The sequence below is a fragment of the Streptomyces sp. NPDC051738 genome, from assembly GCF_044453205.1.
In the GTDB taxonomy this organism is placed as follows: Bacteria; Actinomycetota; Actinomycetes; order Streptomycetales; family Streptomycetaceae; genus Streptomyces.
Genome location: NZ_JBITCM010000029.1, coordinates 1 through 56256, shown reverse-complemented (window position 1 = coordinate 56256; position 56256 = coordinate 1). Strand labels below are relative to the sequence as shown.

The window sequence follows — 56256 nt, the reverse complement described above, 5'->3', positions numbered from 1 at the left end:
CGGTTCACCCCCGGGACAGCCGCAAGTCGGCCTGATCCCTACGCGGCTTGGGTGGGTTTGACCAGGCACAGCGTGTAACCGCGGGCGCCGTACGTGAAGGAGACGTACGGCGCCCGCGGTTTGCTGTGCCTGAAATCACCGTGCCTGAAACTGAAATTACTGTGCCTGAAAGCGAAAGAGGAGACCCGGCGCTCAGCGGCGCCGGGTCTCCTCTTTCGGTGTCAGCCTGCGATGTCGGCTTTGGTGTCAGCGCGTCAGAGGCGGGCGCGGGTCCTGCGGCGCATCCCCCGGCTCGTCCCTGATGACCTCGCCCTGGACGACCTTGCCGTCGGGGCGGTGCATGCGCGCCTGCTGGAAAGCGTCACCGAGTGAACCCGGGGACGCCTCGCGCAGCTTGCGCTCGAACGTCCGCTCCGCCTGACGGCTGAGGGCCTTCTGGACCGGCGGGATCAGCAGAACCAGGCCCACCGCGTCCGAGATCAGGCCCGGCAGCATGATCAGCAGGCCGCCCAGCATCATCAGGCCGTTGCCGCCGCCGCTCGTCGGGGTGCCGCCGCGTTGCAGCGCCTCGTTCAGTGCCTGGAAGGCACGTCGGCCCGCCCGCTTGATCACCACCGAGCCGAGCACGAGGCCGGCGAGCAGCAGCAGGAACACCGCGAGACCGCCCACCGCGTCCGCGACCACGGTCAGCAGCCAGATCTCCAGCACCAGCCACGCGGCGATGCCCAGCGGCAGGAATGTACGCAGCCGGGAGCGCCGAGGCGGGGCGGGGTAGGTGGGGGTCGGTGCGCCAGTCGTCATGCGTCCAGTGTGCCTGGGTCCGGCTCAGAGCGGGATAAGGGGACGGCCTACGGCACCTGTGCGGTCATGGGCAACGCCTGTGGCGGCTGGGGCTGTACGTGGGCCGCCTACGCCTGAGGGGGCGACGACGAAGGCTTGGCACGGCGGCCCATCAGCTTGCCCACCCGCTCCCGCGCTCCCCAGGACGTGACCCGCCACAGCGCCTCGACCAGGATGTCGCGGCTCATCTTCGAGTCACCGAGCTCGCGCTCGACGAAGGTGATCGGCACCTCGACGACATGGAACCCGGCCTTGACCGCGCGGCGGGCGAGGTCGACCTGGAAGCAGTAGCCCTGAGAGGCGACGTCGTCGAGGCCGAGGCCTTCGAGGGTCTCGCGGCGGAAGGCGCGGTAGCCGCCGGTGATGTCGCGGAGCGGGAGGTCGAGGGCGAGCCGGGAGTAGAGGCTGCCGCCGCGGGAGATGAACTCGCGGGACTTCGGCCAGTTCACGACCCGGCCACCGGGCACCCAGCGGGAGCCGAGGACCAGGTCGGCACCCTTGAGGGCGGTCAGCAGGCGGGGCAGTTCCTCGGGCTGGTGGGAGCCGTCGGCGTCCATCTCGATCAGGACGCCGTAGCCGTTCTCGATGCCCCAGCGGAAACCCGCGAGGTAGGCGGCGCCGAGGCCCTCCTTGCCCTTGCGGTGCAGGACCTGGACGTGGTCGTCCTCGGCGGCCAGTTCGTCGGCGAGCTTTCCGGTGCCGTCGGGGCTGTTGTCGTCGGCCACGAGCACATGCGCCGCGGGGACCGCCTTGCGGACCCGGCCGACGATGCTCTTGATGTTCTCCGCCTCGTTGTAGGTCGGAATGATCACCAACGCCGTGCCGAGCGGCCCGAACCGCTTCCCTCGGTCCTGTGTCGCGAGGTCCCCGTCGCCGTCGTTCACTGCTGCCCCTTCACATCCGTACGCAGACATCCACCATAGTGGTCGCGGCCTGGGCCGACGTGACTGCACGTTCGTATGGTGGTGTCGATTCCACAAGAGCGGGGTAAGGCTGGGTTTTCGGGGACCGGTACGTCGGTTTTCGCACTCTCTGCTGATGTTCACGCCTTCTGCGGATGGGGGCCCGGCGCCCTTCGGGCCGACCTGGGGCCCGCTGGCTGCGGGTCGACCGAAAGCCGTTGTCTACTGAGCGCCCGGGCCCCACCCGGGTCACACCTCCCCGATCGGCCGCGACGTTCCGTCGTCGCCGCGCGGGCGCTGAGCCTGGCTCCCAGTGGCGGTGCCCCGGTGCGGCACACCGTCCCTGACCCAGCGGCGTCGCGGCGGTTCCCGGAAGATCCGCGGGCCCCGATCGGGCGTCCGGTGGTGGACTCGGCCGAACCTATCGGCCCCGGGCCTGCGCCTGTCAACAGCCGTTTGACCTGCGGGTCTTCACCCAAATCGCTGGTCAGCGCGGAGGATGCGCAGGTCGCGCGCCGGGGTGGTGCGCAGGGATCGGATGCGCGCCACCCCCGGAGATCACTCGCCCGGCCGTACGAAGACCGTTCGTCCGCCCACAACCGTGCGCAGGCAGACCGGCAGCTCGCGGCCCGGGGACAGATCGGGCAGGCCAGGGGTGCCGGAGCGGGGGTCGGTGGACCAGCGGGCGACCCGGTCGTCGGGGGCCTGGACCACCAGTTCGTCGGTGCGCCACACCGCGTAGTCGGCGGGCGCGCCCGGCACCAGGACGCCCGCGTCGTCGCGCCCGACCGCCCGCCAGCCGCCCCGCGTGTGCGCCGTGAACGCGGCACGCACGGAGACGCGGTGCTCGGGCGTGCGGTGGAACGCGGCGGCGCGGACCGTCCCCCAGGGGTCGAGGGGCGTGACCGGGCTGTCGGAGCCGAAGGCGAGCGGGACGCCGGCACGCAGCAGGGCCGCGAAGGGGTTCAGGGTGCGGGCCCGTTCGGCGCCCAGGCGTTGGGCGTACATGCCCTCCTCGCCGCCCCACAGCGCGTCGAACGCGGGCTGGACCGAAGCGGTCAGGCCGAGCTCGGCGAAGGCCGCGACGGTCTCCGGCGTGAGCATCTCGGCGTGCTCGACGCGATGGCGGGCGGCGCGGATACGGGCGAGGCCGAGCTTCTCGGAGGCCGTGCGCACGCCCTCCACGACGGCGGTCACGGCGGCGTCCCCGATCGCGTGGAAGCCCGCCTGGAGGCCTGCCTCGGTGCACGCCGTGACATGGGCGGCGACGGCGGCGGCGTCGAGGTAGGCGGTGCCGGTGTGGGCCGCGTCGGCGTACGGCTCATGCAGGCAGGCGGTGTGCGAGCCGAGGGCGCCGTCGACGAAGAGGTCGCCGGCCGCGCCGATCGCGCCCAGCTCGCGCGCCTTCTGGACGTCCTGCTCCGCCCAGTAGCCGACGACCCGCGGTCCGGGTTCTCCGGCGGCCGAGCGCAGCAGCCCGGTGAAGTCGTCCTCGGAGGAGATGTCCGGCCCGCCGCACTCATGGACGGTGCCGATGCCGAGGGAGGCGGCGTGGGCGAGGGCCGCGCGCTGCGCCTCGGCGCGCTGGGCCGGCGTGATCGCCTCCAGCGCGGTGGCGCGTACGGCGTGGTGGGCATCCGCGACGAGCGGGGCGTCGCCCGCGACCAGGTCGCCGGGCGTCATGTCCAGCAGGGCCGTCGTGACGACCGCCGAGTGGACGTCGATGCGGGACAGGTAGAGCGGTCGGCCACCGGTGGCCTCGTCGAGCTCGGCGCGCGTCGGGGGACGGCCACCGGGCCAGCGGGAGGCGTCCCAGCCATGGCCGAGGAGCACCCTGTCCTGCGGGCGGGCGGCGGCGAAGTCCCGAACGAGGGCGAGGGCCGCGTCGAGGGAGGGCGCGCCGGACAGATCGAGGCCGGTCAGCGCGAGGCCCGTGGCGGTGGTGTGCACATGGGCGTCGGTGAACGCGGGCGTGACCAGGGCACCGTCCAGATCGACGACCTCGTCCACGCCGTCCGCGAAGGCGTCGGCAGCCCCCTCGGACCCCACCCAGGCAACCTGTCCGCGCTCCACGACCATGGCGGTGGCGAAGGGATCGGAGGGGCTGTGGACCTCTCCACGGCGGAGCAGGACGGTCTTCGGCGGGGCGGTGGGCTCACTCATGGGGAACAGTCTCGCGCGTTGTCCCGACCGCTCCGGACAGGGGGCGTCGACCGCGCCCCAGAGGGCAACGCCCTAAGGGGCGCGGGGAACTGCGCGACAAGCCACACACGGCCCGCAGCCGACGACGAACGACCGACGGCTCAACGCCGATCAGATCCTCGGTGGCCGCGCCTCATACGGCGTCGACAACACCACCGTCGTCCGAGTCGACACCCCCGCCAGCGCCCGCAGCCGGCTCAGCAGCTCCTCCAGCTCGTGCGGCGTCGCCACCCGAACCTTGAGGATGTAGTTCTCGTCGCCGGCGACGCTGTGACAGGCCTCGATCTCGGGCACGTCGGCCAGCCGTTCGGCAATGTCGTCGGGGGCGCTGGGATCGAACGGCTTCACCGAGATGAACGCGGTCATCGGCAGCCCCACGGCCTCGGAATCCACCACCGCGGCATAGCCGCGGATGACGCCACGCTGCTCCAGTCGCCGCACCCGCTGGTGCACGGCCGACGTGGACAGGCCCGTGGCCTTGCCCAGGTCGGTGTAGCTCATCCGCCCGTCCTTGACGAGCAGCTGCACGATCTGTCGGTCCAGCTCCTCCATGGCGCAAGAACCTACAGTGCGCTTGATCTCCTCGGATACCTGAGCAGTCCAGGTCATGCCCTGTTTGTGATGTGACCAGGGGACGACTGTGGGCTGCCTGAGGGACAAACCGGCCGCCTCGGGCACCTGCGGGCGGCATGTGACGAACGCCACAGGCCCCGAACAGGCTCCGTGATGTCCCCGTGATTAGCGCCGAGACCCGGCGGGAAGTGCTTGCTGTGGTCGAGGCCGCAGTGCCTTCACGGCCCCAGCCCGAGGGGGAGTTATCCATGCAAAGTCTTAAGCGCCCTGGTCGTACCGCGCCCAAGCGCCTTCAGTCGGTCGTCGAGCCCGCTCCGGAGGGCGTCGAACCCGACGACTTCGACGACGAAGAGCTGGACGCGTACGACACCTTCGAGATGTATCGGGTGATCTGCCCGGACTGCGCGCAGCCCATCGCCCTGCTGGCGGACGAGGAGGTGCTGCCGGAGCACGCGCTGTGCGCCTCACCGTGGAATCCGTTCGGCCTCACGGTCTGTGCCGGTACGGGCCGCAAGGCCGCCGAGGCGGGTTCCGCGGACGAGTCCGAGGAGCCCCACGAGCAGGAACTGGCCCTTCTGTTGACGCTCCCTCAGGGGCTGAACTGGCGGACCCAGCCCTTCTCGCACGTCGGCGGACCGGGCTCGCGCCCCATCAGGGTCCCGGCGATGCGCCGCCAGGCCGCCTGAGCGACCGCCGCCCCGGTCGCGTCGCTCAATCCCAGTAGCTGCCCTGCACCATGGCTCGCAGGCTGCCGTGGTGCAGGATCAGTGTGTCCGGGTCCGCCGGGACGGCGACTTCGCCGAAGTACGCCTGGCGGTAGGCGATCCGCAGCATGACGACGGCGTGCCGCAGGGCGGCGTACAGCGTGTAGAAGTCCATGTCGCGCAGCGTGTGGCCGGTGAGGTCCGCATAGCGGGCCTCGATCCGGTCGCGACGCAGGAAGCCGGGCAGCCCGCGCTGTCCGAAGGCGACCGTCAGGTCGTGGAAGAAGCGGTGCAGATAGACGGTCCAGCCGAGGTCGACCTCGCGCGGGGCCAGGGCCGCCATCTCCCAGTCGAGGACGGCCGCGGGTTCGAAACCGTCGTAAATGACGTTCCCGATGCGCGCGTCGCCCCAGTTGAGCACCGGCGTGCCCGGATCGCGCGGCCAGAGCTCCTCCAGGCGCGCGAACGCGTCCTCGATGAGCGGTGAGCGGGCGAGTCCGTCAACCACCCATTCGTAGTACGCGCGTTGGGCCGTGACATGCCGCCGCAGCGCGTCACCCTCGCCCGGACACGCGAGGAACTCGGCTTCCTTCAATGGGACTTGGTCGTGCAGCCGGGCCAGCAGTCCGATCGTGGCCGTTTCCAGGTGCTCGCGCTCGGCGTCGCTCGCCGCGTACAGCCAGTTGCCCTCGTAGGTGTACGGCATGACGTCGGGCGGCACCCGCCCTTCGACGCGCTCCATGACGAAGAAGGGCGCCCCGAGCGGGCCGGGGTCCTCCTCAAGCCACCACACCTTCGGCACGGGCAGATCCGTGTGTTCGGCCACGACGCGCATCGTCCGGTACTGGCGCGGCATGTCGTACACCGGGAAGACGGTGTACGCCGCCGGATCCGCCGCGAGGCGCAACGCGCAGGCGTGCGTGGGCGGTTGGGGGTGCTCGATGTCGAAGAGCAGGGTCTCGCTGGACAGGCCGTTCGACTCCGGGACGGTGACGCCGACCGCCTTCGCGCCGGGCAGCCGGGTGCCGAGCCAGGCGGTGAGGCGGCGGGTGAGTTCCTCGGGGTCGCGGGTGGTGGTGCGCGGGCGCGGTGCCGTGGCTGCCATGTCCCAAACCCCCTACGGTGCGACCGACTTGAAGTCCGCGAACCCGCTCGGGTCGTGCCTCCCGAACGAGCCGTGCTCGAAAATGCCGTGGCCGATGCGGCCGTCCAGCCGGAAGCGCGCCGCGTGGTCGGTGACGCCGTACGCGGCCAACGGGTGGGCCTCGGTGAGGTCGTAGCCGCGCCGGTCGACCCATCCGCGCCCCTGCCAGGTGCCGTGCTGCCAGTCGTCGGCGGGCGGGTAGCCGGCGCCTACGGCCAGCGGTGACGAGGTGAGGATCTCCACCTCCAGCTCCTGCGGCTTGCGTACGTCGCCGAGGTGGAGGAGGGCCCGCTCGGGGTGGCGGGTGCCCGAGCGGTAGGTGATCTCGGCCTGGGGCCGGCCGAGTTGGCGGTCCCGGCGGCCGGGGCGGACCATCGTCGCCTCACTCAGCGAGCGGTGGCCGTCCGCGTCCTCCTGGACGATCACCATCAGGAACCGGTCCTCGAACCGGACCGGGCACCAGATCCAGTGGAAGCCCTCGGTCGGACGCTCCTCGGCGAACCGCCCGCCCTCCTCCCCCGGTATCGGCCGCACACCCCAGCTGCGGTCACGGGTCCCGGTCCACTGGCCAGGGGTGACACGGAACTCCTGACCGCCCGCGCGCACGACGCCCGCCACACCGCCCGCCTGCACGAAGCGGCGCCCTTCGAGGGTGAGCCGGTCGCCGCGGCGCTGGACGTGGTGGGGTTCCCACAGGGCGGGGAAGTCGGCGGTCCAGGTGATGTCGTACGACAACGTGTCGTCGTCGCAGATCAGTCGCAGCCGGCGCAGCGGCTCCGCCACCTCGATGCGCAGCGGACCGACGGCGAGCCGCATCCGGTCCTCGCCGAGCGCGTCCGAGGCCCGCACGGCGTGCAGGGTGCCCCCCACCCGCAGGGTCGCGTACGCGTCGATCACCCCGACGTTGGGGTACACCCCGAGGCCGAGGATCAGCAGGGCACGCCCCTCGTGGTCGAGGACGTGGAAGATGCAGCGGTCGTAGGCGTTCCGGTCGCTGGTCGCGACGTACTTCATGGACAGGGGCACCTGGTGCACCGGGTACTCGTCGAGCGGTACCGGACGGTCGTCGTCGGCCACGGCAAACCTCCCTGGAGGCGGCTGGGCTGACGGTACGTCAGGCGCCTTCAGGTGGCCAGACACGGTGTCGGACGTTCGCGAACTCACGCCCTATTCCCACAAGCGGTGACTTGTCCGCCGGCCTCCGCGTTGCCCTGGTATGCCCCCCACGTACTCCGCGACCGGGTCCCAGCGCCGCATCTTCGTTCCGCGGCCCGCGGGAACGGTTGCGCCGCCTGCGCCCCCGCAGCAGCCGGATCCGCCGATCTACCGCGATCTGATGCGCATGTGGGCCGACCGTGGCCGCACTCTGCCGGGGCGCCACGACCCGGAGTGGATCCGGCTCACGGCGCCCACGGTCAGGCATGGCCAGTTCAGCGTCCTTCGGGACCTGCCAGGTGACGGGCGATGACCATCCGCTGGATCTGGTTGGTGCCCTCGACGATCTGCAGGACCTTGGCCTCCCGCATATAGCGCTCGGCCGGGAAGTCCGCGGTGTAGCCGTATCCGCCGAGGACCTGGACGGCGTCGGTGGTGACCCGCATCGCCGCGTCGGTGCAGTGCAGCTTGGCCATGGCCGCCTGCTTGGCGAACGGCCGGCCCGCGTCGCGCAGCCGTGCCGCCGCGAGGTACAGCGCACGGCCCGCCTCGATCTGGGTCGCCATGTCGGCGAGCATGAAGCGCAGGCCCTGGAAGTCGGCGATCGGTTTGCCGAACTGCCGTCGCTCGGTCGCGTACCCCACCGCCTCGTCCAGTGCCGCCTGGGCCACGCCGATCGCGCAGGCCGCGATGCCGAGCCGCCCGGAGTCGAGCGCGGCCAGGGCGATCGCGAAGCCCTGGCCCTCGTCGCCGATGCGCCGCTCGTCGCCGACCCGGACGCCGTCGAAGTGGACCTGTGCGGTGGGCGAGCCCTTCATGCCCATCTTCTTCTCGGGTACGGCGGCACTCAGCCCCTGCGCGTCACCGGGCACCAGGAACGCGGTGATCCCGCGCGGGCCGTCCTCGCCGGTGCGCGCCATGACCGTGTAGAAGTCGGCGATGCCGCCGTGCGTGATCCACGCCTTGTTCCCGGTGATCACCCAGCTGTCGCCCTCGCGCACCGCCTTGGTCCGCAGCGAGGCGGCGTCGGACCCGGACGCCGGCTCGGAGAGGCAGTACGCGCCGAGCAGCCCGCCGCCGAGCATCGCGGGCAGGTGCTCGACCTGCTGCTGCTTGGTGCCGTAGGTGGCGAGGGCATAGGAGGCCAGGGTGTGCACGCTGACGCCGAGGCCGACGGTGAGACGGGCCGCGGCGAGTTCCTCCAGGACCTGGAGGTAGACCTCGTAGGGCTGGTCGCCGCCGCCGTATTCGGAGTCGTACGGCAGACCGAGCAGCCCTGATTCGGAGAGCAGGGTGAAGACCTCACGCGGGAAGCGTCCGGCGTCCTCCTCCTCGGCCGCCTTCGGGGCGATCTCGCGCTGCGCGATGTCGCGGACGAGCGAGATCAGATCCCGGGCCTCGTCCGTGGGCAGTTGACGGTCCACCGGCTGCGGGGCGCGGTCGGGCATGGCGACGCTCTCCTCCCTTTCGGGAATGTCGGCGGTCGCGCGCCTTGGGTGGGGCGGCTCCGCCTGCTCTCGGATGCCGGCAGGTGCTCCGCTCCCGGGTCGCGGAAGCTGCTGACCAGCGGCTCTGCGGTGAGTATGCCCGATCGGGGACATCGAGTCACCAGTTAACGACCGCTTACTCCAAGAAACTTTCAGACCGCTTCCCGGCTTCCCGAATTGGTCCGAACCATTGACCAATTGGTCTAGTCCTCCTACCGTTTCGGTCCAACGCCTCTCCGCGTTCATGCCAATCGGCGTGCGATCCCCTCTGTCCCCTGCGAGGAGACACCCGATGCACACCCCGCTCCCCTCCCGCACGCGCGGCCGTGCCCTGCTGGCCGCCGCGTGTTCCGCCGCTCTCGGCGCCGGTCTGCTCGTCGGCGCCGGCACGGCGACCGCCGACCAGAACGGCACGGACCAGGACGGCGCCCGCAAGGCAGCCGGCTCCAAGGTGGTCGGCTACTTCACCGACTGGGGCATCTACGACCGCCAGTACTACGTCAAGAACATCGAGACGTCCGGCTCGGCGAAGAAGCTCACGCACATCAACTACGCCTTCGGCAACGTCGTCGACGGCAAGTGCGCCATCGGCGACACCTGGGCCGACACCGACAAGCCGTTCACCGCGGCGGAGTCCGTGGACGGCGTCGCGGACACCGCGGATCAGCCGCTGAGCGGCAACTTCAACCAGCTGCGCAAGCTGAAGAAGCTCCACCCGAACCTCAAGGTCGTCTGGTCGATCGGCGGCTGGAGCTGGTCCGGCGGCTTCGGCGAGGCGGCCAAGAACCCGGCGGCCTTCGCCCAGTCCTGCTACGACATGGTCGAGAACCCCAAGTGGGCGGACGTCTTCGACGGCATCGACATCGACTGGGAGTACCCGAACGCCTGCGGGCTGACCTGCGACACCAGCGGCCGGGAGGCCTTCCCCGAGCTGATGAAGGCGCTGCGCGCCAAGTTCGGCAAGCGGAACCTGGTCACCGCGGCGATCACGGCCGATGCCAGCGAGGGCGGCCGGATCGACGCGGCGAACTACGCGGGCGCGGCGCGGTACGTCGACTGGTACAACCCGATGACCTACGACTACTTCGGCGCCTGGGCCGCCACCGGCCCCACGGCACCGCACTCCGCACTGCGCTCCTACCCGGGCATCCCCCAGGAGGGCTACAACACGGCCGCCACCATCGCCAAGCTCAAGGGCCTGGGCGTCCCGTCCTCGAAGCTGCTGCTCGGCATCGGCTTCTACGGCCGCGGCTGGACCGGCGTCACCCAGGCGGCCCCGGGCGGCGCGGCCACCGGCCCCGCGAAGGGGACGTACGAAGACGGCTTCGAGGACTACAAGGTGCTCAAGCAGACCTGCCCGGCGACCGGCACGGTGGGCGGCACCGCGTACGCCAAGTGCGGGAACGACTGGTGGAGTTACGACACCCCGGCGACCATCAGGACCAAGATGGAGTACAAGGACCGGCAGGGTCTGGGCGGAACCTTCTTCTGGGAGCTCAGCGGGGACACCGCGAACGGTGAGCTGATCAAGTCCATCAAGTAGCGGGACTCTCAAGGGACTTGGGGCGGAGGACCACGAGACCTCCGCCCCTCGCCATTTTCCGTGCCCTTGCCGACCGGCTCAGTCGTCCCGCCGGGCGGGGTCGGGCGTCTTGTAGGAGGGGTCGAGCTCCTCGATGGCGCGCATGGCGCCGCCCAGCGTCTTCACCAGCAGCTCGCGCATGGTGTCGCGGGACAGCTCGGGGCGGTCGATCCAGTCGAGCGTGGCGCCCTCCACGCTGCACACCCAGGCGAGCAGGCCCATACGGGCCAGCGGGGCGATGTCGACGTGGCCGTACGCCCCCTCCGCGAGGGTCGCCACGATCGCCTCGCGCACCCCGTCCCGGACAGCGTGCACCTCGGCGTCGAAGCCGACGCCTCCGCTGACGATGGTGCGGTAGGCGGCCTGGTTGTGCTCGGCGTAGCGGAGATAGCTGTCGATGGTGCGGTGGACCCGGTCCACCGGCTGCAGCTCGCCGCCGCTCGCCGCGTAGGTGACCAGGTCGGCGACGGAGTCCTGGATGATCGCCAGGTAGTAGCCGCGCTTGGACTGGAAGTAGTAGTAGATGAGTCCCTTGGCGACATGGGCCTGTCGGGCGATGTCGTCCATGGAGAGCGCGTCGTACGACGTGTCGGCGAACAACTTCCGCCCGATGGTGATGAGTTCGGCACGACGCGCCACGGAACGCTCGGTGCCGCGGGCCCGGGGACGGGCCGCGTCACGCTGTTGACTGATATTCAATTTAGACCCTGTTGTTCAACGGGCGGCGGGACATCCGCAGTATGGCAGACCTTCACCAGCTGCTTGTTCGAGTCTGATCGACTCCGGTGAACCCGCTCGACAACAGGGTCGGTATTTGTCCGAACAAAGCGCCCCGTGTGCGTCAGCTCACAGCAGTCCGAGCTGGGTGACGAGCATCGCGACGACCACGACAAGGATCCAGCCCATGGCGTGCTCGAGGATCTTGGGGCCGTCGTCCTTGGGGCCACCGGTGCGGACCCGGGTGGCTGTGGCTGAGTGCGCGGTCATATCCCCACCATGCCACCGGGAACGGCCCCTCCGGCGGAGACGTTGCTCACAGCACCCCCGCCGCCGCGAGTGCCGCCCGCTGGCGCGGGGTCGGACACGCCGGGAAGTAGAGGTAACAGACGCCGCCGGTGCCGGAGACGACCTTGCCCGCGGCGTTGTACCGCTTGGTCCGCAGCCAGATGTTCTCCCACTCGCGCCGCTTGTAGACGCGCCGGACCGCCTGGTTGCTCGGCGAGTTCGGGTCGTTGGCGATCACGTCGCCGTCGGGGGTGAACCCTATGACGGTCATCAGATGCCCGGCGGTGCCGTACCCCGCCCCGGTCAGCTCCTCCTTGAGGAAGGACTGGGACGTTATGGCCGGGACGCCGGCCGCGATCAGCGCCTCCAGGTCGGTGAGCGAGCCGAGCCGGGTGACGACACCCTGGAGATCCTTGAAGGTGGCCGCGTAGGCGGCGTTGAACGGCCAGTTGCCGCAGCCCTCGTACTGGTAGTCGAAGGTGAACCGGGCCGCATGGCAGACCTGCGGGTCGGCGAAGGCCGGATCGACCCAGGCCAGCTGCTCCGGGGTGAGGCGCCCGCCCCAGTACTCGATGATCATCTGCGAGGAGGTGGGGCTGCACCAGGCCTCGCCGCCGTTGTCGTACTCCGGGTACTGGCCGATGTGGATCTCCTGCGAGTACCGCGGGACGATCAGCTCTCGGGCGAGGCCCGGCGTGGAGGCCGGGACGGTGAAGCGGTCGGGGACGTCGGAGCCCATGGCGCCGGCCCGCCAGACCTTGGGGGTGAAGTTCGTGCCGGGCTTGCGGTAGAGGGTCAGCCGCAGTCGGTACGAGGCGAGGCGCAGCCCGCTGGCCGGGTCGTCGACGGCGAAGGTGTCCGTCCAGACGCTGCTCTTGCCGTCGCTCTGGTCGTCGACCGAGGTCCGCCGGATGTCCTGGTCACCGGCGGCCCAGCGGCCCAGCACGTACCAGGGGGTCGCGGTGCCGTCGGAGTAGGTGCCCCCCAGCTCGATCTGGAGCCAGGTGCCGTCGGGGGTGTGCGCGTTCCAGGACGCGATCGCCTCGGTCGCGGGGACGGTGAGGCGGTGGACGGGGGACGTCCAGGTCGCGTACTCCCAGCGGGTGGTCTTGCCTGTGTGCGGGTCGGTGTAGTCGGTGACGCCGAGGGGCTTGTCGATCACGATGCCGGGGCGGGCGCCCGCGACGGCACGCGTGCCCTCGGCGGTGCCGCGGCGCCAGTCGGCGTAGGTGGTCCAGGCGCGGTTGTCGACGGTGCGGGCCGGGGCGTCGGCGGCGGCCGGGGCATCGGCGCCCTCGTCGGCGGCGGCCGAGCCCGCGCTGCCGGCGACGGCCGCGGCGACGGCTGCGGTCAGGACGGCTCTCCGGGACGGCTGTTCGGCTCTGCTCATGGGCGGAAGACTCCCAGGTGTCCGAGTCGGCAAGGTCCAATGCACGGCTGTCCGCCAACTATGGCTGCAGGCGGCACCGTCTGCCAGCACTTCGGCCCCTGGCGCGCCTACCAATATTGGTCTCGACCACTGGCGCGAAGCGCGACGGCTGTCCGCCCCAACCTCCTTATGGGCAGGGCGAGATGAGCGAGCCGGGTCTCGGCGTACGTCGCTGCAACGGCGTACGCCGAGACGGTGACAGATCGTCAGACGAGATCCATGGCGGCCACCTCGTCCGGACGGCCGTAGCTGACCGGGCCGTGGAAGCGGCGGCGGGCGGTGGTGAACCACCACACCGTGGCCACGGCCAGGACGACGGCCAGGGCGATCGGCGCGTAGTTGAAGGAGTGGGCGGTGATCGGTGAGGCGTGCGGCAGCATGAACAGGACGCTGCTGAGCAGGATCCAGATCACGGCGACGGCCCCGACCGGCCGTCCCCAGCGGCCCAGGTGCCAGGGGCCCGGCTGGAACTCGTCCCCCAGTCGCAGCCGGAGCAGGATCGGGACGGCGTAGGCGAGGAAGAGCCCGACGACGTTGACGCTGACGATGGCGGTGAACGCGGTGTTCGACCACCAGCCGGGAAGCACGAGCGTCAGCGAGCAGGCGACCGCCAGCCACACCGCCTTGACGGGGGTGCGGGTGCGCGGCGAGACCGAGTGCCACCAGCGGGAGCCGGGCATCGCGCCGTCCCGGGAGAAGGCGAAGATCTGCCGGGTGTTGCTGGTGAGATTGGCGAGGCCGCAGAAGAGCATGGCGCCGATCACGATCAGCAGGAGCGCCTTCGCGGTGCCGAGACCGAGCCCGTCGATCAGGATCTGCACGGGCGGTGCGTCGGCACTCGCCACCCGGTCGTAGTCACGAATGCTGTAGACCAATGCGAGCATCAGCAGTAGTCCCGCGATCGCCGAGAATCCGATCGCCCGCGTGATCCCCCGCGGCGCGTTGACCGTCGCCCGGACCGTTTCCTCGGACATGTGGAAGCTGCCGTCGAAGCCGGTGAAGGTCCAGCTGGTGACCAGCAGACCGAGCATCCCGCCGTAAAGGCCGCTCGTGAAACCGGTGTTGTTCACGAAATGCGTGACGAAGGAAGCCGACTGATGATGTTCGGGCATGACGATCAGCGCGCTCACGATCACCACGAGTCCGATCAGCAGCCACCACACGGAGATCCGGTTCAGGACGGCCACCAGCTGCACGGTGTAGGTGTTGGCGAGCCCCTGGAGCACGATGATCAGGGCCGTGATCAGCACCGTCCGGTGCGGGGTCGGCTCGTACGAGGGCCACTGCAGGGCGATGAAGGCCTGGAGGAAGGTGGCGGCGGCGTACCCGGTGGCGGCCGTGCCGCCGACCTGGCCCACGAAGTTCAGCCAGCCGGTGTACCAGGACCAGGCGCCCTTGTGCCGTTTGGCGAGTTTTCCGGCGGAGAAATACAGCGCGCCGCTCGTCGGATAGGCCGAGGCGACTTCCGCCATTGATGCTCCCACGAAGAGCACCATGACGGAGACGCCGATCCAGCCGAAGACGAGAATTCCCGGCCCGCCCGCATTCAGGCCGAAACCGATTCCCGAGAAGATACCCGAGATGATGTTGATGATGGTGAACGAGATGGCGAAATTGTCGAACGCCTGAAAACGCCGTGTGAGTTTTCTCGGATAACCCATGGCGTGCAGGGTGGCATCGTCGTCCAGCTCGATCGGAACCGCTCCCCCGCGCGCTGTGGCACGCGGAGCCGTTATCCCTTCTGACACGGAAACGGACCTTTCTCTTGGTGGGGGGTGGTGGTACGTCAGGCGGTCGGCACCGGCAGCCCGCAGGCGCGGCGCGCCCGGGACAGCTGCTCGGCCGGGTCACCGAAGACGGACCAGGGCATACGGGAGGCGTACGGACCCATCGCCGTGAAGGCGGCGCGTGCCTCCTCCTCGCGCCGGGCCATGACCAGGGCGTGGGCGAGGTAGGCCAGGTCGAGGACGGGGGTGGAGCAGTACTCGGCCACCGCGGGCAGCCAGTTCTCGTGGATCGCCAGCGCGGTCGAGGTCCACTGCGGCTGCTCCCAGACGCGGTCGGCGAGCAGCCTGGTCGGGTCGTAGCACTCGACCAGGGCGACCAGGGGCAGCAGGCGCAGCGGTGAGTCGGCGGGCGCGCGCTGGCCGAGGAAGGCGGCGACGTCCCAGGCGGCGGTCACGGAGCCGCCGTACCGGGTGAAGAAGCAGGCCAGGAAGCGGTGGTGGGCCTCGCGGTGCCAGGGGTCGAGCGAGAGGATGTGCGCGAACAGGCGCCAGGGCCCGGGCGGTGCCGTGAGCAGCCCGCGCGGCGCCTGGTCGCGCAGCCGGTGCAGCCGGGCCATGGCCAGCTTGGCCACCCAGGGCGTGGGATCGGCGGGGGCGGCCGAGGCAGCCCGCTCGCAGGCCGCCAGCGCTATCCGCTCCAGCGCCTCGGTGCGCGGGTCGCGGGCGTCGGCCGCGCGCAGCGCCCGCAGCACAGCCACCCGGGCCCACAGCAGGGCCGCCTCGGGGCCGGGCACCTCGGCGACCCATCGCTCGGCGAGATCGGAGTCGGCGGCCTCCGAGGCGAGCACGAGGGAGCGGTGGGCGCGCAGGCCATGGTCACCGCGAGTTTCGGCCAAGGCGTCGTGGGCGCTCAGATAACGGCCGGCCCGGACATCGACGCATACGCTCGCGAGCACGCGGTCGTCGGCCGCCGGATGCCACACATACTGCCCTTCGAATAACCCCGCGGCCATCTGTCCCAGCCCATCCCCCGTTACGACACCTCACAGTTGCACACAAGGAACCTTACTCATCTCGCGACTCAACCGGAACGCACATTTCGGGGTGGCGTCCGGAGTTTTTCGGCGGCATTGAGGTCGGCCGGGGCTAGTTCAAAGCGACACCTTTTCTCATTCCGGCCCGCCCCCCTGGACACCGCCCCGCCCCGGCAACCGCTTTCACTCCCGACTAGAATGTTCCAAAGAAATATGCCGCCCCCCACTTCACTCCAGGGAAAAACGATTCACGACCTCGCCACCCGGCTCCGCCGCCTCCCCCCGTCCTGCGGCCCCGTCCGCCTGGTCGCCGTCGACGGGCACGCGGGCTCCGGAAAGTCCACGTTCGCCGGGCAGTTGGCCCGGGCGCTGGGCGACGCCCCCGTGCTGCACCTCGACGACATCGCGAGCCATGACGAGCTGTTCGAGTGGACCGGGCGCCTGCTGAGCCAGGTGATCGAACCGCTCACCCGGGGCGAGACCGCCCGCTACGCCCCCTACGACTGGCGGGCCCGCCGCTTCGGACCGCCCCGCCCCGTGCCGCCCGCCCCGGTGGTCGTCATCGAGGGCGTCGGCGCCGGCCGTCGCGCGCTGCGCCCGCATCTCGCCCAGTTGCTGTGGATGGAGCTGCCGCACGAGGAGTCCTGGACGCGGGGCCGCTCACGGGACGGGGAGGAGCAGCGGGAGTTCTGGCGGGGGTGGGTCCGGGCGGAGCAGAAACACTTCGCCGACGACCCTTCCCGGCCGTTCGCCGATCTTCTGATTCGGCAGTGCGGCAAGGGGTATGAGGTGACTACTGGGCCTGCCGGGACGGTTGGACCGGACCAGCCCCTCACGCAGGGTGACGACCCATCGGCAATGTGCTGAACTTGTGAAGAGCCTTGCGGGATTACTTCCCGGAGTGCTTCAACTCGGCTTGACCCGGGGGCCGTACAGGACTTACGTTCTCAATGTGCGGCCAATCGAGGTCGCCCCCTTACGCGAAGCCCCCGGTTGTTCCCCCGTGATCGGGGGCTTCGTTCTGCCCTCACTCCACATTTCGCGCGCTGTGAGGCGCGATTCGCTCACCCTCGGTCACCGAGCGCGGTGCACGCGATCTGCTCCCACCTCGTCAAACGGCCTGTGCGACACCCTGGGGCGGGCATGCCCGCGCAGGTACGATGCCCTCGGTGCGACCTACGAACGGCTGCTCTGCGCACCGTTGCAACTCCGGTCCGCGGTACGGCGGTTCGAACAAGGCGGCCCCGGGCGACGGCCCGGCGGTCAACCGACGGGGGCACGGTTTGTGGGGGACTTGATGGACTTCGGCATGCAGGGGCCCGAGGCCCCGGCCGACCTCGCCTGGCTGCGAGGTGTGGATGCCTACACGATGGGGGCCTATCCGCAGGCGGAGGAGGAGTTCCGCACCGCGGTGCGGATCGATCCCGGGATGGCCGACGGCTGGCTCGGGCTGCACGCGCTGCGCGTCGACACGACGACCGCGCTGCTGCGGATGTTCCGCCACCGGGACCGCTTCGGGGAACAGCGGACCCGGCACCGGCGCACGCTCAACTCCTGGTACTGGCTGGGCTGGTGGGTGCAACCGGTCCTGGAGAGCCCGCGCGACCTGCTGCTGTCCCACGCCTCGCACTGGCTGGACGGCCGGCACGTCCCGGAGCTGGACCGCGCGCTCGCCGGGCTGCCGCCCGTGGACACCGACCACCAGGTCCGCTTTCTGCACGCCTGCCGCGCCTACCTGGTCAAGGACTGGGAACAGCTGGTGCGGCACACCGAGCCGCTGCTCGACGACCCGCTGCTCGGCATCGAGGCGGGCCTGTTCGGCGGCATGGCGCGGGTACGGCTGGAAATGTACGGCCAGGCCGAGCCGCTGTTGTCGGCCGCGCTGATGCGCTGCCGCAGCGAGCAGCCACAGCGCAAGGAGCTGCGGTACTGGCTGGCCCGGGCGCACGAGGGCACGGGCAGGTCCGCCGCGGCCTTACCGCTCTACCGCGCCGTGCACCGTGTCGACCCCGCATTCATGGACACCTCGGCCCGGCTCGCTGCCATCGCCGAGGGCGACGGGTACGACGACCCCACCGACCTCGCGTCGATCACGCTGGCCGGGATGGGGCAGGACGTGGTCGACGGTCCCGACGGGTTCGATCCGCTCTTCGGCACCGAGGGGCGCGACCTCAGGCTGCCGGACGCCGAGCTGCCGCCGACCGGTCCGCTGCCGTCGGTGATCGATCCGACGGTGCGCGAGAAGACGGCCGTGGGGTCACAGCCGCTGCCCGCCGGGCCCACCGACCCCGGGTTGCTCGAGGAGGCGCTCGCCGAGCTGGAGCGCATGGTGGGGCTCGAACCCGTCAAACGCCAGGTCAAGGCGCTGTCCGCCCAGTTGAACATGGCCCGGCTGCGGGCCGGGCAGGGGCTGCCGGTCCAGCCGCCGAAACGGCACTTCGTCTTCTCCGGCCCCTCGGGCACCGGCAAGACCACGGTCGCCCGCATCCTGGGCCGCGTCTTCTACGCCCTCGGACTCCTCGGCGGCGACCATCTCGTGGAGGCCCAGCGGGCCGACCTCGTCGGCGAGTACCTGGGCCAGACGGCAGTGAAGGCCAACGAGCTCATCGACTCCGCGCTCGGCGGGGTCCTCTTCGTGGACGAGGCGTACTCCCTGTCCAACTCCGGCTACGGCAAGGGCGACGCCTACGGCGACGAGGCTCTTCAGGTGCTGTTGAAGCGGGCCGAGGACAACCGGGACCACCTGGTGGTGATCCTGGCCGGCTATCCCGAGGGCATGGACCGCCTGCTGGCCGCGAACCCCGGTCTGTCCTCGCGCTTCACGACCCGCGTCGACTTCCCCTCGTACCGCCCCCTCGAACTGACCTCGATCGGCGAGGTGCTCGCCACGGAGAACGGGGACGTGTGGGACGAGGAGGCGCTGGACGAGCTGCGGTCGATCGCCGGGCATGTGGTCGATCAGGGGTGGATCGACGAGCTGGGCAACGGACGGTTCCTGCGGACGCTGTACGAGAAGAGCTGTGCGTACCGGGATCTGCGGTTGACGACCTATCCGGGGGCGTTGACACGGGACGACCTGTCGACGTTGCGGCTGCCGGATCTGATGCAGGCGTACGGCGAAGTGTTGTCGGGAAGGGGCCCGCAGGACCCGTCCGCCATGTGAGGCGGACGGACGGGTCCTGCGGCTCCCGCTATCCGGCCAGCACCCCTTCCGGCTCCCCGCTGCTCACCCGCGGCCCGGTGACCCGCACTTCCGGCAGCTCCCGGTGGGCGGGGTCGCGGACCTCGCCCACGAGCAGTTCCAGGACGTCCTCCAGCGCGACGAGCCCCAGCACCTTGCCGGAGGCGTCGGCCACCTGGGCGAGGTGGGTCGCGGCGCGGCGCATGACCGTGAGGGCGTCGTCGAGCGGCAGTTCCGACCGGAGCGTCGTCATCGGGTGCCACACCTGCTGCGGCACCGCGCGTTCGGACTCCTCCAGGTCGAGTACGTCCTTCACGTGCAGGTAGCCCATGAAGGCGCCGTTCTCGGCCGCGACCGGGAAGCGGGAGTACCCGGTGCGGGCGGTGAGCGCGACGATCTGGCCGGGGGTGACCGACGGGCTGACCGTGACCAGGGACTCGCGGGTCAGCAGCACGTCCGTGACCGGGCGGGAGCCCAGTTCCAGGGCGTCCTCAAGGCGTTCCTGCTCCTCGGGATCGAGCAGGCCCGCCTGGCCGGAGTCCTCGACGAGCCGGTTGAGCTGCTCGCTGGTGAACACCGCCTCGACCTCGTCCTTCGGCTCGACGCGGAAGAGCCGCAGGATGGCCCGTGCGACGGCGCCGAGGGCCACGGTGATCGGCCGGCAGAAGCGCGCGAACCAGACCAGCCCGGGGCTGAGCCACAGCGCGACCTTCTCCGGGGCGGCCATCGCCATGTTCTTCGGCAGCATCTCGCCGACGACCAGGTGGAAGAAGACCACCGCGGCGAGCGCGATGACGTAGGTGAGCGGGTGGATCATGCCGTGCGGCAGATGGATCCACTCGAACACCGGCTCCAGCAGATGCGCCACCGTCGGCTCGGCGACCGCGCCGAGCGTCAGCGAGCAGAGCGTGATGCCGAACTGGGCCGCCGCCATCATCTGCGGCAGCCTCTCCAGGCCGTACAGCACCTGCCGGGCCCGCGCCGTGCCGAGCGGTTCGATCTGGCTGCGGCGGACCGACACGAGGGCGAACTCGGCGCCCACGAAGAAGCCGTTGGCGAGCACGAGCAGCCCGGCGAAGGCGAGTTGGAGCACGCTCATCGGGCGACCTCCACCACGGACCCGGTCCGGACCAGCCGGACCCGCTCGGCCCGGTAGTGGCCGACCCGGCGCACCGACAGCCGCCAGCCCGGCAGCTCGGCCTTGTCACCGACGGCCGGGATGCGTCCGAGCAGGTCGGCGACGAGTCCGGCGACGGTCTCGTACGGCCCCTCGGGCACGTCGAGCCCTATGCGCAGGAGGATGTCGACCCGGCAGCTGCCGTCGGCGTCCCAGGCGGGCCTGCCGTCCTCGGGCTGGGCGGCGGCGAGTTCGGGCAGGTCCTGCCCGTCGTGCTCGTCGCGGACCTCGCCGACGATCTCCTCGACGATGTCCTCCAGCGTGACCACACCGGCCGTGCCGCCGTACTCGTCGACGACGACCGCGATGGGCTGCTCGCTGCGCAGCTGGGCGAGGAGCGGCTGGACCGGCAGGGTCTCGGGGACCAGCAGCGCCGGGCGGGCGATGCGGCCGACCGGGGTGCGCAGCCGGTCACTCGAACGGATCGCCAGCGCGTCCTTCAGATGGACCATGCCGACGATCTCGTCGATCTTCTCCCGGTAGACCGGGAAGCGGGACAGACCCGTGGCACGGGTCAGGTTCACCACGTCCTCGGCGGTCGCCGACGACTGCAGCGCGCTGACCTTCACGCGCGGGGTCATGACGTGCTGCGCGGTCAGTTCGGCGAGGGACAGGGTCCGTACGAAGAGGTCCGCGGTGTCCTGTTCCAGCGCGCCGGCCTGGGCCGAGTGCCGGGCCAGGGAGACCAGTTCCTCGGGGGTGCGGGCGGAGGCCAGCTCCTCGGTGGGCTCGATGCCCAGGGCGCGGACGAGGCGGTTGGCGACCGAGTTCAGCCCGGCGATCACCGGGCGGAACAGGCGCGCGAAGGCGTGCTGCGGGCCGGCGACGAAGCGCGCGACCTGCATCGGCCGGGACACCGCCCAGTTCTTGGGCACCAGCTCGCCGATCACCATCTGCACGGCGGAGGCCAGCAGCATGCCGACGACCACGGCCACTCCGGACACCGCGCCCTCGGGGATGCCGATCGCGGTGAAGGGGCCGCCCAGCAGTTCCGCCAGCGCCGGTTGGGCGAGCATGCCGACGACGAGGGAGGTGATGGTGATGCCGAGCTGGGTGCCGGAGAGCTGGAAGGACAGTTCCTTGAGTGACTCGACGACACGGTGGGCCCGTCGGTCGCCCTCGGCGGCGGCCTTCTCGGCGTCCGTCGCCTCGACCGTGACCAGGCCGAACTCGGCGGCCACGAAGAAGCCGTTCGCGAGGATCAGGAGGAACGCGGCTGCCAGAAGCAGCAAGGGGATGGTCATGATGCCGCCGCCCCGGTATGTCGGGAGGGGGCGGCGCAGGTACTACAGGACGATCCGTCCATCGCTGGAGGGAATCACTCCTCGGGTAGCAGGGGGCCTCTGAAGCCCGGTGGGCACATCAGTGGCGGAGGCGCCAGAAATACGCCTCCGCCAACAGATTAATCAAGACATGGGGATTTACGGCAGGGCGAACGCCCTTGAGTCAGCCCGGTTGGTCCCCCGGCTCCTTGACGGCCCGGGCCTCGGCCAGGGCCCGCAGCGCGCGTGCGTCGGCGATGGCGTGCTGCTTGGCGATGCCCGGCTGGATGCCGAGGGCGGGCAGGCTGGTGCCGTCGCTGAGGTTGAGGAACACCCAGGGATCACCCGGGCGGAGGTTCACCTGAACGATCTCGGCCCACTCCAGACGGCGCTTGGTGGCGATGTTCACGACGGTGACGCCGGACTCGTCGGCGACGACCTTGACCCTGGCCAGCATGGCCAGCACGCCGAACATCAGGGCCGCGGTGAAGATGAAGCTGAGGCGCTCCCCCGGGCCGAGCTTCTCCAGCAGCAGCGCGACCGCCGTGATGACGACGAAGATCGCGACGCCCGCGGTGAGCAGGACGGCCCGGGTACGGCCCGGCCGGAACGTGACGGGCAGGGTGGGCAGTTCGGAGGACATCGGTGTACGGCCCCTCGGCTCAGAGGCGGCAGGCGTGGATGGCCGTGGTCAGGATGGCCCGGGCGCCGATGTCGTACAGGTCGTCCATGATCCGCTGGGCTTCCTTGGCCGGAACCATCGCCCGGACGGCGACCCAGCCCTCGTTGTGCAGCGGCGAGACGGTCGGCGACTCGAGACCCGGGGTGAGGGCGACGGCCTTCTCCAGCTGCTCGACGCGGCAGTCGTAGTCCATCATCACGTAGGTCCGGGCGACCAGGACGCCCTGGAGGCGGCGCAGGAACTGCTGAACCTTGGGTTCTTCGCCGTCCGCGCCGGTGCGGCGGATGACGACGGCCTCGGACTTCATGATCGGGTCGCCGACGACCTCAAGGCCCGCGTTGCGCAGCGAGGTGCCGGTCTCGACGACGTCCGCGATGACCTGGGCGACACCGAGCTGGATGGCGGTCTCGACGGCGCCGTCGAGGTGGACGACGGAGGCGTCGATGCCGTGGTCGGCGAGGTGCTTGGCGACGATGCCCTCGTAGGAGGTGGCGACCGTCTTGCCGTTCAGGTCCGCCAGGTCGTCGCCGACGATGCCCGGCTTGGTGGCGAAGCGGAAGGTGGAGCGGGCGAAGCCCAGCGGCAGGATCTCCTCGGCGTTGGCGCCGGAGTCGATCAGCAGGTCGCGGCCGGTGATGCCGATGTCGAGCTGGCCGGAGGAGACGTAGATCGCGATGTCACGGGGGCGGAGGTAGAAGAACTCGACCTCGTTCTCCGGGTCGACGATCCGCAGTTCCTTGGACTCGCGGCGCTGCTGGTAGCCGGCCTCATGCAGCATCTCCGCCGCAGGGCCGGACAGGGAACCCTTGTTGGGGACGGCGATGCGCAGCATGAGGTCGGCTTCCTTCGTTCGCTCTTGGTGGTGGGTTGGTTGCTGGTGCTCAGAGGTGGGCGTACACGTCGTCGAGGGAGATCCCGCGGGCGACCATCATCACCTGGACGTGGTACAGCAGCTGCGAGATCTCCTCGGCAGCCGCTTCCTTGCCCTCGTACTCGGCGGCCATCCAGACCTCGGCGGCTTCCTCGACGACCTTCTTGCCGATGGCATGGACGCCCTTCTCGACCAGTTCTGCGGTGCGGGAAGTGGCGGGGTCGCCCTGGGCGGCCTTGTGCTGGAGCTCGGTGAAGAGCTCCTCGAACGTCTTCTTGGACATGGTGACGCTCAGCTTAGGCCAAATACTGGATTCGTCAGCGCCAGGGTTCGGATACTGAGCGGAGGGTCGCCGCGGTCGCCACCGCCGCCGTCACCGCCTCGTGCCCCTTGTCCTCGTTGGAGCCCTCGATGCCGGCCCGGTCCAGGGCCTGCTCCTCGGTGTCGCAGGTCAGCACGCCGAATCCGATCGGCACGCCGGTCTCGACCGACACCTGGGTGAGGCCCTGGGTCACGCCCTGGCAGACGTACTCGAAATGGGGGGTGCCGCCGCGGATGACGACGCCGAGGGCCACGATCGCGTCGTAGCCGCGCCCCGCGAGGACCTTGGCCACCACCGGGAGTTCCCAGCTGCCGGGGACCCTCAGCAGGGTCGGCTCGTCGATCCCCAGGTCGTGCAGGGCGCGCAGTGCGCCGTCCACCAGACCGTCCATCACCTTCTCGTGCCACTGCGCCGCGATGACCGCGACCCGCAGGTCACCCACATTGCGTACGGACAGTTCCGGTGCGCCCTTGCCGCTCACGTTCTCAAGTCTCCTCGGTGTGCTCTTACTGGTTGCTGCAGGTGGACAGGGCGGCCTCGGGCGCCGGGTCCAGCCAGGGCAGGTCGTGGCCCATCCGGTCGCGCTTGGTGCGCAGGTACCGGAGGTTGTGCTCGCCCGCCTGTACGGGCATCGGCTCCCGCTCGGTGACCTTGAGGCCGTGAGCGAGGAGCGCGTCGGACTTGTCGGGGTTGTTGGTCAGCAGGCGGACGCCGCGCACGCCCAGGTCGGCCAGGATCTGCGCGCCGGCGCCGTAGTCGCGGGCGTCTGCGGGCAGGCCGAGTTCGAGGTTGGCGTCGAGGGTGTCGCGGCCGCGCTCCTGGAGCTCGTACGCGCGCAGCTTGGACATCAGGCCGATGCCCCGGCCCTCGTGTCCGCGCAGGTAGACGACGACTCCCCGGCCCTCGGCCTGGATGCGCCCCAGGGCCGCCTCCAGCTGGGGGCCGCAGTCGCAGCGCTGGGAGTGGAAGACGTCGCCGGTGAGGCACTCGGAGTGGACGCGGACCAGTACCTCCTCGCCGTCGCCGATCTCGCCGTGGGCGAGGGCGACATGCTCGACGCCGTCGACGGTGGAGCGGTAGCCGTACGCCGTGAAGGCGCCGTGGGCGGTGGGCAGATGGACCTCGGCCTCGCGGCGGACGGTGGGTTCGGCCGTGGGCTCGGACAGGACCGGCTCCTGCTCGGCCGGCTCCGGCGCGGCCTGCTCGCGCAGTTCGGCGCCGCGGAGGTGGGCGATCAGGTCCTCGATGGAGATGATCGTCAGGCCGTGCTTGCGGGCGAACGGGATCAGCTGGGGCAGCCGCAGCATCTCGCCGTCCGCACCGGCGATCTCGACGATGGCGCCGGCCGGGCGCAGCCCCGCGAGCCGGGCCAGGTCGACGGCGGCTTCGGTGTGGCCGTTGCGGACGAGGACGCCGCCGGGGCGGGCGCGCAGCGGGAAGATGTGGCCGGGGCGGACGAGGTCCGACGGCTGAGCCGTGCCGCTCGCCAGGAGCTGCAGCGTGGCGGCGCGGTCGGAGGCGGAGATGCCCGTGGTCACACCGTGCGCGGCGGAGGCGTCCACGGACACCGTGAACGCGGTCTTCATCGACTCGGTGTTGTCCTCGACCATCTGCGGGAGCCCCAGCCGGTCCAGCTCCTCGGGCTCCATGGGGGCGCAGATCAGGCCGCGGCACTCGCTCATCATGAAGGCGACGATCTCGGGGGTGATCTTCTCGGCGGCGACGACGAGGTCGCCCTCGTTCTCCCGGTCCTCGTCGTCGACGACGACGATCGGGCGGCCCGCGGCGATGTCGGCGATGGCCTGCTCGACGGGGTCGAGGGTGAGGTCCTCGGGACCTTCGGTGCGGTACAGGATCGGTGCCGTGGTCATGCCGGCGCTCCTTCCAGGACGGGCCGCGTGTCCTTGCGGGAGCGCAGCCACCAGTCGCGCATGCCCCACAGGACGAGTGCGCCGTAGATGACGTAGACGAAGCCTGAGAAGGCGTAGCCGTTGGCGAAGTTGAGGGGGACGCCGACCAGGTCGACGAGCAGCCAGGCGAACCAGAACTCGACCATGCCGCGCGCCTGGGCGTACATGGCGACGATGGTGCCCACGAAGATGTAGGCGTCCGGCCAGGGGTCCCAGGACAGGGTGGGGTACGCCTCGAAGAGCAGCGCCACCGCGACGGTGCCGGCGGCTGCCGCCGCGGCCATCGCGCCGCGTTCGCGCCAGGTCGCGAAGCGTACGGCGATGTGGCCGTCGCCCCCGTCTTCGGCCCGGCCCTTGCTGCGGTTCCACTGCCACCAGCCGTACAGCGCGACGACCATGACGACCGCCTGCTTGCCCGCGCTGCCGGTGAGATGGCCGAAGAAGGCACCGAAGAGGATCAGGCCGGCCAGGAACTGCACGGGCCAGGTCCAGATGGAGCGCCGCCAGCCGAGCGCGAGGGCGGCGAGGCCGAAGAGGTTGCCGACCATGTCGGACCAGAGGATGTGCTGGCCGAACAGGACGAACGCCTCGGCGTTCAGCGAGTTCACTTGGCCGCCGTCCCTTCCGGGGAGAGGCGGTCGCCCAGCATCCGCTCGACGTACTTGGCGATGACGTCGACCTCGAGGTTGACCGGGTCGCCGGGCTGCTTGAGGCCGAGCGTGGTCAGGTCGAGGGTGGTCGGGATGAGGCTGACGGTGAAGTAGTCGGGCCCGGCGTCGACGACGGTGAGGCTGATGCCGTCGACGGTGATGGAGCCCTTCTCCACGACGTACCGGGAGAGGTCCGCGGGGAGCGAGATCTTCACGATCTCCCAGTTGTCGGAGGGCTTGCGCTCCAGTACCTCGGCGGTGCCGTCGACGTGTCCCTGCACGATGTGGCCGCCGAGGCGCGCGCCGACGGCGGTGGGGCGTTCGAGGTTGACTCGGGAGCCGGCGGTGAGAACGCCCAGGCTGGAGCGGTTCAGGGTCTCGGCCATGACATCGGCGGTGAACTCGTCGCCCTCGTGGTCCACGACCGTGAGGCAGACGCCGTTGACCGCGATGGAGTCGCCGTGCTTCGCGCCGTCGGTGACGACGGGGCCGCGCACTCGGAAGCGACAGGCGTCGTCGAGGGTCTCGACGGCGGTGATCTCGCCCAGCTCTTCGACGATTCCGGTGAACACTTCCCGGGTCCTCCTGCCACATTGGGGCACGGACTCCGGGGCCTGTCGATGACGACAGAATGTACGAGCAGGGACACCGGGGGCGACGCCGGACAGGGCTCGCCACATGGACGAACCGGTACGGCGGCGCGCACGAATGCCCGCCCGCCGCGCACTGCCTCCCATCCGGACTTTAACCGTCGGTCCAGGAATTTCACCTGGTCAACCGGCCGCTGGAGGCGACCGGGTCGCGGACTGTAACCGCCGGTTCGGACTTTCACCGACCCCGGAGTGCGCTGCTTCTGGTACAGGGCCAGTGTGCCACGCCTGATCGGCGTCCATACGGGCGGACGGTGTGGGGTGGCTCACAGGCTCTCTTACTGGACTTCCCGACCGGATTGCCGCATCCCAACTCCCGCGCGCGGAGCCACTCTTGAGATTGGTCCATACCTATTGACGCTATGGTCTAGTCCTCTCTAGGGTGCGGGAAACCGGCGGGACCGGCGAGACCGGCGGGAATCTGCGGGAACCCCCTCCCCCTGTCGGACCTCTTCAAGATCGGACCTCCTCCAGCGGGTCATGCACGGACCCCGCTCAGACGGCCCGGCGGCGGTGACGACGGCCCTTGCCCGCCGCCGGGCCCCCCAACTCCCGCCGCCGACGGCTCTGACAGGGTGAGGGGCGTGACGACAGCGACCGCCGACGAGTTCGAGACGCATCGCTCCCGGCTGTTCGGCCTGGCCTATCGCATGCTGGGCTCGGCCGAGGAGGCGGAGGACACCGTCCAGGACGCGTATCTGCGCTTCAGCGGCGCCGACCGGGGCGCGGTCGAGCACCCGGCGGCGTGGCTCGCCAAGGTCGTCACCAACCTCTGTCTGAACCGGCTGACCTCGGCCAGGGCCCGCCGCGAGCAATACGTCGGGCCCTGGCTGCCGGAGCCCGTGGTCACCTCCGACGGCACCCTCGGACCGCTGGAGTCCGCCGAGCGGCGGGACGCCGTGTCGATGGCGATGCTGGTGCTGCTGGAGCGGCTCACGCCGACCGAGAGGGCCGTCTATGTGCTGCGGGAGGCGTTCGCGTACGGCCACCGGGAGATCGCCGCGGTGCTGGAGCTGACCGAGGCCAACTGCCGGCAGCTGTACCGGCGGGCGGTGCGGCGGGTCGGGGAGCCGGAGGCGCGGTTCGAGTCGGCGCCCGAGCGGCAGGAGGAGCTCGTCGCGTCGTTCGTCGCGGCGGCCCGGGAGGGTGATCTGGCCCGGCTGGAGAAGCTGCTGGCGGCCGACGTGATCTGGTCGAGCGACGGGGGCGGCAAGGTCGCGTCGGCCCGGCGGCCGGTCGAGGGCCGGGAGAAGGTGTCCCGTTTTCTGCTGGGCCTGTTCCAGCGGTTCGCGCAGGGCCTGGACTTCGCGACGGCCGAGGTCAACGGCGGGCCGGCGGTGGCCGTGTGGGCGGGCGGCACGCTCCTCGGCGTGGTCGCGTTCGAACTGCGCGACGGCCTCGTCGTGCACGCCCGGGCCGTGGTGAACCCGGACAAGCTGACGTTCGCGGGCCGTCAGCTGGCCGGGGTGTAGGGCCGTCTGTCACATTCCGCACCGGGTACTCGGTCCCAGCTGACGAGGGGCGCTCCGTCCGGGGGCGCCCGGCGTCCGAAGGGACTGAACCGACATGACCACGATCCTGGTGACCGGCGGCACGGGAACGCTGGGCCGACTCGTCACCGAGCGGCTGCGGGCGGACGGGCACGAGGTGCGGGTGCTCAGCCGGCACGCCCAGCCGTACGCCGTCGACCTGCGCAAGGGCGGACCGGGCCTGGACACGGCGGTTGAGGGCGTGGACACGATCGTGCACTGCGCGACCTCGCCGGGCGGTGGTGACGAGAAGGCGGCCACGCATCTGATCGCGGCGGCGCGGGCGGCCGGTGTACGGCACCTGGTGTACATCTCGATCGTCGGCATCGAGCGGGTGCCGTACGGCTACTACCGGACCAAGCTCGCCGTGGAGGGGCTGATCGAGGAGTCGGGGCTGGGCTGGACGGTGCTGCGCGCGACGCAGTTCCACGACCTGCTGCTGAGGGTGTTCGGGATCGTGTCCAAGCCGCCCGTGATGCTGCTGCCGGCCCGGGTGAAGGACCAGCCCGTCGAGGTCGCCGAGGTCGCCGACCGGCTCGCCGAGCTGGCCCTGGCGGCTCCGGCCGGGCGAGTCGAGGACATGGGCGGCCCCGAGGTACGGACCCTCGACTCCCTGGCCCGCGCCTACCTCAAGGCGACGGGCCGCAGGCGACTGGTGGTGAGCGTGCCGCTGCGGGGGAAGGCGTACGGGGGCTTCCGCTCGGGGGGTCATCTGGCGCCGGGGCATGCGGTGGGTAATGGGACGTTCGAGGAGTTTCTGGGGCGGCGGTTTGGGGGTGGGCGGGGCGTCTGAGCCGGGGGGGGCTGCGGGGCCGTGTGGTCTGGCCCGGAGGGGACGGAGGCCGCGCGGTCTCACCCAGGGGGCACGGTAGGCGTGCGGTCTGGCCCGGAGGGGGACGGTGGCCGCGCGGTCTGGCCCGAAGGGGAACGGAGGCCGCGCGGTCTGACCCGGGAGGCACGGTAGCCGCGCGGTCTGACCCGAAGGGGGAACGGAGGCCGCGCGGTCTGGCCCAGGGGGCACGGTAGGCGTGCGGTCTGGCCCGGGGGAGGCTGCGGTGGCCGTGCGGTCTGGCCCGGAGGGTGCACGGTGGCCGCACGGTCTGCTCCAGAGGGGGCGGGGCCGTGCGGTCTGCTCCAGAGAGGGACGGGGGCCGTGCGGTCCGACCCGGAGGGGCAGGTAGCTGTGCGGTCTGACCCAGGGGAGGCTGCGGTGGCCGCGCGGCCTGACCCGGGGGGCCGCAGCAAGGCCACAGTCCGCCCCGGAGGTCCCAAAGCGCCCCACGGTCCGACCCGCACGCCCCACAACGACCCCACGGTCCGACCCAAGGCCCCGCGCGGCCTTACGGCCCCCGGCAGGTCACCGGTCCGGCGGAGTGAACAACTCGTCCTGTGCGGCGTCCCGTGCGGTGAGCAGCGCTCCGCGCAGGACGGCGGCGCCGCCCAGGCCGCTGGGCCGCACGATCGTCGCCAGGGGCGACATCCGCCGGATCCGCTCCTCCACCCGCCCGGCGAGCTCCTCCCCGCCGGCCTGTCCGACCTCCCCGCCGAGGACCACACAGCCGGGGTCGAGGATGGCGACGACGGAGGCGACGCCGATGGCGAGGCGGTCGGCGAGGGCATCCAGGAAGCGGGCGGCCGACGCGGGGGCATAGTGGGGCGGGGCGGCAGGAGCCGCGTCGCGGTGCGGGGTGATGGGGGCCGCGGTGGCATGGGCGCGGGAGGATTCCGCGGAAGCTGCCGTACCGGAGAGGCGGGACGACTCCGCCGAAGCTGCCGTACCAGAAAGCCGGGACGACTCCGCGGAACCTGCCGTACCAGAAAGCCGGGACGACTCCGCGGAACCTGCCGTACCAGAAAGCCGGGACGACTCCGCGGAACCTGCCGTACCAGAAAGGCGGGGCCCTGCGCCGGACGCGGCGGGTCGGTGATCGGCGCGGCCCGCTCCGGCACGCACCATGGCGTCGGCCACCTCAGCCTGGCCGCCCGAACCGTCGGGGGCGCCCGTAGCCCCGCTGTGCGACGGCCGCCGGTCCCCGTCCCCCGTGCCCTCTGCGCTGCGCCCCGCCCGCCGATCCTCGCCCCCCGCGCCCTCCCCCTTACTCGCCACAACCCTCGCCACCGCACCCCTGACCACCCCTGCGGCCGACGGCTCATGCACAGCGCCGCCCTCCACACCCAGCCCGTGCTCCCGCGCCAGCTCCACGATCGCCGCCGACCCCGCCAGCGAATGGAATCCCCCCTCGCAGTCCACCGCCGAGGGCAGCGCCGAAGTCCCCGGTACCGGCAGGAACCCGATCTCGCCGGTACCGCCGGAGGCCCCGCGGCGCAGGGCGCCGTCGAGGACCACGGCCGCGCCCGTGCCGTGGCCCAGCCACAGGAGCACGAAGGTGTCGCGGTCGCGGGCGACCCCGTCGCGCTGTTCCGCGAGGGCGGCGAGGTTGGTCTCGTTCTCGACGTTGACGCGGGCCTCGGGGAGCCGTTCCTGCAGGGCTGCCACCAGGCGGCGGTGCCATGCGGGCAGGCCCGAGGAGTCGCGCAGCTCACCGCTCGCCGGGTCGATGAGGCCCGGGGCGCCGATGCCCACCGTATGGAGCCGGTCGGCCCCCGCCTCCTTCACGACCCGCTCCACCAGCGCCACCGCCTGCTCCACCGCGGGCCCGGTCTCCATGTCGCCGCCGATCGGCACCGACGCCTCCGCGAGCACGGCCCCGACCAGGTCGGACACGACCACCGAGACGCCCTCGGTACGGACGTCCAGCGCCGCCAGCTGGGCGCGGCCGACGACGATGCCGTACAGCTTGGCGTTCGGCCCGCGCCGCTGCTCCCCCGCCTCGCCGACCACCTCGATCAGGCCGGCGTCGGTGAGGCGCTCGACGAGGTCGGCGACGGTCGGCCGGGACAGGCCGGTCAGCTGCTTCAACTGCCCTGCCGTCAACGGGCCTTCCTGCTGGAGGAGCCGGAGGGCGAGCCGGTCGTTGATGGCCCGGGCGGTGCTCGGGGATGCGGGCATGCCGGGATCCTTCCAGATCGGCGGGGCCGGGCGGAGCACGGCCGGACGACGGCAGCGAGCGGACCACACGGGTGAGGGGGCCGGGCGGCCGTAAAGGACTCTATCTATCAGGCAGGCTTCCTGATAGTTTACGCGCGGCCTACGCATCGAGCGCGGACAGCGAGGATCTGGAGGGGTCGGACAATGAGTGAGGTGGTCTACGACCTGCGCGAGGTGAGGCGCGCCCGGTACGCCGTGGCGGCCGTCTTCGCCGTGCACGGTGCCGTCACCGGCTCGTTCGCGACGCGGGTGCCGTGGATCCAGGACCACGCCGGGGTCAGCGCGGGCCAGCTGGGGCTCGCGCTCGCCTTCCCCGCGCTCGGCGCGTCCGTGGCGATGCCGCTCGCGGGCAGCATCAGCCACCGCTTCGGCGCCCGGAACGCCCTGCGCGGACTGATCGCCCTGTGGACGCTCGCGCTCGTCCTGCCCGCCCTCGCCCCCAACATGCTGACCCTCTGTCTGGCGCTGTTCGTCTACGGCGCCTCGGCCGGCATGGCGGACGTGGCGATGAACGCGCTCGGCGTCGAGGTCGAGAACCGGCTGGACCGGTCGATCATGTCCGGGCTGCACGGCATGTGGAGCGCCGGCGCCCTGGTCGGCTCGGCGGCCGGCACGCTCGCGGCCCACCTGGGCGCGGACGCCCGGCTGCACCACGCGCTCGCGGCGGCGACCCTCACCCTGCTCGGCGTACTGGCCTGCCAGTGGGTGCTCGACCTCCAGCCCGCCGAGGACGAGGAGCCCCCGCCCCGGTTCGCGCTGCCGCCCAAGTCGGCGCTGCTCATCGGCGCGGTCGGGTTCTGCGCGGTCTTCGCGGAGGGCGCGAGCCTGGACTGGTCGGCGGTCTATCTGCGGGACCAACTGGACACCTCGGCCGGCCTCGCGGCGGCGTGCACGACGGGCTTCACGCTCACCATGGCGGTCGCCCGGATCGCCGGCGACAAGGTGGTGGACCGCTACGGCGCCGTGCGCACGGTCCGGTTCAGCGGCGTCCTCGCCACGCTCGGCGGCCTGCTCATCGTGGTGTCGGACCGGCCGGCCCTGGCGATGGCCGGGTTCGCGCTGCTGGGTCTGGGCATCGCGGTGGTCGTGCCGCTGTGCTTCGCGGCGGCGGGCCGCAGTGGCCCGAACCCCTCGCTGGCCATCGCGGGCGTCGCGACGATCACGTACACCTCGGGGCTCGTCGCCCCGAGCGCGATCGGCGGGATCGCCCAGGCCACCAGTCTGGTGGTGTCCTTCTGCCTGGTCACCGTGCTGTCCTCGGGGCTCGTCGTGTTCGCGCGCGTCCTGCGGGCCGGCGACCGCGACCGCCCGAAGGTCAGCCGCCCGGACGCGGCGGTTCCCGACCCGCGGCCCTGAAGAAGCCCTCACCGCGCGGCGCGGGGCCGCGAGCACATGCGGGACACCTGGGAAGGACGAGGTGACCAGTTGGCTCCCGCCGTCCTGAGCGGGCGCTCAACAACCCTGATCGGGCCTGGTCGGAACGGGCTGCGACGTCCCTGACAATGGTCCGGACACGCACCCGCACGACGAAAGCGAAACCGCACCATGGATCTCGGCGTCCGCTGGAAACTGCACGGCGACGGACGCACTCCGGCGCCCGGAGCGGTCGTCCGCCCCGACGAACGGCTCTCCTGGCCCCGCACCGTCGGACTCGGCGCCCAGCATGTGGTGGCCATGTTCGGCGCGTCCTTCGTGGCGCCGGTCCTGATGGGACTCGACCCCAACCTCGCGATCATGATGTCGGGCGTCGCGACGGTCATCTTCCTGCTCGCCACCCGCGGCCGGGTGCCCAGCTACCTCGGCTGCTCGCTCTCCTTCGTCGGCGTCGCCGCGGTCATCCGGGCCGACGGCGGTTCGAGCGCGACCGTGACCGGCGCGATCCTCGTCGTCGGGGGCGTGCTGTTCCTGGTCGGTCTCGCCGTGCGGCGCTTCGGGGCGCGGATCATCCACATCGCGATGCCCCCGATCGTCACGGGTGCCGTCGTGATGCTGATCGGCTTCAACCTCGCCCCTGTTACGGCCTCGACGTACTGGCCGCAGGACCAGTGGACGGCGCTGCTGGTGATGCTGTTCACCGGTCTCGCGGTGGTCTGCCTGCGCGGATTCTGGTCCCGTATCGCGATCTTCCTGGGCCTGATCTTCGGCTACGGCATCTCCTGGGCCTTCGACCGTGTCTTCGGGAAGATCCACTCGGTCGACGCGAGCGGCAAGCTCACCGACCACTGGCGGCTCGACCTCTCCGGTGTCTCGAAGGCCGACTGGATCGGGCTGCCCGACCTGCACGGACCGTCCTTCCAGTGGTCGGCGATCCTGGTCGCGCTGCCCGTCGTCATCGCCCTGGTCGCCGAGAACGCCGGGCACGTCAAGGCGGTCGGCGAGATGACCGGCGACGACCTCGACGACAAGCTGGGCACCGCGATCTCCGCGGACGGCGCCGCCTCGATGCTGTCCACCGCGGTGGGCGGTCCGCCCAACACCACGTACTCCGAGAACATCGGCGTGATGGCCGCGACCCGTGTCTACTCGACCGCCGCCTACTGGGCCGCCGCCGGCTTCGCGCTGCTCTTCGGTGTCTGCCCCAAGTTCGGCGCGGTCGTGGCCGCCATCCCGGGCGGCGTCCTCGGCGGTATCACCGTCATCCTGTACGGCATGATCGGCCTGCTCGGCGCGCAGATCTGGATCAACGCCAAGGTGGACCTGCGCAATCCGCTCAACCTGGTGCCGGCCGCGGCGGGCATCATCATCGGCGTCGGCAACGTCACCATGGAGTTCACCGACACCTTCGAACTGAGCGGCATCGCCCTTGGCACGCTCGTCGTCATCACCGGATACCACGCGCTACGGGCCTTCGCCCCGGCCCACCTCAAGACGCAGCAGCCGCTGCTCGACGAGGGCACGTCCTCCTACGACAGCGAGGATCAGCGCGCCAAGTCGTAGGCGTACGACGCCGTGAAGGTCCCCGGCTTCCCCTTGCAGCCGTCCGACTCCCCCGGCAGCTTCACCCACAGGTAGGCGTCGATCCGAGCCTCGCCCGTGGCGAGCGTCGGGGCCCGGCCCAGTTTGCGGCCGGCCGGGTCGCACCACTCCCCGTCTGTCGGGGCTCCGGCGCCGTTGCGGCTGGTGTCGATGACGGCGCCCAGGCCCGCGGGGCCGCCGAGGGCGTCGAGGACCTGACGGTCGTAGGCGATCTCGTCGGTGGTGGCGTGGAAGTTGGAGACGTTGCTGAAGACGCCGTCGGAGGACGCGGTCGAGGCGGCGCCGGCCTGCTTCAGCCACTGTGCCTGCTTGCCGGGCGGGTTCCAGCCGGAGTGGCCGGCGTCGTAGTAGACGCGCGCCTTCGGGTTCGCCGCCTTGAAGGCACGGCCCGCGCGGGCGAGGGAGGCGAAGCGATCGGCGCGCTCACCTTCGGAGAGGCAAGCGGACTGGGCGACGGAGTCCGGCTCCAGGATCACGATGACGTCGCCGGAGCCGAGCCCGGCGGCGAACCGGTCGATCCAGTCGTCGTACGCGTCGAGGTCGGGCGCCCCGCCCTGGGAGTGCCCGCCGCAGTCGCGGTCCGGGATCGCGTACGGCACGACCACCGGCACCCGCCCCGACGCCGACCCGCCCGAGGTGACCGCGCGGACCCGGGCGGTGATGGTGTCCGGCGTGAAGTCGGCGAACCACACCGCGGCCGGCTGGGCGGCGATCCGGGACTGGATGAGGGTGTGGCGCGGATCGCCGGAGTTGTCGCGGACCCACTCCAGCACCTGGGACTCGGGATGGCGGTAGAGGCGGGCGGACACCACGGTCGGCGGCTGCTTCCTCTCGGTTCCGGTTCCGGTCCGGGTCGGCGAGGGCTTGGGACCGGCCTTCCACTTCGGCGTCGGGGAAGCGGACGTGGGTGACGGGGACTTCGTCACGGACGGGGAGGGCGGGGGCACGACCGGCAGCGTCTCCAGGCTCGGCGAGCGCGTCACCTCGGGCGGCCGGGCCTCGTCGGAGCGGCCTCTGTCGTCGAGCGCGGACATCATGCCGGTCACGGTGCCGACGGCGACCACGACCGACGCCGCCACGACCATGGCATGCCGCCGGGCCGCCCTCCTGCGCTCGGACCTGCGTGCGGCCAGTCGCTGGGCGCGTAAGCCTGACACGGTCCTGCTCGCCTCCCCCACAGCTCCCCCACAGCGAGCGCGTTCCCCCGTTCTGGGGAAGCGCCGGGCCCGCCGACACTCCCGTCAGCCTAAAGCTGGGACATTGCCCTCATGGCGCAATGCGAACAATTCACCACACCCGTGGACGCGGTCATCTCCCGTATGCGCGCCCTCGACGCGACCCTGCCCGAACACGACGGAGTCGCGGTCTTCAACCGCGTCTACCTCACCGTCACGGAGACGGTCGACCGGCACATCGACCGGGGCCGGTTCGCGGACGCGCGGGCGGCGATCACGCTGGACGTGCGGTTCGCGGAGCGGTATCTCGCGGCGGTGGAACGGGCCGAGGACGAGCGGCGTCCACCGGCCTGCTGGCGGCCCCTGTTCCAGATGCGCCGCCATCCGGGCGTACGACCGTTGCAGTTCGCGCTCGCGGGCATCAATGCGCACATCGGCCACGATCTGGCGCTCGCCGTGGTGGACGCCTGTCGTAGCCTCGGCTGCGAACCCGCCGACCTGGAGGACGAGTTCGATCGGGTAGGTGATCTCCTCGTCTCGCTGGAGGAGCGCATCCGCGAAGATCTGATGCCGGGTCCCGATCTGCTCCAGATCACCGACCCGCTCACCCATCTGCTCGGCTCCTGGAGCCTGGAGCGCGCTCGCGACGCCACCTGGGTGGCGGCCCGGGCGCTGTGGGCGCTGCGCAGGCTCCCGGACGTCGCCGAGGAGTTCACCGAGCGGCTGGACGCGGCGGTGGGGTTCGCGGGGCGCATGCTGCTCACGCCACTGGCGGACTGATCTCGGCCACACCGGCGCCGTACACCTGCCTCAGGCGGGTACCCGAGTTAAGTTGATGATTGAACCGTCTGAGACAAACCGACGCAAAGGAGCGTACGGATGGCCATCAGGCTGGGGCTCAGCCTCCCCCAAGCACAGCAGTACGACATCGGGCGTGACGTACCGGACGTCGCGCGCACCGCCGAGCAGATCGGCTACGAGAGCCTCTGGGTCTATGAACGGGCCCTGTTCCCGGAACCGCAGACACAGGGCCTGTACGGCATCGAAGGACTGGAGTGGCCCGAGATGTACCGGGGCGTCCCGGATCCCCTGGTGACACTGACCCTGGCGGTGTCGGCCACCGAGCGGGCCCGGCTCGGCACCAGCATCCTGGTGGCCCCGCTGCACAACCCGTTCCAGCTGGCCAAGGCCCTCGCCACGCTGGACGCGGCGAGCGGTGGCCGGGTCGTGGCGGGCTTCGGCACCGGCTGGTCGCTCGACGAGTACGCGGCCGCGGGCCTGGCGCCGTTCGAGGAGCGGGGCAAGGTGCTCGACGAGGTCATCGACGTGTGCCGGGCCGTGTGGGGCCCGGACCCGGTGCGGTACGAGGGCCGGCACACCAGGATCGCGTCGGCCGTGGTCTCCCCCAAACCCGCGCGACCGATCCCGATCCTGGTGCCCACCAACAGCAAGAAGGCGATGACCCGGCTGGTCGACCGCCTCGACGGCTGGATGCCGATCGCCATGGGCGCCGAGCAACTCGCCTCACAGTGGCGGCAGTTGCGGGACCTCGCCGCCGAGCGCGGCCGGACCGAACCGATCCAGGCGGTGGTCCGGATCAACGCGCAGTACAGCGCCAAGGCGTACGACGGCGCCGACCGCGCCGCGTTCCAGGGCAGCACCGAGCAGATCGTCGAGGACCTGGCCGCCCACACCGCCGAGGGGCTCGACGAGTTCTTCTTCGAGCTCCAGGGTCTGGCGCGCGACGCCGAGGAGCTGAAGGACGTCGCCGCCGAACTGTACGAGGCGGTGCGGGCCGCCGGGCTGTGACGGGCCCCTGAGGACTCAGTCCTCCGGGCCTCTGAGAACTCAATCCTCCGGTGAGAACTCAGTCCTCCGGGAGCTCCACCGGCGCGATCTCGTCGTAGCGGTCGCCCGGCCCCGGGTTGGCGGGGTCGGTCGTGCCGCCGAAGTGATGCATCACGCCCCAGACCGCGTTCAGCGCGGTCTGGATCGCGCCCTCGGCCCAGCCGGCCGTCCAGGAGATGTCGTCGCCGGCGAGGAAGATGCCCCGCTTGTCCTCGGGCAGCCGGTCCTGCATGAAGTGCGTGAACAGGCGCCGCTGGTAGCGGTAGTGGCCGGGCAGGTTGGCCTTGAACGCGCCCATGAAGTAGGGCTCGTTCTCCCAGGAGACGGTCACCGGGTTGCCGATGATGTGCTTCCTGATGTCGACCTTCGGATAGATCTCGCCGAGCGACTTCAGCATGACCTCCATCCGCTCGTTCGCGGACAGCGGCAGCCACTTCAGGCTGTCGTCGCACCAGGTGTAGGAGAGGCAGATGACGGCCGGCTTGTCCGGGCCGTCGTCGAGGAGGTAGGTCCCGCGCGTCATCCGGTCGGTCAGCGTCATCGACATGACGTCCCGGCCGGTCTCCTCGTCCTTGTCCAGCCAGAAGGGCCGGTCGACCGGGACGAACAGCTTCGAGCTCTCCATGTAGTGGGTGCGCTCGATCGCCGTCCAGTGGTCGATCGGGAAGAGCGAGTCGTCGCAGGCGATCTTCGACAGCAGCATCCAGGACTGGGCGGTGAAGACGGCCGCCTGGTAGGTACGGATGTCGCCGTTCGCGTCGGTCACGGTGATCCGGTTGCCGGCGGCACGGTGCAGCCGGGTCACGGCCGGGCGGGGCTCGCCGTTCTCGTGGAGCTTGGCGAGCGAGGTGCCGTAGGACCAGTGGACGATCTTCTCCGGCTCGCGCTCCCACATGCGCACGGGCAGCTGCTGGGAGCCGCCGACGATGCCGCGGTGGTGGTCGTCGGCCTCGGTGTAGACGACGCGCAGGATCTCCAGGATGGAGTTCGGGAAGTCGGTGTCCCAGCCGCCGGTGCCGAAGCCGACCTGGCCGAAGATCTCGCGGTGCCGGAAGGACCTGAAGGCCTCGGAGTCGCAGAGGAAGCCGTAGAAGGTCTGGTTGTCGAGCTTCTCGACGAGCTTCGCCCAGATCTCCCGGATGCGCGGCACGTCCCGCTCGCGCATCGCCCGGTTCATGTCGGAGAAGTCGGCGCCCTCTTCGAGGCACTTGTTCCAGGCGTCGGCGACATCCCGGTAGACCTGCGGGAGATCGTCGATCGTCTCGGCGTAGTGGCTCTCGCCCTTGAGGTCGACGACCGTCGAAGGGGTCGCCTCGGCAAGGGGGTTGGGGAAGGCCTCGGTCCTGAGGTCCACCAGGTCGATGTAGTGCTGGAGGGCCGTGGAGGACGGCGGGAAGCGCATCGCGCCCATCTCCGCGGTCAGGCCCTCGGTGCTGGGGCCGTCGAAGCCGACGGTGCGCAGCCGGCCGCCGATCTGGTCGGCCTCGTACACGACCGGCTTGAGGCCCATCTTCATCAGCTCGTACGCGGCGACGATGCCGGACAGACCGCCGCCGATGACCGCGACCTCGGTGCCGTGCTCGGTCGCGGGTATCTGGCCGAGCCCCGCCGGGTGGGCGAGGAAGTCGTCGTAGGCGTAGGGGAAGTCCGGGCCGAACATGGTGATCGGCGGCTGCTGCTGCTCGTCGGTGTGCTCGACGGCGTTGGGCACCATGGACGTCATGCGGTACGGACTCCTTGCACGAAGTGAACTCGGGGGAAGCTGAGGGGGGTTCAGACCAGGGACCCGTAGAGGCCGGGGCGGCGGTCCTGCAGATACGGGTTCGCCTCGCGGGACGCGGCGAGGAAGGCGGGGTCGACGTCGGCGAGGAGGAGCTCCTCGGCGCGCCCGGCGCGGGTGCGGGCGACTCCGTCGGGCCCGGCGAGGGTGGAGAGGCCGACGAACTCGAACTCCCCTTCCAGGCCGACCCGGTTGACGTACGCGACGTACATCTGGTTCTCGAAGGCCCGCACCGGGATCATCGACTCGGCGACGAACTGGAACGGGTGCATCTGGGCCGTCGGGACGAGCAGCAGGTCGGTGCCGGCGAGGGCGTGGGCGCGGACGTTCTCCGGGAACTCGACGTCGTAGCAGATCAGGATGCCGACGCGGAGGCCGTCGAGCTCGGCTTGGACGACCTGCTGCTCGCCCGGCGTGAAGTGGTCGCGCTCGAAGCAGCCGAAGAGGTGGGTCTTGCGGTAGTTGGCGAGCCGGATGCCGTCGGCGGAGATCAGCTGGGCGGAGTTGAAGACGGTCTCGCCCGCGCGCTCGGGGTAGCCGTAGGCGATCGCCAGGCCGTGCCTCGTCGCCGTCTCGGCGATGGCGTCCGCGCAGTCGCCGTCGGCGGGCTCGGCGAGGCGGGCGATGTCGTCGCCGATGGCGTAGCCGGTGAGGAACATCTCCGGCGCGACCAGCAGCCCTGCGCCCGCCTCGGCGGCACGGCTCGCGGCTTCGTCGAGGACCTTGAGGTTCTCGACGGTCGAGCCGGGGCGGCCGGAGCTCTGGAGCAGGGCGGTGCGCATGCGTGTCCTCACCGGGGCGGAGGGTGGTTGTGGGGGCCACGTAGACGGTACGGGCGGCCGACCAGGGCAGACAAGAAGGAGCCGTTGCGCGCCGGTGAGCGGTTTGTTGCGTACGGCGGGAGGTGGGCGGCGATTCGTTGCGCGACCCACAGGCGTAGGCCCGCTCGTTCCCGGGGCGCAGGGCGCTACCGCGTCCCCGCCGGGCGGCGGAGGTGGGGTCCCGTCTCCGACGCGATGTGGTGCGGGCGCGGCGTCGGGAGAGTGGGGATCGTCCGCTTGACCTGCCGAAAGGGACCACGATGAACCGCCGAAGGATCGCCGTCAACCACCGAGGCATCGCCCTGAACCGCCGTACGAAGATCGTCGTGCTCAGCTCCGCCCTCCTGCTCACCACCGGCGCGGCCTCGGCCGCCACCGCGTCGAACTCTGACGCACCACGCCAACGGGAGGCCGCCGCGCTCACCGGCACCGCCAAGCTGTACCGCTCGGCCGGGGACGACATCACCTTCTCCTTCGACGCGCACCTGGCGGCGAAGGACAACGCCGACCCGACAAAAGCCACCGGCACCTTCGAGTTCAGCCACTACCTGAACGGCGAAGGCGCCAAGGCGAAGGCCGAGGTCGACTGCCTGCTCACCGGCGGGAAGGTGGCCGTCGTCTCCGGCGTCATCACCTCCTCCGACCTGCCGGGCGCCGAGGGCAAGCGGGTCGGCATCACCGTCCACGACGTCGGCCACCACGACCGGCTCGGCTACAGCTGGGCCTCGACGGGCAACCCCGTCGAGACGAAGGGGCTGCCCAAGTGCGTCGGCTCCGCCCCCTTCGAGAAGGTCAGGAAGGGGACGGGCGACTTCACCGTCGTGCCGTGGCGGCCCGAGTTCTAGCCAGGGCCAGCGCCGTCACCAGGTAGGGCACGGCGAGCACCGCGAAGACCGTGCTGTGCGCAGCGCCCGTGCCGAGCAGGGCGTACACGCCGAACGTGGCCACCGTGGCGAGCTCCGTGCCCAGGCTCGCCACGGAGGTGAGCGTGGCCCGGCGGGACTCGTCGATCCGGTGCTGGAGCCGGACGTCGGCGAGGACCTCCGCCAGCTGGAAGCCACCGAAGGCGAGGCCGACGAGGGCGATGCCGGCCGGGGTCCGGGTCGCGGCGCCGACGGCCAGGGCGAGCGCGGAGCCCGCGAGCAGCCAGGCCATCCCCTTGGAGCCGAGGCGTTCTGCCGGTCCGGTCAGCAGGCTGGCCGCCGTGACGAGGGTCCAGACGAGCAGGATCAGGTAGGGCACTGTCGTCTCCGCGACGCCGGTTTCCCGGGCCAGCAGGGGCGTGTACTCGTCGAGCGCGCCCCACACCGCGGCGACGGCGGGGATCAGCAGGAGGGCGCCGCGCACGGAACGGTTCTCGCGGGCTTCGGCGAGGCCGGTGCGCAGGGTCACCCACCAACCGTCACCACCGTGCTCCGGCCGCGTCCGGTGCTCCGGCAGCCGGGTCGCCACCGCGGCGGCCAGCAGACAGGCCAGGACGCTCGCGACACCCACGGCCCGATAGCCGCCCAGTGCGAACACCGGTCCGGCGAGGCCGATCGACGCCATGGTGGCCGCAAGCCGCGCAGCCCGCACCCGTCCCATCACGCGCGCGTACCGGTCGGCGGCGCCGAGCCGGTCCAGCTCGTCGTAGGCCAGCGCCTCCAGCGAGCCGGAACACAGTGCTCCGCCGACGCCCCACAGGACGAACCCGAGCGCGAAGGCCCCGTACGACGGGACGATCACCCACAGGGCGAAGCCGACGGCGTTGAACAGCGGGCCGATCCACAGCAGCAGCCGCCGGGAGACGGCGTCGGCCAGCGCGCCGGAGGGGACCTCCAGCACGACGGCCGTGATCGACCACAGGGCGAACAGCGAGGAGATCTGCCAGAGCGACATGCCGGTGTCGGCGAACAGCAGCGCGTACACCGGGTAGAGCAGGACGAAGTCGTCGAGGAACGAGTAGCCGTACAGCGTGGCCGTCAGCCGTCGGACGCCGGTGGCGGGTACGCGTGCGGGTGTGAGTGTCATGAGGCCTTCCCGGAAGGGCGGTTCGGACGTCGTCGGAACGGCGTCCGAGGCGGCCCTCGGGAGGCACGGCTGGTGGATCAATGTCGCCAGGTCATGACACCGATGGTAGGCGGACCGGGCTCATTCGCGCAGGGAGAATGTGGTGATCACGGCCGCGTGGTCGGACGGCCAGTCGTTGTCCTCGACGTCCGGCCAGGGGCGCGGGCGCCCACTGACGTAGGTCTCGGAGTCGAGCACGCGCAGGCCCCGGTGCAGGACGAAGTCGATCCGGTCCTGCGGCTCGGGGCGTCCGCTGCCGTCCTCGTGCAGGGCGTGGATCGGCGACCAGGTGTGGCCGGGGCGGGCGACCGGATCCGGGTGGGCCTCGCGGTAGGAGTCCCGCAGCCCTGCCTCCTCGGCGGCCTTCGTCACCGGCCACGCCACGTCGGGCCGGTCCAGGTGAGAGGGGCTGTTGAAGTCGCCGACGAGGACGACGGGCACGGAGTCGTCGATGCGGCCGAGAGCGTCCCGCATCTGGGCGAGGCGCACATCCTCGTGGGCGGTCGGATCACCGTCGATCACATAGGGGCCGTACTCCTTGTAGTCCAGATGGACCGTCCACACATCCGCCTCGGCTCTCTCGTGCACACGGACCCGTACGCCGGCTGCCCCGTAGAACCCGACGTCCGGGTCCCCGAAGCGGGCGGTGATCGGGTACCGGCTGATGACTCCGAGGTTCTCCCCCGCCCGGTGGTGGTACCAGCCGAGGGCGTCGGCGAGCTCCTCCGCGGCCGTGCCGTACGTCTCCTGGAGGCCGACCACGTCCACGCCGGTCTCGGCGATGACCTTGAGCTGCTTGGCCCGGTGGTCGTGGACCTTGGTGCCGCCGTACCAGAGGTTCCAGGTCATGACGCGTAGGCGGTACGGCAGCAGGGAGCGCAGTGCCGAGGGGGTCACGCCTTCCAGACTGGCCTCGACGGTCCGTCCGGGCACCGCCTCGATGGGCGCGAGCGAGGGCACCGCGAGCACCGTGCACCCGGCGGCCTCGGCGGAGGCGACGCCGGTCTCGGTGTCCTCGACGGCGACGCACCGGGACGGGTCGACGCCCAGGACCCGGCAGGCGGCCAGATACGGGTCGGGGGCGGGCTTGGTGTGCTCGGTGTCGTCGGCGGTGACGGAGACGGCGAACCGGCTCGCGCCTCCCAGAGCTGCCAGGACCGTGTCGGCGACGGCCCTCGGGGACGCGGTCACCAGGGCCGTGGGAACGCCCTCGCGGGCCAGCGCGTCGAGCAGGTCGAGCGCGCCGGGGCGGGGGACGATGCCGGCGCGGACGCGGTCGGTGAACTCCCGGTGGAGCTCGTCGGCGAGGACGTCCGCCTGGGCACCCGTGGCGGCGGCCAGCCAAGCGGCGGTGTGCTCGACGGGCCGGCCGAGCACGTCTGCCTCGTCCGCCTCCGTCAGCGCCCGCCCGGCGACGAGTTCCACCGCCTCCCACCACAGCCGCTCGGTGTCGACGAGCGTGCCGTCCATGTCGAAGAGGACGGCCTGGAGCGGGAGTCGGGTCACGGTTGTCTCTTTCATGCGCGGGGGGGGGTTCATACGTGGGGGGATCAAGGACGTACGGGGATCAAGGACGTACAGGGATCAGTGTCGGCGTTCGGCCACCAGCACCGGCCGCTCCGGCAGCGACACGCTCACCGCGGCGCCGGCGCCGAGCGCGGCCGACTCGTGTGCGGGCAGGTCGGCCTTGACCTCGGTGCCGTCGGCGAGGCGTACGGTCAGCCGGGTGGTGGCGCCGAGGAAGGCCGTGGCGACCACGCGCGCGTCGGAGGCGTCGTCGGCGCGCACGTCCACCGACTCCGGTCGCACGAGCACGTCGACGTCGGCCACCGAGGGTAGGTCGCCGTCGACGGGCAGCCGCCGGCCCAGCACCTCGACGCCGCCCTCGACGAGCCGGCCCGGAATGCGGCTCATCGTGCCGACGAACTCGGCGACGAAGGCGGTGGCGGGGCGGCCGTACAACTCGGCCGGGGCGGCGCACTGTTCGAGGCGTCCGGAGCGCATGACCGCGACCCGGTCGGCCATGGACAGGGCCTCCTCCTGGTCGTGGGTGACGAAGAGGGTGGTGATGCCCAGCTCCCGCTGGAGGCGCCGGATCTCCTCGCGCAGCGTCAGCCGCACCTTGGCGTCGAGCGCCGACAGCGGCTCGTCCAGCAGCAGGACGCGCGGGCGCAGCGCGAGGGCGCGGGCCAGGGCGATGCGCTGCTGCTGGCCGCCGGAGAGCTGGTGCGGGTAGCTCTCGCCCTTGTCGGCGAGGCCCACCAGCTCCAGCAACTCGGCGGCCCGGGCGCGCCGTTGGGCGGTGCGCACCTTGCGCATGCGCAGCCCGAAGGCCACGTTGTCGAGGGCGTTCAGATGCGGGAAGAGGCTGTACGACTGGAAGACCATCCCGGCGTCCCGGCGGTGCGCGGGGATGCCGGTGACGTCGTCGCCGTCCACCAGCACCGCGCCCGAGTCGGGATGCTCGAACCCGGCGAGCATGCGCAGCGCGGTGGTCTTGCCGCAGCCGGACGGGCCGAGCAGGGCGAGGAGTTCACCCGGCTGGACGGTCAGGTCGAGTCCGTCGAGGGCGACGGTGGGCCCGAACTCCCGGCGCAGTCCCCGGAATTCGACGGTGGCGGCCTGCGCCGCTGCCTCTACTGACGCTGTCTTTTCAAGCACGGTCATGGTTCATCCCCGGGAGGTAGGACGGGTACGGCCGCCGAAGCCGGCGAGCACGAGGAGCAGCACCCAGGTCACGAGCAGGCTGAGCACGGACACGGCGACGGACAGCTGGGCCTGCGAGCCGCTGACGTTCACGATCCACACGGCGAAGGGCTGGAAGCCGAGCAGCTGCGCGACCGTGAACTCGCCGAGCACCAGGGCGAGGGTGAGGAAGGAGGCGTTGAGCAGGGCGCCGCGGAGGTTGGGCAGGACGGCCTGCGTCAGCGCCTGCGGCCAGCTCGCGCCGCAGCTGCGGGCGGCCTCCACCAGGGTGCGTACGTCGATTGCGCGCAGCCCGGCGTCCAGGGCCCGGTACACGAACGGCAGCGCCATCACGACGTAGGCGAGGACGAGCACGAACGGGAAGTCGGGGTTCTGGATCGCGACGAACGTCTGGAACAGCGGGGTCCGCGACAGGTGCTCGGGCCCCCACTTCAGCACCGTCCCGATCCCTGCGACGAACGCGATCGGCGGCACGACCAGCGGCAGCGAGCACACGATCTCGACGACCGGCCGAAGCCGGGGCGCGCCGAGCCGCAGCGCGACCATGGCGGGCACCATCAGCAGCAGGACGACGGCGATGGTGGCGAGCGCCAGCTCCAGGGAGAGCAGCAGGCTGGAGGTGAAGCCCTCGGTAGAGAAGATCTGGGTGTAGGCGTCGAGGGTGAGCCCCTGCCCGGGCACGTCGACCGTGAAGACCACCGACGCCGCGAGCGGCACCAGGAAGTACAGTCCGGCGAGGCCGAGCACGCCCCACCGCCACAGGTTCAGGCGAGCCATCGCGCGCTCCGTCGTTGCAGGGGCAGATACACCGCCATGACCAGGCCGGCGACCAGGACCATGTCGAGGCTGAGGGCGAGCGCCACGTTCTCCTGGCCGACCAGGACGTTGCCGGAGAGGGCGTCGGCGATCTGGAGGGTGACCAGCGGGACGGAACTGCCCACCATGGCGGCGGCGGTGGCGTACGCGGCGAAGGCGCTGCCGAAGAGCAGGACGAACCCTCCGAGCAGCGTGGGCAGCAGCACGGGCAGGGCCACGTGCCGCCAGTACTGCACGGCGGTGGCGCCGTTGTTCTGCGCGGCCTCGCGCCACTGGGAGCGCAGGCCGTCCAGGGCCGGGGTGATGGTGAGGACCATCAGCGGGATCAGGAAGTACAGGTAGACGAGGACCAGGCCCCAGAAGCTGTAGAGATCCCAGCCCTTGTCCTTCAGGCCCAGGTGGCGGGTCAGCACACCGGCGTTGCCGAGCGTGGCGACGAAGGCGAAGGCCAGCGGGACGCCGCCGAAGTTGGCGAGCACCCCGGACGCGGTGAGCACGGCCTCGCGCAGGGCGCGGAAGCGGGAGGTCACCACGGCCTGGGCGAGCGGCAGCCCGAGGAGGGCGCCGAGCGCGGCCGAGACTGCGGACAGCTTGACGCTGCCGAGCAGGGCGGTGAGGTAGGCGCCCTGGAGCGAGTTCGTCAGGTTCTCGGCGCTGTACGAAGTCGCCCCCGTGGCCGGGTCCTTGACGGTGAAGGCGCCGTCCAGCATGGCCAGGGCGGGCAGCCCGAAGGCGAGCGCGGTGAAGACGAGCAGCGGGAGGACGGCGAGCGAGCCGCCGAGGGCACGGCGCCGCCGCTTGCGCGCAGCGGCGGGCGCCGTGTCGATCCCGGTGAGGGTGGCCGTCATCCGGAGATGGCCTTCGCCCAGCCCTGTCCGAGGACCGTCTTGGCCTTGTTCTGCTGCTCCTCGGTCGGGAAGGAGGGCGTCCCGGAGACCTTGGGCAGCTTGGCCGCGGCCGTCTCGTCGAGGGTGCCGGCCTTCTCCATGGCCGTCATCAGGGCCGGTCGGGCGTAGCCCTTCAGCCACAGGTTCTGGCCCTCGGCGCTGTAGAGGTACTCCTGCCACAGGCGGGCGGCCGCGGGATGCGGGGCGTCCTTGTTGATGGCCTGGGAGTAGTACTGCGAGAACTGGCCGTCGCTCGGCACCGACACCTGCCAGTCGACGCCCTTGGACTTGAACTCCTCGGCATATCCGGCGTTCAGGTAGTCCCAGTCGATGCTGATGGGCGTCTCGCCCTTCTCGACGGTGGCCGGGGTCGACTCGACGGGCGTGTAGTTGCCGTTCTTCTTCAGCTTGGCGAAGAAGTCGAGGCCGGGCTGGATGTCGTCGAAGGAGCCGCCGCTCGCGAGGGCCGCCGCGTAGACGCCGCCGAAGGCCGAACCCGACTTGGTGGGGTTGCCGTTGAGGGCGACCTGACCCTTGTACTGCGGCTTGAGCAGGTCGGCGAAGGTCTTCGGGCACTCCTTGACGCGCTTGGCGTCGCAGCCGATGGAGATGTAGCCGCCGTAGTCGTTGAACCAGCGGCCCTGCGCGTCCTTCTGCCCCTCGGGGATGTCACCGAAGGCCTGCACCTTGTAGGGCGCGAGCAGCCCCTGCTGGGCGGCGCTCAGCGCGAAGGAGCTGCCGAGGTCCAGGACGTCCGGCGCCCGGTCCTGCCCCTTGCGGGTGGTCACGGCGTTGATCTCGTCCTGGCTGGAGCCGTCCGGGCTCTCGACCTCGATCTTGATGCCGTACTTCTTCTGGAAGCCGTCGATGAGGGCGCCGTAGTTGGCCCAGTCACGGGGCAGCGCGATGGCGTGCAGCGTGCCCTCCTTCTTCGCCGCCTTGACCAGGGCGTCGATGCCACCGAAGTCGGCGGCGGAGGTGGCGGTGGCGGCGCTCTTGCCGTCGGCGGCGGTGGAGGCGTTGTCGGGGGCGGCGCCGCAGGCGCTCAGGGCGAGCGCGGCGACGACGGCGAGGGCGCCGGTCAGGACGGCTGTTCTCGGCTGGAACACGGTCACTCCAAGAAGGGGCGCAGAAGTGCGGGGACGCTCAAGGGCGGCAACTTGTCTGAACAAGTTGGCCTCAGTAAGGCCTCCTGTGGTGACGCGTGCGTAAACGTCCGCGAAATCCTGACCCCCAATTCCCTGCACAATCGCGGGTAAGCGTGATCGCTGTAGGGTCTCGTCTAGCCTGTTCACGCTGTGCACAGCAGCCGATCCGGAGGGACACAGTGCCGACGCGACACGAGGAGATCGCCGACGAACTGCGGCGGGCGATCGACCGCGAGGAGTACGCGGTCGGCAGCAGGCTGCCCTCCGAGACCGAGCTGGCCACCCACTACGGCGTCTCGCGCGGCACCGTCCGCCAGGCCGTCGCGGCACTGACGGCCGAGGGCCTCATCGGCTCCCGCCAGGGCGCCCGCCGGGTCGTCCTGGCCAGCCGCCGCAGCCAGAGCTTCGCCGAACTGCGCAGCTTCGCCCAGTGGGCGCACGCGATGGGCCGGGAGGCGACCGGCCATGTGGTGGCGCAGGAGTACCACCCGGCGACGAAGGAGGACGCCGTACGCCTCCAACTGAGCGCCGGAACACCGGTGTTGCACGTCCTGCGGGTCCGCGGCCTGGACGGCGAGCCGGTACTGCTGGAGCGCACCGTCTACGCCGACTGGATCTCCCCTGCCGTGGCGGCCATAGAGCCCGAGTGCCCCTCCGTCACACAACGTCTGTATGAGGAAACGGGGTTGGTCTTCGCCTACGGCGAGCACGTCATCGACGCGGTGGCGGCCGGCGCCCAGGACGCCGAACTCCTCGGCATCCGCCGCACAAGCCCGCTCCTTCGGGTGCGACGCGTGACGACGACCCGCGAGGGCCGCCCGGTGGAGTGGTCGGACGACCGCTACCGCTCGGACGCGGTGAGCTTCAGCGTGCACAACTCGATCGACAACAACGCGCTGGCAAGGAAGACGGCCCACTGACACGCCCTCCGCCGAGCGGCTATGCGGGTCCACCTGGCGGAGGAGGCCGGCGAGTGGGCAAGCGGGCGAGACTGCCCGTATGGACGCCACCGAGATTCCCGCCCTGCCGTTCGTCGACGAACACGCGACGACGGTCGAGGCGGACACCGACGCCGTCTGGCGCGAGCTGGGTGCCTTGATGGACGGCTCCCGCGGCTTCCGGGTGGCGGTGTCGGTCCCGGGCCGCGAGCTGGCCTACGTCGGCCGCCACCCCTTCTCGACCTATGCCCTGATCTTCCACCTGGACGAGACGGGCCCATGCCACACGCGTCTGCGGGCCGAGAGCAGGGCAAGGTTTCCTGGCCGGGCGGGTGCCGTCTATCGACGGCTCGTCATAGGCACGGGCGGGCACGCGATGATCATCCGGCACATGCTCAGGAAAGTCCGGGACAACGCCGCTCAGGGGCGCGGGGAACTGCGCGACAAGCCCCCACAGGCCCGCAGCCGACGAACTACGTAGGCGACCCGGAAGAAAACCGCCGCAACAACGGCGACAACACCAGCACAGACTTGGTCCGCTCCACGAACGGCTCCCCAGCGATCCGCTCAAGCACCCGCTCGAAGTGCCGCATGTCGGAGGCAAAGACCTGCACCACCGCATCCGCGTCCCCGGTGACAGTGGACGCGGCCACAACCTCCTGGTACCGCTCAAGCCCCCGCCGGATCGTGTCCGGCGAGGTGTTGTGCCGGCAGTAGATCTCGACGAACCCCTCGGTCTCCCAGCCGAGCGCCGACGGGTCCACCCGCACGGTGAACCCGGTGATGGCCCCGGTCGCACGCAGCCGGTCCACGCGCCGCTTCACGGCGGGCGCGGACAGGCCGACCAGCTGCCCGATGTCCGCGTAGGAGCGGCGGGCGTCCTCGGCGAGGGCGTGCACGATGCGTTCGTCGAGATCGTTCAGCACTGCGGGTGGTTCACTTCACTTCTGATGCGACTGAGGCGCCCGCTGTGGCAAGGCGCGAACGGCGATAGCCGTACACGAAGTAGAACACGAGACCGGCGGCCATCCAGCACCCGAACACCACCCAGGTGACGGTGTCGAGGCTGAACATGTTGTACGCGCAGAACAGGAAGCCCAGCACCGGCAGCACCGGTCCGAACGGCACCCTGAACGTGCGCTCCAGCTCGGGCCGCCTGACGCGCAGCACGATCACCGCGATGTTGACCAGCGCGAAGGCGAACAGCGTGCCGATGCTGGTGGCGTCGACGAGCTTGCCCAGCGGGATGAGGGCGGCGAGCGCACCGCAGAACAGGGACACGATGATCGTGTTGAGGCGGGGCGCGCCGGTCTTGCGGTGGACCTTGCCGAACGCCTTCGGCACCAGGCCGTCACGGGACATCGCGAACAGGACGCGGGTCTGGCCGTAGAGCACGGTGAGCACGACGCTCGCGATGGAGATGACCGCGCCGAGCGCGAGCAGGGTGCCCCAGAAGGACTGGCCGCTGACGTCGTTCATGATCGCGGCGAGGGAGGCGCTGGAGCCCTCGAACTTGGTCCACTTCCAGGCACCGACGGCGACACCCGCGACGAGCACGTACAGCACGGTCACGATGATCAGCGAGAGCATGATCGCCCGCGGCAGGTCCCGCTTGGGGTCCTTGGCCTCCTCACCGGCGGTGGAGGCGGCGTCGAAGCCGATGTACGAGAAGAAGAGCGTCGCACCCGCGGCGCTCACGCCCGCCATGCCGAGCGGCATGAAGTCCTCGTAGTTGCCGGACTTGAAGCCCATGAAGCCGACCGCGCAGAACAGCACCAGCGCGGCGATCTTGACGGCGACCATGATCGTGTTGGCGCGGGCGGACTCGCGCACGCCGCCCAGCAGGAACACCATCGCCAGCAGGACGACGATCAGCGCGGGCAGGTTGATGATCCCGCCCTCGCCGGGCGCCGAGGACAGCACGGACGGGATGGTGACGCCTATCGTCCCGTCGAGCAGCTCGTTGAGGTACTCGCCCCAGCCGACGGCGACGGCGGCCACCGAGACGCCGTACTCCAGCACCAGACACCAGCCGCAGACCCAAGCGACCAGCTCGCCCATCGTTGCGTACGCATACGAGTACGACGAGCCCGCGACCGGGATGCTGCCCGCCAGCTCGGCGTACGACAGGGCCGAGAACAGCGCTGTGAGTCCGGCGATCACGAAGGCCAGGGTGACCGCGGGACCGGCCTTGGGGACGGCGTCGCCGAGGACGACGAAGATGCCGGTGCCGAGCGTGGCACCGATGCTGATCATGGTGAGCTGCCACATGCCCAGAGAGCGCCGCAGGGACCCTCCCTCACCCTGGCCACCCTCCGCGACCAGGTGTTCCACGGGCTTGCGACGCATCAGGCGCGCGCCGACGCCGGGGGACACCGGGGCGGCCGACTGGCCTGGGGACTGCGGGGGTGCGTCTTGGTCGAGCACGCGCTGGCTCCTTCTCGCTGCCGGTCAGGGCGGCAGGGACCAGCGGCACCCCTGAGACCAGGGACCCACCGAGCGGGGTCCCTGCCACGCCACGTACGAGGCGACAGCCTATGAGGTGTGACGTTGCGAGTGAAATGCAGCAACCTTGCGCGTACCCGCAAGATCATTGCGTTCCTGGGGGTTGGGTGGGTGTTCGTTGCGCGGCGGCTTCCGACCGTTGCGCGGGGGCCCTTCAGAGGGCCTTGACCAGGAACACGCAGGGATCGGCCTGCTCATGCCGTACGCCGTCGGCGTCCAGGTGGGCCCAGCGGTCGACGTAGGCCACCGCGGGCCGATAGCCGAGCCGTGCGTACAGCGCCGCCGCGCGCGGGTTGTCGTCGCCGACCCCCAGGCCCATGACACCGACGCCGCGCTCCTGGGCCAGTCGCTCGGCGGTGTGCACCAGGGCGGTGCCGACGCCTTGGGAGCGAAGCGATTCGGGCCAGACGAAGAGGCCGTTGATCTCGGGGCAGCCCGGGTGCGCGGCCCGCACCTCGGGCGCCGCGCACCCGGTCCAGCGCACCTCCGCGTGGCCCACGGGCCTGCCGTTCAGCCACGGGATCAGATAGGTGCTGTCCCCCGCCTCCTGCCGTGCGAAGCGGGCGGCATGGTTGCCGTCGATGCTGTGCGACGGCATGAAGCGGTCCAGCACCTGGATGTCCTCGGCCCTGCAGGCGGCGATCTCCATGCGCCGACGGTAGGGCCCAGGCATGCGGAACGGCCCCTCATTTTCCCGGCGGGCGGGACAACGGGGGCCGTGCACAAGGGCATTGACGAGGCGTCAGTTCCAGCTGGCGTGCAGCGGCTTGCCCTCCGCGTAGCCGGCCGCGCTCTGGATGCCGACGACCGCCTTCTCGGCGAACTCCTCCAGGGAGCCGGCACCGGCGTAGGTGCAGGACGACCGCACGCCCGCGATGATCGAGTCGATCAGGTCCTCCACGCCCGGGCGGGCCGGGTCGAGGAACATGCGGGAGGTGGAGATGCCCTCCTCGAACAGGGCCTTGCGGGCGCGGTCGTACGACGACTCCTCGGACGTACGGTTGCGCACGGCGCGCGCGGAGGCCATGCCGAAGGACTCCTTGTACGCCCGCCCCTGAGCATCGTGCTGAAGGTCACCCGGCGACTCGTACGTCCCCGCGAACCAGGACCCGACCATCACGTTGGACGCGCCGGCGGCCAGCGCCATGGCGACATCGCGCGGGTGCCGGACGCCGCCGTCGGCCCACACGTGCTTGCCGTACTTCTTCGCCTCGGCCGCGCACTCCAGCACCGCCGAGAACTGCGGCCGGCCGACGCCGGTCATCATGCGGGTGGTGCACATCGCGCCCGGGCCGACACCGACCTTGATGATGTCGGCGCCCGCTTCGATCAGATCCCGCACACCCTCCGCGGCAACGATGTTGCCCGCGACGATCGGCACCTGCGGATCGAGCGCGCGCACGGTCCTGATCGCGGCGATCATCGACTCCTGGTGGCCGTGCGCCGTGTCGATGACCAGCGTGTCGACACCCGCGTCGAGCAGCTGCTTGGCCTTGCCCGCGACGTCGCCGTTGATACCGACGGCGGCCGCTATGCGCAGCTTGCCGTTCGCGTCGACGGCCGGCGTGTACAGCGTGGCGCGCAGGGCGCCCTTGCGGGTGAGGATGCCGACGAGGCGGCCGTCGGCGTCCACGGCCGGGGCGTAGCGCCGGTTGTGGTGGTCGAGGGTGTTGAAGGCCTCGCGCGGGTCGAGGTCCGCGTCGATGATCAGCAGGTCGCGGGACATGACCACTTCGAGCTGCGTGAAGCGGTCCACGCCGGAGAGGTCGGAGTCGGTGACGACACCGATCGGCTTGTGGTCCTCGTCGACGACGACACCGGCGTTGTGCGCGCGCTTGGGCAGCAGGGCCAGCGCGTCGGCGACGGTCTGGTGCGGGGCCAGCACGATCGGGGTGTCAAGGACGTGGTGGCGACTCTTCACCCAGGAGACGACCTCGGTGACGACCTCGATCGGGATGTCCTGCGGGATGACCACCAGCCCGCCGCGCCGGGCCATCGTCTCGGCCATACGGCGGCCCGCGATGGCGGTCATGTTGGCGACGACCAGCGGGATGGTGGTGCCCGTGCCGTCCGGGGAGCTGAGGTCCACGCCCTGCCGCGAGCCGACCGCACTGCGGCTCGGGACCATGAAGACGTCGTCGTACGTCAGGTCGTACGCGGGCTGGATGTCATTGAGGAAACGCACGTGCTGCACATCCCAGTCGATCAGAGGTGGCCCCCGGACAGGTCAGCCAGGGGGAGGAGCACGTACTTCATTGTCCCATGCTGACCGGATTGCGATGCACGGTCACATCATCCAAGCAGGTCAGAGGTCCCTTAGGAGGAACCTCCAATACCGCCGTCAGACATACGAGAGTGCGGCACGCGCCGCACAGGGAACTCGACCGTCAGCCCGCGCGGTAGGCGTCACCCGAGGGCGAGCGCCACGGTGAGCGAGGACGCGCGGGCGACCGCGTCCCTGAACACGTCCTGCGCGACCGCCCACTCCTCGGGCTTGGTCTTCGCGTACGGCTGCCAGTTCCGTACGACGACCAGCAGCCCCCGCTCGACGGCCCCCTCCGGCCAGACCGTGTGGTCGGAGAGGGAGTCGGCCAGCGCGTCCCAGTTGCGGCCGAACCAGTCGGGCAGCCGCAGGGCACCGGCGCAGCGGTCCATCAGACCGGCCTTGTCGGTGACCCCGTCGAGGTCCAGCGTGACCACGAGCTCCGTCATATCAGCCCCGTTCTCCTGACATTCCGTCAGCTTCCGTCCGGATCGGCCCTGTTGAGCGCCGGCTTCGGCGTCGCCCCCGCCGCCATCAGCACGTCCGCCGCCGACGTGTCCGTCACCAGGCTGGTGACGAGCCCCGAGCGCAGCACCGCGTCGATGGCGGCAGCCTTCCGCGCCCCGCCCGCGATGGCGACGACCTCGGGGATACGGCGGAGCTGGTCGGCCTTGACGGTGATGCACCGCTCGCCGAGGTCACGCCCGACCCGGCGCCCCTCCCCGTCGAAGAGGTGCGCGGACATCTCGGCGGCGACGCCGAGGGAGGCGTAGTGCGCCCGCTCCTCGTCGCTGAGCATGTCGTGCACCGTCGAGATACCGGGCTCCCAGGAGCCGATGGAGACACAGGCGACCGTGACCTTGTCGAAGTATTCGAAGGCGCGGGCGATCCCGGTCTGGTGGCGCAGCGCCGCCGCAGTGGCCGCGTCCGGCAGCAGCATCGGCGCGTAGATGGGGTGCGCGTCGCCGCCGGAGACCTGCGCGGCCCGCCGTACGGCCTCCACCGAACCGCGCTCGGCGGTCCCGGCGTCGTAGACGCCCGTCAGCTGCACCACGGTGCACGGCGGCAGCCGGTCGAGGGCCGCTGCCATGTGGATGGTGGACCGGCCCCACGCCAGTCCCAGTACATCCCCTTCGTTCACCAGCTCGCCGAGCAGATCGGCGGCCACCTCTCCCAGGTTCTCGGGGTCGGGCGTCTCCTCGGCCTCGGCCGGGGACTCGACCACGACGGCGTGCCTGAGGCCGTACCGGGCGCGCAGCGCGTCGGAGCGCTCCGCGTCCAGCTCGGCCGGCACACGGATCTCGATGCGCACCAGATCCCGTTCGAGAGCGGTCTCCAGAACCCGGGCCACCTTGAAGCGGCTGACGCCGAACTCCTCCGCGATCTGGATCTTGGACTTGCCCTCGAGGTAGAAGCGGCGGGCCATGGCCGCCGCCTGCACCAGCTCAGCGGGTCCCATCCGCATGGCTGACCGGCCCGCCGACATACCCGACACGGCGATCTCCTCACTGCTGTTCACACTCTGGATTCGCCGTTCATCCTTGCAGATCCGGCGCTCTTGATCCGCCCTGATGGGCGCCGTTCACGTTCCCTTGGCTCAGTGGTCGCACGCCCAGGCGGCGGTCTTCGTCACCGCCTCCGCTTGAGCACGCAGCGCACGGACCGCTTCGGCCGGGTCCTTTGCCCCGTACACCGCCGAACCGGCGACGAAGACATCGGCACCGGCCTCGGCGCACCGCTCGATGGTCGAGGCCGCTACACCGCCATCTACCTGGAGCCACAACTCCAGACCGTGCTTGCTGATCAACTCACGGGTGCGGCGGATCTTCGGAAGCATGATGTCGAGAAACGCCTGACCGCCGAAGCCCGGCTCGACCGTCATGATCAGCAGCATGTCGAGCTCGGGGAGCAGATCCTCGTACGGCTCGATGGGCGTCGCGGGCTTCAGCGCCATGGAGGCACGCGCGCCCTTGGCCCGGATCTCCCGGGCCAGCCGCACGGGAGCCGCGGCGGCCTCGACATGGAAGGTGACGGAGGAGGCCCCCGCTTCCACGTACTGGGGCGCCCACCGATCGGGGGCCTCGATCATCAGATGGCAGTCCAGCGGGGTGTCCGTCGCACGGGCCAGGGACTCTACGACCGGCACGCCAAGCGTGAGGTTCGGGACGAAATGGTTGTCCATCACGTCGACGTGGAGCCAGTCGGCGCCTTCGACCGCCTTGGCCTCGTCCGCGAGGCGGGCGAAGTCGGCGGACAGGATGCTGGGGTTGATCTGCGCGGCCATGACCCAAGACTGCCACGTCCGGGCACGAATGTTCGCGCCGGTACAGACCTGAGACGTTCATCGGATGTTGTGTCCGGGCCGCACGTGCCTTCCTTGGCGGCCAACCGGCTGCGGGGGTGGCCATGAGCGGGAGCCGAGGCATCGCGCACCTTGTCTGCGGGCGGCGCGCCAAGTGGGTGGTGCTCGTCCTGTGGCTGGAGGTGCTGTTCCTGACCGTACCGTTCGCCCAGAAGCTGGCCGACGCCCAGGACAACGACGCGGCCTCGTGGCTGCCCGGCTCCGCCGAGTCCACCCAAGTCCTGGAGATCTCCGAGAACTTCAGGCCGGAGCAGATCCCCGCGATCGTCGTCTACGCCCGTGACGGCGGCCTGACGGCACAGGACCGGGCGGCGATCACCGAGGACGTCGACCGGCTCAAGCAGCTGACCGACCACGGCGTCCGGGGCGCCGAGACCCGGGGCCCGGTCTTCGACCGCGAGGTGGACCCGCGCGCGGCCCAGGTCCAGGTCCAGGTCCCGATCACCATGGACGAGCAGGGCTGGGAACGTATCGCGCCCGCGGTCGACTCCATCGGGGATGTGGTCGGCGAGGGCGGCGCCGGTCCGGCCGTGCACATCACGGGCCCGGGCGGCACCTCCGCGGACTTCGCCGAGGCCTTCGAGGGCATCGACTCCACGCTCCTGCTGTCGGCGATGGCGGTGGTGATCGTGATGCTCCTGCTGACCTATCGCAGCCCCACCCAACCTCGTGATCATCCCGCTGGTCCTGCTGGTCGTCCTGCTGATCCTGTGCGCGCTGCTCCGCGCCCTGATCGCCCCGCTCCCCTGATCGGCACGGTGATCCTGTCCTTCACCGCCGCCCTGGGCAGCCCGTCCGGCCTTCGAGGACAAACACGGCCGTCCCCAACCCCCACCCACCCACAGACGCCGACCACAATCCCAGCCCGTCCGGCGTTTGAGGACGAGGCCCCTTCAGGGCCGAAGCGGGGTCTGG

At 71.0% G+C, this 56256-nt stretch carries 52 protein-coding genes, 2 pseudogenes and 1 riboswitch (1 of these 55 only partly in view); of the genes and pseudogenes, 15 read left to right on the top strand and 39 right to left on the bottom strand.

The genetic code is table 11. From position 1 onward, the window contains the following. On the top strand, window positions 1-35 hold the final stretch of the coding sequence (locus tag ACIA8X_RS42530; RefSeq protein ID WP_003977404.1) for an RNA polymerase-binding protein RbpA. 340 nt of this gene lie to the left of the window's left edge; the window shows 35 of its 375 coding nt (coding positions 341-375); the start codon falls outside the window, past its left edge; its stop codon occupies window positions 33-35. A gap of 211 nt (window positions 36-246) precedes the next feature. Here ACIA8X_RS42530 and fxsA read toward each other — a convergent pair whose 3' ends face one another. The 4 genes from fxsA to ACIA8X_RS42510 form a co-directional block, all read right to left on the bottom strand. After that, a complete protein-coding gene (fxsA, locus tag ACIA8X_RS42525; protein WP_393461458.1) occupies window positions 247-801 on the bottom strand; it encodes an FxsA family membrane protein in 555 nt (184 codons plus the stop codon). Window positions 802-908: 107 nt separating this feature from the next. Beyond that, window positions 909-1724, bottom strand: coding sequence for a polyprenol monophosphomannose synthase (locus ACIA8X_RS42520; protein WP_393461460.1), 816 nt, complete (start codon window positions 1722-1724; stop codon window positions 909-911). 576 nt (window positions 1725-2300) lie between these two features. Beyond that, the gene (locus ACIA8X_RS42515) at window positions 2301-3905 is read right to left on the bottom strand and encodes an amidohydrolase (RefSeq protein WP_393461462.1); all 1605 of its coding nucleotides are present in this window, start codon (window positions 3903-3905) and stop codon (window positions 2301-2303) included. 150 nt (window positions 3906-4055) lie between these two features. After that, window positions 4056-4496, bottom strand: coding sequence for an Lrp/AsnC family transcriptional regulator (locus ACIA8X_RS42510; protein WP_393461464.1), 441 nt, complete (start codon window positions 4494-4496; stop codon window positions 4056-4058). Window positions 4497-4765: 269 nt separating this feature from the next. Here ACIA8X_RS42510 and ACIA8X_RS42505 point away from each other — a divergent pair, with 269 nt between their 5' ends. After that, complete coding sequence (locus ACIA8X_RS42505; protein WP_393461466.1) at window positions 4766-5203, top strand: hypothetical protein; 438 nt, start codon at window positions 4766-4768, stop codon at window positions 5201-5203. Between the two features lie 25 nt (window positions 5204-5228). On the opposite strand, the gene ACIA8X_RS42500 is transcribed toward ACIA8X_RS42505, so the two are convergent. The 3 genes from ACIA8X_RS42500 to ACIA8X_RS42490 form a co-directional block, all read right to left on the bottom strand. Next, window positions 5229-6326, bottom strand: a complete 1098-nt coding sequence (locus ACIA8X_RS42500) for a phosphotransferase family protein (protein WP_393461468.1) — start codon at window positions 6324-6326, stop codon at window positions 5229-5231. 12 nt (window positions 6327-6338) lie between these two features. Continuing rightward, complete coding sequence (locus ACIA8X_RS42495) at window positions 6339-7379, bottom strand: hypothetical protein (protein ID WP_399460563.1); 1041 nt, start codon at window positions 7377-7379, stop codon at window positions 6339-6341. A 416-nt stretch (window positions 7380-7795) separates the two neighbouring features. Beyond that, on the bottom strand, window positions 7796-8968 hold the full coding sequence (locus ACIA8X_RS42490) for an acyl-CoA dehydrogenase family protein (RefSeq protein WP_399460561.1): 1173 nt from the start codon (window positions 8966-8968) through the stop codon (window positions 7796-7798). Between the two features lie 331 nt (window positions 8969-9299). Between ACIA8X_RS42490 and ACIA8X_RS42485 the strand changes: the two genes are divergently transcribed. After that, window positions 9300-10550 carry a glycoside hydrolase family 18 protein gene (locus tag ACIA8X_RS42485; RefSeq protein ID WP_399460560.1) on the top strand — a complete coding sequence of 417 codons (1251 nt, stop codon included), beginning with the start codon at window positions 9300-9302 and terminating at the stop codon, window positions 10548-10550. 78 nt (window positions 10551-10628) lie between these two features. On the opposite strand, the gene ACIA8X_RS42480 is transcribed toward ACIA8X_RS42485, so the two are convergent. The 5 genes from ACIA8X_RS42480 to ACIA8X_RS42460 form a co-directional block, all read right to left on the bottom strand. After that, the gene (locus ACIA8X_RS42480; RefSeq protein WP_399460559.1) at window positions 10629-11288 is read right to left on the bottom strand and encodes a TetR/AcrR family transcriptional regulator; all 660 of its coding nucleotides are present in this window, start codon (window positions 11286-11288) and stop codon (window positions 10629-10631) included. Between the two features lie 147 nt (window positions 11289-11435). Then, entirely contained in the window at window positions 11436-11576 is a 141-nt protein-coding gene (locus ACIA8X_RS42475) for an SCO1431 family membrane protein (RefSeq protein ID WP_393461476.1), read from the bottom strand. 46 nt (window positions 11577-11622) lie between these two features. Next, window positions 11623-12984: a peptidase C39 family protein gene (locus ACIA8X_RS42470; RefSeq protein WP_399460558.1), complete on the bottom strand. Its 1362-nt coding sequence runs from the start codon at window positions 12982-12984 to the stop codon at window positions 11623-11625. A 245-nt stretch (window positions 12985-13229) separates the two neighbouring features. Continuing rightward, on the bottom strand, window positions 13230-14684 hold the full coding sequence (locus tag ACIA8X_RS42465; protein ID WP_393461556.1) for an amino acid permease: 1455 nt from the start codon (window positions 14682-14684) through the stop codon (window positions 13230-13232). Window positions 14685-14809: 125 nt separating this feature from the next. After that, the gene (locus ACIA8X_RS42460; protein ID WP_393461480.1) at window positions 14810-15763 is read right to left on the bottom strand and encodes a hypothetical protein; all 954 of its coding nucleotides are present in this window, start codon (window positions 15761-15763) and stop codon (window positions 14810-14812) included. A 234-nt stretch (window positions 15764-15997) separates the two neighbouring features. Here ACIA8X_RS42460 and ACIA8X_RS42455 point away from each other — a divergent pair, with 234 nt between their 5' ends. Together ACIA8X_RS42455 and ACIA8X_RS42450 are read left to right on the top strand one after the other, a co-directional pair. Then, window positions 15998-16651, top strand: a complete 654-nt coding sequence (locus ACIA8X_RS42455; RefSeq protein ID WP_393461482.1) for a uridine kinase — start codon at window positions 15998-16000, stop codon at window positions 16649-16651. A gap of 430 nt (window positions 16652-17081) precedes the next feature. Continuing rightward, complete coding sequence (locus ACIA8X_RS42450; protein ID WP_393461484.1) at window positions 17082-18947, top strand: AAA family ATPase; 1866 nt, start codon at window positions 17082-17084, stop codon at window positions 18945-18947. Window positions 18948-18975: 28 nt separating this feature from the next. Here the strand turns inward: ACIA8X_RS42450 and ACIA8X_RS42445 are convergent, their stop codons facing one another. The 9 genes from ACIA8X_RS42445 to ACIA8X_RS42405 form a co-directional block, all read right to left on the bottom strand. Beyond that, complete coding sequence (locus ACIA8X_RS42445; protein WP_393461486.1) at window positions 18976-20064, bottom strand: hemolysin family protein; 1089 nt, start codon at window positions 20062-20064, stop codon at window positions 18976-18978. Beyond that, window positions 20061-21386, bottom strand: coding sequence for a hemolysin family protein (locus tag ACIA8X_RS42440; RefSeq protein WP_393461488.1), 1326 nt, complete (start codon window positions 21384-21386; stop codon window positions 20061-20063). The genes ACIA8X_RS42445 and ACIA8X_RS42440 overlap by 4 nt, the downstream gene beginning before the upstream one ends. Window positions 21387-21588: 202 nt before the next feature. Beyond that, complete coding sequence (locus tag ACIA8X_RS42435) at window positions 21589-22047, bottom strand: PH domain-containing protein (protein ID WP_393461490.1); 459 nt, start codon at window positions 22045-22047, stop codon at window positions 21589-21591. A gap of 19 nt (window positions 22048-22066) precedes the next feature. Further along, the gene (hisG, locus tag ACIA8X_RS42430) at window positions 22067-22918 is read right to left on the bottom strand and encodes an ATP phosphoribosyltransferase (protein ID WP_393461492.1); all 852 of its coding nucleotides are present in this window, start codon (window positions 22916-22918) and stop codon (window positions 22067-22069) included. Window positions 22919-22967: 49 nt separating this feature from the next. After that, window positions 22968-23240 (bottom strand): phosphoribosyl-ATP diphosphatase, encoded by a 273-nt coding sequence (locus ACIA8X_RS42425; protein ID WP_003988914.1) that lies wholly within the window; start codon window positions 23238-23240, stop codon window positions 22968-22970. 34 nt (window positions 23241-23274) lie between these two features. Then, a complete protein-coding gene (ribH, locus tag ACIA8X_RS42420) occupies window positions 23275-23760 on the bottom strand; it encodes a 6,7-dimethyl-8-ribityllumazine synthase (RefSeq protein ID WP_126390041.1) in 486 nt (161 codons plus the stop codon). A 25-nt stretch (window positions 23761-23785) separates the two neighbouring features. Further along, the gene (locus ACIA8X_RS42415; RefSeq protein WP_399460557.1) at window positions 23786-25150 is read right to left on the bottom strand and encodes a bifunctional 3,4-dihydroxy-2-butanone-4-phosphate synthase/GTP cyclohydrolase II; all 1365 of its coding nucleotides are present in this window, start codon (window positions 25148-25150) and stop codon (window positions 23786-23788) included. Next, on the bottom strand, window positions 25147-25797 hold the full coding sequence (locus tag ACIA8X_RS42410; RefSeq protein WP_399460556.1) for a nicotinamide riboside transporter PnuC: 651 nt from the start codon (window positions 25795-25797) through the stop codon (window positions 25147-25149). The genes ACIA8X_RS42415 and ACIA8X_RS42410 overlap by 4 nt, the downstream gene beginning before the upstream one ends. After that, window positions 25794-26411, bottom strand: coding sequence for a riboflavin synthase (locus tag ACIA8X_RS42405; protein WP_399460555.1), 618 nt, complete (start codon window positions 26409-26411; stop codon window positions 25794-25796). Before ACIA8X_RS42405 ends, ACIA8X_RS42410 begins: the two co-directional genes overlap by 4 nt. A 147-nt stretch (window positions 26412-26558) precedes the next feature. After that, window positions 26559-26689: riboswitch (FMN riboswitch) on the bottom strand. A gap of 384 nt (window positions 26690-27073) precedes the next feature. Between ACIA8X_RS42405 and ACIA8X_RS42400 the strand changes: the two genes are divergently transcribed. After that, window positions 27074-27961 (top strand): RNA polymerase sigma-70 factor, encoded by an 888-nt coding sequence (locus ACIA8X_RS42400; protein WP_393461501.1) that lies wholly within the window; start codon window positions 27074-27076, stop codon window positions 27959-27961. Window positions 27962-28055: 94 nt separating this feature from the next. Continuing rightward, window positions 28056-28811 (top strand): SDR family oxidoreductase, encoded by a 756-nt coding sequence (locus ACIA8X_RS42395; RefSeq protein ID WP_393461503.1) that lies wholly within the window; start codon window positions 28056-28058, stop codon window positions 28809-28811. A gap of 564 nt (window positions 28812-29375) precedes the next feature. Here ACIA8X_RS42395 and ACIA8X_RS42390 read toward each other — a convergent pair. Both ACIA8X_RS42390 and ACIA8X_RS42385 read right to left on the bottom strand, forming a co-directional pair. Continuing rightward, window positions 29376-29645, bottom strand: a pseudogene (locus ACIA8X_RS42390) (ROK family protein); the annotation flags it as partial. Window positions 29646-30128: 483 nt separating this feature from the next. Continuing rightward, window positions 30129-31028 (bottom strand): annotated as a pseudogene (locus ACIA8X_RS42385) (ROK family transcriptional regulator); the annotation flags it as partial. 183 nt (window positions 31029-31211) lie between these two features. Between ACIA8X_RS42385 and ACIA8X_RS42380 the strand changes: the two are divergent. Together ACIA8X_RS42380 and ACIA8X_RS42375 are read left to right on the top strand one after the other, a co-directional pair. Next, window positions 31212-32423, top strand: coding sequence for an MFS transporter (locus ACIA8X_RS42380; protein ID WP_393461505.1), 1212 nt, complete (start codon window positions 31212-31214; stop codon window positions 32421-32423). Between the two features lie 189 nt (window positions 32424-32612). After that, window positions 32613-34004, top strand: a complete 1392-nt coding sequence (locus ACIA8X_RS42375) for a uracil-xanthine permease family protein (protein ID WP_393461507.1) — start codon at window positions 32613-32615, stop codon at window positions 34002-34004. Here ACIA8X_RS42375 and ACIA8X_RS42370 read toward each other — a convergent pair. Further along, window positions 33986-35128 (bottom strand): glycoside hydrolase family 6 protein, encoded by a 1143-nt coding sequence (locus ACIA8X_RS42370; protein ID WP_393461560.1) that lies wholly within the window; start codon window positions 35126-35128, stop codon window positions 33986-33988. The two genes, ACIA8X_RS42375 and ACIA8X_RS42370, sit on opposite strands and share 19 nt — an antisense overlap. A gap of 183 nt (window positions 35129-35311) precedes the next feature. Here ACIA8X_RS42370 and ACIA8X_RS42365 point away from each other — a divergent pair, with 183 nt between their 5' ends. Together ACIA8X_RS42365 and ACIA8X_RS42360 are read left to right on the top strand one after the other, a co-directional pair. Continuing rightward, window positions 35312-35998 carry a DUF5995 family protein gene (locus ACIA8X_RS42365; RefSeq protein ID WP_393461509.1) on the top strand — a complete coding sequence of 229 codons (687 nt, stop codon included), beginning with the start codon at window positions 35312-35314 and terminating at the stop codon, window positions 35996-35998. A gap of 99 nt (window positions 35999-36097) precedes the next feature. Next, the gene (locus ACIA8X_RS42360; protein WP_393461511.1) at window positions 36098-37027 is read left to right on the top strand and encodes an LLM class F420-dependent oxidoreductase; all 930 of its coding nucleotides are present in this window, start codon (window positions 36098-36100) and stop codon (window positions 37025-37027) included. A 58-nt stretch (window positions 37028-37085) separates the two neighbouring features. Here ACIA8X_RS42360 and ACIA8X_RS42355 read toward each other — a convergent pair whose 3' ends face one another. Then, the gene (locus tag ACIA8X_RS42355; RefSeq protein WP_393461513.1) at window positions 37086-38789 is read right to left on the bottom strand and encodes a flavin monoamine oxidase family protein; all 1704 of its coding nucleotides are present in this window, start codon (window positions 38787-38789) and stop codon (window positions 37086-37088) included. A gap of 50 nt (window positions 38790-38839) precedes the next feature. Further along, entirely contained in the window at window positions 38840-39628 is a 789-nt protein-coding gene (locus tag ACIA8X_RS42350) for a carbon-nitrogen hydrolase family protein (protein WP_393461515.1), read from the bottom strand. Between the two features lie 299 nt (window positions 39629-39927). Between ACIA8X_RS42350 and ACIA8X_RS42345 the strand changes: the two genes are divergently transcribed. Next, window positions 39928-40512, top strand: a complete 585-nt coding sequence (locus ACIA8X_RS42345; RefSeq protein WP_399460554.1) for a Repetin — start codon at window positions 39928-39930, stop codon at window positions 40510-40512. On the opposite strand, the gene ACIA8X_RS42340 is transcribed toward ACIA8X_RS42345, so the two are convergent. The 6 genes from ACIA8X_RS42340 to ACIA8X_RS42315 all read right to left on the bottom strand — a co-directional run bounded on the left by ACIA8X_RS42340 (window position 40481) and on the right by ACIA8X_RS42315 (window position 47240). Next, on the bottom strand, window positions 40481-41677 hold the full coding sequence (locus ACIA8X_RS42340) for an MFS transporter (RefSeq protein ID WP_393461519.1): 1197 nt from the start codon (window positions 41675-41677) through the stop codon (window positions 40481-40483). The two genes, ACIA8X_RS42345 and ACIA8X_RS42340, sit on opposite strands and share 32 nt — an antisense overlap. Window positions 41678-41797: 120 nt before the next feature. Then, a complete protein-coding gene (locus tag ACIA8X_RS42335; protein ID WP_399460553.1) occupies window positions 41798-43222 on the bottom strand; it encodes an HAD-IA family hydrolase in 1425 nt (474 codons plus the stop codon). Window positions 43223-43300: 78 nt separating this feature from the next. Continuing rightward, the gene (locus tag ACIA8X_RS42330; RefSeq protein ID WP_399460552.1) at window positions 43301-44383 is read right to left on the bottom strand and encodes an ABC transporter ATP-binding protein; all 1083 of its coding nucleotides are present in this window, start codon (window positions 44381-44383) and stop codon (window positions 43301-43303) included. A gap of 3 nt (window positions 44384-44386) precedes the next feature. Next, complete coding sequence (locus ACIA8X_RS42325) at window positions 44387-45199, bottom strand: ABC transporter permease (RefSeq protein WP_393461525.1); 813 nt, start codon at window positions 45197-45199, stop codon at window positions 44387-44389. Beyond that, window positions 45187-46086 carry an ABC transporter permease gene (locus ACIA8X_RS42320; protein ID WP_393461527.1) on the bottom strand — a complete coding sequence of 300 codons (900 nt, stop codon included), beginning with the start codon at window positions 46084-46086 and terminating at the stop codon, window positions 45187-45189. Before ACIA8X_RS42320 ends, ACIA8X_RS42325 begins: the two co-directional genes overlap by 13 nt. After that, the gene (locus ACIA8X_RS42315; protein ID WP_393461529.1) at window positions 46083-47240 is read right to left on the bottom strand and encodes an ABC transporter substrate-binding protein; all 1158 of its coding nucleotides are present in this window, start codon (window positions 47238-47240) and stop codon (window positions 46083-46085) included. The genes ACIA8X_RS42320 and ACIA8X_RS42315 overlap by 4 nt, the downstream gene beginning before the upstream one ends. A gap of 212 nt (window positions 47241-47452) precedes the next feature. On the opposite strand from ACIA8X_RS42315, the gene ACIA8X_RS42310 reads away from it, so the two are divergent. Together ACIA8X_RS42310 and ACIA8X_RS42305 are read left to right on the top strand one after the other, a co-directional pair. Beyond that, window positions 47453-48193, top strand: a complete 741-nt coding sequence (locus tag ACIA8X_RS42310) for a GntR family transcriptional regulator (protein ID WP_399460551.1) — start codon at window positions 47453-47455, stop codon at window positions 48191-48193. Between the two features lie 79 nt (window positions 48194-48272). Further along, entirely contained in the window at window positions 48273-48692 is a 420-nt protein-coding gene (locus tag ACIA8X_RS42305; RefSeq protein ID WP_393461533.1) for a hypothetical protein, read from the top strand. Here the strand turns inward: ACIA8X_RS42305 and ACIA8X_RS42300 are convergent. The 7 genes from ACIA8X_RS42300 to rpe all read right to left on the bottom strand — a co-directional run bounded on the left by ACIA8X_RS42300 (window position 48685) and on the right by rpe (window position 55263). After that, entirely contained in the window at window positions 48685-49137 is a 453-nt protein-coding gene (locus tag ACIA8X_RS42300; RefSeq protein ID WP_048581051.1) for an Lrp/AsnC family transcriptional regulator, read from the bottom strand. The genes ACIA8X_RS42305 and ACIA8X_RS42300 overlap by 8 nt on opposite strands. Before the next feature lie 10 nt (window positions 49138-49147). Further along, window positions 49148-50638, bottom strand: coding sequence for an amino acid permease (locus ACIA8X_RS42295; protein WP_399460550.1), 1491 nt, complete (start codon window positions 50636-50638; stop codon window positions 49148-49150). Window positions 50639-50870: 232 nt separating this feature from the next. Continuing rightward, window positions 50871-51365, bottom strand: a complete 495-nt coding sequence (locus ACIA8X_RS42290) for a GNAT family N-acetyltransferase (protein WP_399460549.1) — start codon at window positions 51363-51365, stop codon at window positions 50871-50873. Between the two features lie 93 nt (window positions 51366-51458). After that, the gene (locus tag ACIA8X_RS42285; protein ID WP_393461537.1) at window positions 51459-52901 is read right to left on the bottom strand and encodes a GuaB1 family IMP dehydrogenase-related protein; all 1443 of its coding nucleotides are present in this window, start codon (window positions 52899-52901) and stop codon (window positions 51459-51461) included. Between the two features lie 221 nt (window positions 52902-53122). After that, window positions 53123-53428: a barstar family protein gene (locus ACIA8X_RS42280; protein WP_399460548.1), complete on the bottom strand. Its 306-nt coding sequence runs from the start codon at window positions 53426-53428 to the stop codon at window positions 53123-53125. Window positions 53429-53454: 26 nt separating this feature from the next. Next, entirely contained in the window at window positions 53455-54498 is a 1044-nt protein-coding gene (locus tag ACIA8X_RS42275; RefSeq protein ID WP_393461541.1) for a sugar-binding transcriptional regulator, read from the bottom strand. Window positions 54499-54576: 78 nt separating this feature from the next. Then, window positions 54577-55263 (bottom strand): ribulose-phosphate 3-epimerase, encoded by a 687-nt coding sequence (rpe, locus tag ACIA8X_RS42270; protein ID WP_393461543.1) that lies wholly within the window; start codon window positions 55261-55263, stop codon window positions 54577-54579. 122 nt (window positions 55264-55385) lie between these two features. On the opposite strand from rpe, the gene ACIA8X_RS42265 reads away from it, so the two are divergent. Then, a partial coding sequence (locus ACIA8X_RS42265; protein WP_399460547.1) for an MMPL family transporter occupies window positions 55386-56256 on the top strand: 871 nt, incomplete at its 3' end.

Coding starts and splice junctions, on each gene's coding strand:
- fxsA (WP_393461458.1), bottom strand. CDS start 801: ATGACGACTGGCGCACCGACCCCCACCTACCCCGCCCCGCCTCGGCGC.
- ACIA8X_RS42515 (WP_393461462.1), bottom strand. CDS start 3,905: ATGAGTGAGCCCACCGCCCCGCCGAAGACCGTCCTGCTCCGCCGTGGA.
- ACIA8X_RS42510 (WP_393461464.1), bottom strand. CDS start 4,496: ATGGAGGAGCTGGACCGACAGATCGTGCAGCTGCTCGTCAAGGACGGG.
- ACIA8X_RS42505 (WP_393461466.1), top strand. CDS start 4,766: ATGCAAAGTCTTAAGCGCCCTGGTCGTACCGCGCCCAAGCGCCTTCAG.
- ACIA8X_RS42500 (WP_393461468.1), bottom strand. CDS start 6,326: ATGGCAGCCACGGCACCGCGCCCGCGCACCACCACCCGCGACCCCGAG.
- ACIA8X_RS42495 (WP_399460563.1), bottom strand. CDS start 7,379: ATGAAGTACGTCGCGACCAGCGACCGGAACGCCTACGACCGCTGCATC.
- ACIA8X_RS42490 (WP_399460561.1), bottom strand. CDS start 8,968: ATGCCCGACCGCGCCCCGCAGCCGGTGGACCGTCAACTGCCCACGGAC.
- ACIA8X_RS42485 (WP_399460560.1), top strand. CDS start 9,300: ATGCACACCCCGCTCCCCTCCCGCACGCGCGGCCGTGCCCTGCTGGCC.
- ACIA8X_RS42475 (WP_393461476.1), bottom strand. CDS start 11,576: ATGACCGCGCACTCAGCCACAGCCACCCGGGTCCGCACCGGTGGCCCC.
- ACIA8X_RS42470 (WP_399460558.1), bottom strand. CDS start 12,984: ATGAGCAGAGCCGAACAGCCGTCCCGGAGAGCCGTCCTGACCGCAGCC.
- ACIA8X_RS42465 (WP_393461556.1), bottom strand. CDS start 14,684: ATGGGTTATCCGAGAAAACTCACACGGCGTTTTCAGGCGTTCGACAAT.
- ACIA8X_RS42460 (WP_393461480.1), bottom strand. CDS start 15,763: ATGGCCGCGGGGTTATTCGAAGGGCAGTATGTGTGGCATCCGGCGGCC.
- ACIA8X_RS42455 (WP_393461482.1), top strand. CDS start 15,998: ATGCCGCCCCCCACTTCACTCCAGGGAAAAACGATTCACGACCTCGCC.
- ACIA8X_RS42450 (WP_393461484.1), top strand. CDS start 17,082: ATGGACTTCGGCATGCAGGGGCCCGAGGCCCCGGCCGACCTCGCCTGG.
- ACIA8X_RS42445 (WP_393461486.1), bottom strand. CDS start 20,064: ATGAGCGTGCTCCAACTCGCCTTCGCCGGGCTGCTCGTGCTCGCCAAC.
- ACIA8X_RS42440 (WP_393461488.1), bottom strand. CDS start 21,386: ATGACCATCCCCTTGCTGCTTCTGGCAGCCGCGTTCCTCCTGATCCTC.
- ACIA8X_RS42435 (WP_393461490.1), bottom strand. CDS start 22,047: ATGTCCTCCGAACTGCCCACCCTGCCCGTCACGTTCCGGCCGGGCCGT.
- hisG (WP_393461492.1), bottom strand. CDS start 22,918: ATGCTGCGCATCGCCGTCCCCAACAAGGGTTCCCTGTCCGGCCCTGCG.
- ACIA8X_RS42425 (WP_003988914.1), bottom strand. CDS start 23,240: ATGTCCAAGAAGACGTTCGAGGAGCTCTTCACCGAGCTCCAGCACAAG.
- ACIA8X_RS42415 (WP_399460557.1), bottom strand. CDS start 25,150: ATGACCACGGCACCGATCCTGTACCGCACCGAAGGTCCCGAGGACCTC.
- ACIA8X_RS42395 (WP_393461503.1), top strand. CDS start 28,056: ATGACCACGATCCTGGTGACCGGCGGCACGGGAACGCTGGGCCGACTC.
- ACIA8X_RS42380 (WP_393461505.1), top strand. CDS start 31,212: ATGAGTGAGGTGGTCTACGACCTGCGCGAGGTGAGGCGCGCCCGGTAC.
- ACIA8X_RS42375 (WP_393461507.1), top strand. CDS start 32,613: ATGGATCTCGGCGTCCGCTGGAAACTGCACGGCGACGGACGCACTCCG.
- ACIA8X_RS42370 (WP_393461560.1), bottom strand. CDS start 35,128: ATGGTCGTGGCGGCGTCGGTCGTGGTCGCCGTCGGCACCGTGACCGGC.
- ACIA8X_RS42365 (WP_393461509.1), top strand. CDS start 35,312: ATGGCGCAATGCGAACAATTCACCACACCCGTGGACGCGGTCATCTCC.
- ACIA8X_RS42360 (WP_393461511.1), top strand. CDS start 36,098: ATGGCCATCAGGCTGGGGCTCAGCCTCCCCCAAGCACAGCAGTACGAC.
- ACIA8X_RS42355 (WP_393461513.1), bottom strand. CDS start 38,789: ATGACGTCCATGGTGCCCAACGCCGTCGAGCACACCGACGAGCAGCAG.
- ACIA8X_RS42350 (WP_393461515.1), bottom strand. CDS start 39,628: ATGCGCACCGCCCTGCTCCAGAGCTCCGGCCGCCCCGGCTCGACCGTC.
- ACIA8X_RS42345 (WP_399460554.1), top strand. CDS start 39,928: ATGAACCGCCGAAGGATCGCCGTCAACCACCGAGGCATCGCCCTGAAC.
- ACIA8X_RS42340 (WP_393461519.1), bottom strand. CDS start 41,677: ATGACACTCACACCCGCACGCGTACCCGCCACCGGCGTCCGACGGCTG.
- ACIA8X_RS42330 (WP_399460552.1), bottom strand. CDS start 44,383: ATGACCGTGCTTGAAAAGACAGCGTCAGTAGAGGCAGCGGCGCAGGCC.
- ACIA8X_RS42325 (WP_393461525.1), bottom strand. CDS start 45,199: ATGGCTCGCCTGAACCTGTGGCGGTGGGGCGTGCTCGGCCTCGCCGGA.
- ACIA8X_RS42320 (WP_393461527.1), bottom strand. CDS start 46,086: ATGACGGCCACCCTCACCGGGATCGACACGGCGCCCGCCGCTGCGCGC.
- ACIA8X_RS42305 (WP_393461533.1), top strand. CDS start 48,273: ATGGACGCCACCGAGATTCCCGCCCTGCCGTTCGTCGACGAACACGCG.
- ACIA8X_RS42290 (WP_399460549.1), bottom strand. CDS start 51,365: ATGGAGATCGCCGCCTGCAGGGCCGAGGACATCCAGGTGCTGGACCGC.
- ACIA8X_RS42280 (WP_399460548.1), bottom strand. CDS start 53,428: ATGACGGAGCTCGTGGTCACGCTGGACCTCGACGGGGTCACCGACAAG.
- rpe (WP_393461543.1), bottom strand. CDS start 55,263: ATGGCCGCGCAGATCAACCCCAGCATCCTGTCCGCCGACTTCGCCCGC.